This is a genomic window from Nannocystis punicea (genome assembly GCF_026965555.1).
In the GTDB taxonomy this organism is placed as follows: Bacteria; Myxococcota_A; Polyangia; order Nannocystales; family Nannocystaceae; genus Nannocystis; species Nannocystis punicea.
Genome location: NZ_CP114040.1, coordinates 9,040,524 through 9,098,194 on the forward strand (window position 1 = coordinate 9,040,524; position 57,671 = coordinate 9,098,194).

A 57,671-nucleotide genomic window follows, 5' to 3' on the forward strand; every position below is an offset into this window, starting at 1 on the left:
CAACGACCCGGAGATCCTCGCCCGCCTCGAGCGCGAGCGCCTGGCGATCGACTCGCGCAGGCTGGCCTCGCAGAGCGCGGTCGACGTCAACCGCGCCAAGATCGCGGCGCTCGAGATGAGCGAGACGGCGCAGTCGTCGTCGGCCGGGCTGCGGGCGAAGATGGGCCACGACCGCCTCGACGCCGCGCAGCGCGCCGTGGACGCGGCGGTCTCGGCCAACGAGACCGCCAACCTCAACCTCACTCGCACCGAGGCGCTCTTCAAGGAGGGCCTGGCCTCGACCCGCGAGCTCGAGCTCGCCAAGCTCGAGGTCGACACCAGCTCGGCCGATCTCGACACGTCCAGGTCCGAGCAGAAGGCGGCCGAGCGCGAGATCGGGGCGCTCGAGGCCGACGCCGACGCAGTCGCCACCACCGCCCGCGCGACCATCGAGGAGGCGCGCAGCGCCCTCGCCGACGCCGAGAGCAACCTCGCCGCGGCCGAGGCCGACCTCGTCCAGCTCGAGGTCCGCTTCGCCCGCCAGCGGCGGATGAAGATCGTCGCGCCGCGCGACGGCACGGTCCTGAAGCTGGTCGGCCGCCACGGCACCGACATGGTCGCCGCCGGCGACGTGATCGCGACCTTCGTCCCCGACATGGGCGCGACCGCGGTCGAGCTGTGGGCGTCCGGCCGCGACGGCCCGCTGATCTCGGCCGGCCGCAAGGTCCGCCTGCAGTTCGAGGGCTGGCCGGCGGTGCAGTTCGTCGGCTGGCCGTCGGTCGCGGTCGGCACCTTCGGCGGCGAGGTCGTGTTCGTCGACGCCATGGCCAGCGACGACGGCCGCTACCGCGTCGTCGTCCTGCCCGACCCCGACGACCTGCCGTGGCCCGAGAGCCGCTGGCTGCGCCAGGGCGTGCGCGCCAACGGCTGGGTCCTGCTCGAGGAGGTCCGCCTCGGCTTCGAGGTGTGGCGCCAGATCAACGGCTTCCCGCCGGCCCTCGGCACGCCGCCCGAGACGAAGAACCAGCAAGGGAGCACGTGAGATGTCGACGCGCACCCTGCGATTCGCGCTCTCGGCGGTCCTGAGCGCCGGCCTGGCCCTGCCGGCCGGGGCGGCGCCGCCCCGGGCGCCGAAGCCGAGCGACCGCGTCCCCGACGCGGTCCCGGTCGAGGAGCCCGCCAAGCCGCCGCCGTGGGACGCCGACGAGCGGCCCTCCGAGGCCGCGCCCAAGGTGCGCGGCGGCCCGGTGTTGGCGCTGGCCGAGGTCCTGGACAGCGTCGAGCACCGCGACCCGCGGATGGAGAGCGCCGAGCTGGGGATCCGCGGCGCCGAGGGGCACGCCCGCGGGGCGCGGGGCGCGTACGACCCGGTCCTGCGCGGCCGCGTCGCCTACGAGCCGATCTACCGCAACGCCTTCGTCGACGCCCGCGTCGAGCAACCGACGCCGCTGTGGGGCCTGACCGCGTGGGCCGGCTATCAGACCGGCGTGGGCCGCAAGCCCTTCTACAACAACACGCTCGACAGCATCCTCGACGTCGACGACCGCGTCGGCAGCCGCGACGTCCGCTCGGCCGCCGGCACGCTGACGGCCGGGCTCACGCTGCCGCTGTGGCGCGACCGCGGGATCGACCGCCGGCGCGCCAACATCCGCCAGTCGAAGATGGAGCGCGACCGCATGCAGGAGACCCGCGACGCGAAGCTGCTCGAGCTCGAGGTCGCGGCGGCGACCAGCTACTGGACCTGGGTCGCCAACGGGCTCCGCCTCGAGATCGAGGAGACGCTGCTCGACCTGGCGCAGACGCGCGACGAGGCGCTGCGCCGGCGCATCGAGCTCGGCGCCCTCGACCCCCTGGCCGGCGTCGACAACCGGCGCCTGATCCTCGACCGCGAGGGCCGCGTGGTCGCGGCCCGGCGCGCGTTCCAGCAGGCCGGCCTCGACCTGTCGCTGTACCTGCGCGACGGCGCCGGCAACCCGGTCGTCCCCGGCGCCGAGCGGCTGCCGATGCGCCTGCCGGAGATGCTCACCCCGGACACCGGCAGCGTCGAGGCCAAGATCAACGAGGCGCTCGATCACCGGCCCGACCGCCGCGCGCGCATGACCCTCCGCTCGCAGACCGACGTCGAGGTGCGCTGGGCCAAGAACCAGCGCACGCCGCGGGTCGAGCTGTCGGCCTGGGTGTCGCGCTACATGGGCCGGCCGCTGATCCAGGGCTTCAGCCGCAACAACGCCGTCATCGCGCTGCTGTTCGAGATCCCGATCCCCCTGCGGGCCTCTCGCGGCCAGCTCGAGGCGACCCGGGCGGCGGCCGCGAGCGTCGCCGCCGAGCTGCGCTTCCTCGACAACACCATCGCCGTCGAGGTCCGCGACGGCCACCAGGCGCTCGAGGCCGCCTACCGCCGCGCCCGCCTGGCCAACCAGGAGGTCGAGCTGTCGCGTCAGCTCGCGGCCAGCGAGTACCGCAAGTTCCAGCTCGGCGCCGGCGACCTCCTCCTCGTCAACCTCCGCGAGGTCGCCAGCGCCGACGCCGCCACCAACGAGATCCAGGCCGTGTTCGACTACTTCGTCGCCAAGGCCAAGCTCGAGGGGGCGCTCGGGCGCGGCGTCCAGCCGGTGACCCCGTGAGCCCGTCCGCCAGCTCCGTGCAGATGCAAGAGGTCCTTCGTGAATCAGAGCCCCGAGACGAGCATGGATGAAGCCGCCCCGGTCCCCGCGCGGGTGCTCGAGCTGCTCGCCGCCGCGACCGGCCAGACGCTCGCGCCTCCGGTGCCCGGCGAGCGGGCCATCGGCCTCGAGACGTGGGACGCCGCCGCCGCCCGCACCGTGCGTCAGGCGGGCCTCAAGGCCGCACGCTTCAGCGTCGAGACCGCGGACGAGCTGTCGCGCCTGTGCGCCCTCGAGGCGCCGGCGTTCACCCTGGTCGGCGATCGCTGGGTCGTCCTGCTCGGCGCGCGGCGGGGCGCGCTCGACCTGGTCGTGATCGACGGCCGCAGCGAACGCCGCGAACGCGTCCGGCCGGCGGCGCTGATGGCCTGGATGAGGCCGCGCGGCGCGCCGCGGACGAGCCAGCCGTGGCTGGCGATCGAGCCGCGGATGATGCTCTCGAAGCTGTCGTTCCCGCCGACCGAGTTCATCCGCCTGCTCCGCACCTTCGTGCTCGAGCGGCGCGAGATCTACGTCGTCAGCCTGTACGGCGCGGTCATGGCGGTCGTCTCGCTGGCGGTGCCGATCTCCGCCCAGGCGCTCGTCAACACCATCTCGGCCAACGCCCTGGCGCAGCCGATCCTGATGCTGTCGACGATGCTGCTGGTGGCCCTGGGCGCGATCGCGGTGCTGCGGGTGATGCAGTTCGTCGTCGCCGAGCGGGTCAACCGCCGCCTGTGGGTGCGCGGGGTGACCGACTGGATCCGCCGCACCTCCCGGACCTCGCGCGAGTCCCGGCAGGAGATCTCGAACCGCGAGCTGTGCAACCGCTACATGGACATGCCGATCCTGCAGAAGGACTTCTGGTCGCTGCTGCTCGACGGCACGTCCTTGATGATGGTGAGCGTCGCCAGCCTGCTGCTGCTCGCGTTCTACCACCCGCTGCTGCTGGCGTTCGACGCGGTGCTGCTGGTCGGCATCGGCCTCGTCATGCTCTCGGGGCTCGGCGCCGAGTCGCGAGCGGTGTACGAATCGCACTGCAAGTGGTCGCTGTTCTGCTGGATCGACGACGTCGGCCACATGCGGATCGCCTTCTCCGACCCGCGCGGGCGGGCGCTCGCCGACGCCCACGGCGAGGTGCTCGTGCGCAACTGGCTCAAGGCGCGCGGCAGCTACTACTCGACCCTGCTCCGCCACATCGTCACCGGCGCCGCGCTCGAGGTGCTGGCGACCGTGGGCGTGCTGGCGATCGGCGGCTGGCTCGTGATCTCGCGCGAGCTGACGCTGGGCCAGCTGGTGGCGGCGTCGGTGCTGGTGTCGCAGATCGGGGCCATGGTCCGCGGCCTCGGGCAGCAGCTCGACCCGGTGTACGAGGGCGTGGCGGCGATCGAGACGCTGGGCAGGACCCTCGACGCCAAGCTCGAGCCGCTCGGCGGCGAGGTCTTACCGGCGACGGGGCGGCCGATGGCGGTCGAGCTGACCGTGGACCATACGCAGCTGGCCGTCCAGGCGGGTCAGCGCGTCGCCCTGGTCGGCGGCACCGACGGCCACAGCCGGCTCCTCGACCTGCTGTACGGGCTCTACGACCGCACCCCGCCGATCAACATGACGGGCCGCCTCGACGGCCGCGACGTCGCCCGGCTCGAGCTGGCGAGCGTGCGCGAGCAGGTCGCGCTGGTCCGCGGCGGCGAGCTCGTGGGCGCCACCCTGCTCGAGAACATCGTCGGTCCCGACTGGCTGGGCGACCACGCCGAGCTCGACGAGCTCCTCGACCTCGTCGACCTCCGCAACGCCGTGCTCGCGCTGCCGGGCGGCTTCGATCAGGTGCTGCTGCCCGACGGTGACGGCGGCCAGCTGACCGACTGCGAGGTCCGGCGCCTGGTGCTGCTGCGCGCGCTCGTGGCCCAGCCGCGGCTTCTGCTCATCGATCTCGGGCTCGACCGGCTCGACCTCGCCGCCCCCCAGCGCGCCGCCCTGCTCGACTGGATCTTCGACCGCGCGCGCCCGTGGACCTTGCTCGTCGTCACCGACAGCGTCGACAGCGACGAGGTGCTCGCGCGCTGCGATCACCAGCACGTGCTCCACCCCGCCTGACGCCCGCGCCGGCCGTTCGGAGGCCGCACCGCATCGGTGATGCGACCTCGCGGCAGGAGGCGGAGCGGCGCGGTCGTCCCGAGTCTGTCCCGAAGGACAGGCGCGGCGGCTGCCGCCGCACCCGCGGCGGTCATACGCCCAGGGCGCGGTCAGGCCGCCGGCAGGCGGACGGTGAAGGAGCTGCCCTCGCCGACCGCGCTGGCGACCACGATCGTGCCCTGCATCCGCGCGACCAGCTCCTTGCAGAGCGCGAGGCCGAGGCCGGCGCCGCCGTGGAGGCGGGTCGAGCTGTCGTCGGCCTGGGTGAAGCGCTCGAAGATCTGCGGGAGGGCGGCCGCGGGGATGCCGATCCCCGTGTCGCGCACGTGGACCTCGACCTCGTCGCCCACGCGGGCCGCTGCGACCGTGATCGTCCCGTCCTCGGTGAACTTGGCCGCGTTGCCGAGCAGGTGGGCGAGCACGCGGACGAGCGCCTCGCGGTCGCCGACGAGCGCGAGCTCGGGCGCGACCGCGATCACCAGCCGGTCGCGGCGGGCGTCGATCGCCGGCCGGACCAGGACGACCGCGTCGTCGACGGCAGCGCGCACGGCCACCCGCTCGCGCCGCAGCGGCAGCGAGCCGGCCTCGATGCGCGAGAGGTCGAGGATGTCGTCGATGATCGTCAGCAAGTGCTTCGCCGCGCGGCCGACCTTGTCGAGGTCGTGGCAGAGGTGCGCCTGGTCGGAGGCCGCGAGCTCCTCCTCGACGATCTCCGCGTAGCCGATCACGGCGTTGAGCGGCGTGCGCAGCTCGTGGCTCATGTTGGCGAGGAAGCGCGACTTCGCCTCGTTGGCGGCGTTGGCCCGCCGCTCGGCGACGAGCCGCTCGCCGACCTCGCGCTCGAGCAGCGCGGTGCGCTCGGCGACCCGCACCTCGAGCGTCGCGTTGGCGACCTGCAGCGCCTCCTCGAGCCGGGTCCGCCACACGCTCATCCACCCCAGCACCCCGGCGAACACCGCGAACATCGACAGCGGGACGCTGAAGGGGACCGCCGGCGCGTCGAGCTGGCGATAGACGACGACCAGCGCGGCGGCGATGAAGCCGAGGAAGAACACCACCTCCCACGCCCGGCGCAGGCACACCACCACCCCGAGCACGATCGGCAGCAGGCCGATGATGTCCTCCAGGGTCATCGCATGGCGATACCCGACGTAGCAGAACCACACGAACAGGGCGTAGCAGTACAGCAGCGCGGCGAGCCGGAGCCGGCGACGCAGCGCCGCCGAGCGGAACGAGGCGGCGATGACGGCGAGGGCGACGCCCGCGAAGGTCAGGCGCACCGCGAACGAGTCGTAGGCGACGCTCCACTCGACCAGGCCGAACAGCGGCACGGTGATCGCGGCGATCAGGAACATGCCGCGGTAGAAGCCGGTGTGCTCGTCGTGCGGGCGCGCCTCGACGGACGACATCCGCCAAAGTGTCGCACACGGGCCTCGGCCGGGCAGCGCCCGCATGCAGACCTGGCGGGTCGCCGGTCGCGCCGCAGCGCGACCTCGAGGCGGCCGCGCCGCGAGGGTGTGACGCTCACTTCGCGTCGGAGCGGCGGGCCCGAGCGTGCGCCTCGGCGGTCGCCAGCACCGCCTCGGCGTCGAGCGACTCGTCGCCCGGCCGCCACTCGAGGTCGGCCTCGTAGGCCTTGAGCGGCCGCTGCAGCGCCCGCAGGCGGTCGAGCGCGCGGTCGAGGCGGTCGAGCAATTCCTCGAGCCCGGGGTTGCGCCCGCGCGCCGCGGCGACGCCGAGAGTGAGGACCTGCAGCGGAGTGTTCGACAGGTCGCGCACGGCGAGCAACAGGCGGGCGGTGCGACGCGCCTCGGCGACCTCGGCCTGGGCCCGCACGAGCTCGCGTTCGGTGGCCAGGCCGCGCCAGCGGTACAGCAGCAGCGCCGCGCCGACGAGCCCGTAGACGACGAGCACGAGCGGCTCGCTGGCGTCGATCCGGGCCCGCTCGGCCGCGGTGAAGCTGGACATCTGGACGATCGGGAGCAGCGTGTACCCGGCGATGCAGAGCAGGCCGACCCACCGCTCCGGCGCGAGCACGGCGATCGTCAGGATCGCGAGCTTTTGCGACTGGAACGGCGGCAGATCCGGGTCGAGGATGTGATAGCTGCCGACGATCCACGCGGAGGTCAAGAGCCCGACGTGGTTGACGATGAACAGCACGGAGCCGAGGAGGACGCTCTGCGGCCGCCGCCAGTGGACCAGCAGGACGAAGGCGACGATTACGAGGCCGATGAAGCTGGCGGTGAGCGGCGGCCACCACGGGGCGTCGACGTCGCGCCCGCGCAGGAGGTCGAGCGGGTACAGGCAGGCCGTGAGCAACGCCGTGAGCAGGGTGGCGCGCCAGACGTGGTGAGCGTGCAGGCCGATGAAGTCCTTCGGGCTCAAGGCGACCCCCGCTCGCGCAGGCGGGCGAGCACGCGTTGACGGCGACGGACCGGCTCGTCACGCCGGGCCAATGCCGACTCGACGAACGATCGCAAGCCCCTGTCCTCGTCGAGGAGGACCACGCGGAGAGAGGCCATTGGAAAAACCTTAGCACCGCGAGCGAGCGAGATGAACGGCGTCCGCGCCGCCTCGCAACGCGACGTGCAGTTCCGCGCTGCCAGCAATTGCCGGGCCCGCCCCGCCACCATCGATGAAAGCGCGCGCCCGACGGCAGCACGAACCTCTCGCCGGGATTGCAATCACGAGCCCGAACTGAATCGCGTGGTCGAGTGCGGCGAGGTGCGACGGGCCCTCCACCGCTCATTCGCGGCGGGCGTCGACGTGGCCTGACCGCCGCTGTTACCTTGGGACCACCCCGCGACGGCGTGGCCCCGTGACTCGCACCTCTCAGCATCGACCTCCGCGTGTGCTCACCCTCGAGGGGATCGGCGCCGGGGACATGCGCCTCCACGTCGCTCGCGTCCCGGGCTCGCCGCCGCCGCCGACCGGTCCGCTCGTCTCGACCTTCTTCATGATCTTCGTGTTCACGGCGGGCAGCGGGCGAGGACGGCACCTGGAGCCGATCGATCTGCGCGCCGGCGACGTCCACCTCGTCCCCGAAGGCACGGAGCACCAGGCGCTCGATGTCGGCGATCTTCAGGGCTGGATCGTGGGTGTCGATCCGCTGCTGCTGCGCGAGCTCGGGCCGCCGCCGGGACGCTCACGAGTCCGCGGCGAGGCGAGGCCGGCTCCGGCGCGCAGCCTGCTGGTGCGAGGATTGCTTCGCCTGCGACCCGGGCCGACGAGGCGCCGGCGGATCGAGCAATTGGTGGCCGAGATGGAGGCGGAGCTGCGGGAGGGCAAGTGGGCCGCGGCGAACGCCGCCCACGCGTGGCTCGTCCTGCTGCTCACGGAGCTCATGCGCGAGCTGCAGGAGCACGCGCCCACGGCGTCGCCGCTGGTCGGCGGGCTCGTGCGTGACGCCCTCGCCTTCATCGAGCAGCGCTGCCTGGGGCCCCTCTCGCTCAAGGACGTCGCCGCGGCGGTGGGCCGCACGCCCTCGCACCTGGCCAACGCGATCCGGCAAGAGACGGGCCTGACGGTCGGCGACTGGCTGCGGGAGCACCGAATGTCGGAAGCGCGCCGGCGCTTGCGAGACACCGACGCGAGCGTCGAGAGCATCGCCGATCAGGTGGGCTACGCCGACGCCACTCATTTCATTCGCACCTTTCGCCGCGCCCACGGAATGACCCCGCGCGACTGGCGAGAGCGCCGCCGCGCCGCGCAATGAACCGAGCCCGCGCCGACCCCAATCCGCGCCGATCTCCGCCACAAGCCGCGCTCTACCGCGGACGCGGCCTGTCGCTAGCCTCGGGGCATGATGAGAAACTCAACGACACGCGGTCGCCGCGTCCTGGTGGTCGGACTCGGGATCAGCGGCATCGCCACGGCCCTGCGGCTGCACAGGCTCGGCTGGGAGCCCGTGATCCTCGAGCGCGCCGCAGCGCGCCGCAGCGGCGGCTACGCGGTCGCCCTGTTCGGCACGGGCGTCGCGTCCGCGGCCCGGCTCGGCGTGCTCGAGGCCGTGGGCAACCGCCTGGGCCCGGCCGTCCACACCTTCGAGATCGATCGACGCGGCCGCCGACGCAAGGGCCTGGGCCTGCCCGACCTGCCCGGCGGGCCGCGCCTGGTGCTGCGCGGCGACGTGGAGAACGCGCTGTACTCCGCGCTCCCGCCCGACGTGGAGGTCCGCTTCTCGACGAGCCCGGTTGCGATCGCCCAGGACGAGCACGGCGTCGACGTGACGACCCGCCACGCAGTCACCGGCGCGACCGCGACCGAGCGCTTCGACCTGGTGGTGGGCGCGGACGGGCTGCGCTCGACCGTCCGCCAGCTGGTCTTCGGCCCGCACGCCGACTTCCTCCACCCGATGAATTACATGATCGGCGCCTGCGTCCTCCGCAGGCCCGTGCAGGGCCACGCGACCAGCGACGGCCTCGTCCTGGCCGAGGCCGGGCGTTCGGCGTGGGTGTTCCCGTTCGTCAATCACAACCCCACGGTGCTGTTCTCGTACCGCGTGGACGACGTCGCGGGGCAGTTCCGCCGGCCGGCGATCGAGTCGATCCGCGCGGCGTTCGGGCCGGAGCCCGCCGGGCCGGTGCTGAGCCAGCTCTTCGACGACTACGCGGCCGCGGAGGAGCGCCTGTTCGACTCGGTCGAGCAGGTCCGCATGGATCGCTGGCACGAGGGCCGGGTCGTGCTGCTCGGCGACGCTGCCTGGTGCCTGACCCTGTACTCGGGGATGGGCGCGTCCACCGGGATGGCCGGCGCCGAGCTGCTGGGCAACATGCTGGAGCGGCACCCCGACGACGTACTGCGCGCGCTGATCGAGTGGGAGGCGAAGCTGCGCCCGTTCACGGCGAGCCTGCAGCAGACCGCGACGACGATGCGCCAGCTCTTCACCCCCTCCGGTGAATTGCAGCGGATCGTCCGCGCGACGATCCTCCGCCTGATGAACAGCCCCGCCGCGCCGATCTTCCGCCGGCTGGTCGGCCCCGGCGCCCTGACGGAGATCGACATCGTCGCTGCATGACGGGCCGACGCGGAATGGCGGCACTCCTTCTCGAGTCGTCGTCCTTCCCCCGCGCGAAATGTTCACTGCTTACCGCTGTCGACGTCGACCCCGCGCTCCCGCAGCTTCGCCGCGGTCACCTCGTCGATCCGGCCGGTCAGCACCTTGAGCCGGGGCAGCGCCAGCAGCGGCGCCAGGTCGCGGAGGCGCACGTCCCCGAGATGCAGCTCCTCGAGCGCCGGCAAAGACGTGAGCGGCGTGAGGTCCAGCTGCTTGTTCCGGGTGTCGAGCATGAGCCGCTTGAGGCCGCTGCACAGCTCGATGCCGGCCAGCGAGTCGACCTCCGCGCACTGCTCGGGTTCTTCGTGGATCGTGTCGAGGTACGGATCGATCTCCTCGATGTGCGGCAGCTTGTCCGCGTGGGCGTCGAGGAGCGCGCGCAGCTCGGCCAGCACCGCCATCTGCGTCTCGTCGATGCGGTCGCGCCAGCTCTCCGACTCGTCGTCCGGGTCGTCGTCCTCCTCGGGCTCGAGCTCGGGGACCCGGAGGTCCGTCTCCACCAACCCCTCCCGCACCATCGCCTCGACGACGGCGAGGCCGAGGTCGTGATCGACGAAGCGGTCCTGGACGCGCGTGCGCTTCTTTGTCATGACCGCGATCGTAGCAGGTCCCCGGCGCCGCCCGCAGCGGCCGCGGACGCATACCCACCTGCGATTCGCCGGGGCCCGCGTCGTCGCGTCCGCAGCTGGATCGGCGGCCCCGTGACGCCATCAACGCCCCGGGTCGTGATGCGTGACGCCTACGGCGCCGACGCGTCGAGCAGGCCGGACAGCCACTGCCGGATCTGCGGCTCCTTCGGGACGCCCGCGAACGCGTCCACCGGCTGGCCGCCTGCGACGGCGACGACCATCGGGATCGACTGGACGCCGAACAGCTGGGCGATGCGCGGGTTGGCGTCGACGTTCACCTTGGCGAGGATCCAGGCGCCGTTCGCCTCCCTGGCCAGCCGCTCCAGCATCGGCGAGAGCACCGTGCATGGCCCGCACCAGGAGGCCCACAGGTCGACGAGAACCAGCACCTGCAGCGACCGCTCGACGATCTCCGCCTGAGAGGTCGCGTCGGTGACGTCGAGGACGGGCGAGCCGGCGGAGGTGGCGGCACCGTCCGGCGAAGAAGCGGAGGTGGGAGCGGACGCAGCTCGGCTCGCGGCCTCGAAACGGGCCTTCAAGGCGGACAGGTCCGCTTCCGACAGCGCCTGCGACATGGCTGGGGTTGGACGTGCGTCTGGCTCTGTCACGCAGCCATCCTATCAGGCCCGTCCCCGGATGTGCCCGCGCTGAGCCATCACGCGTAGCTCGACTGCGGTCACGCCATCCCGAACGCGGCCCGCTCGAGCGACACCCCGCTCGCAGGATCGGCGGTACACAAGAACGCGACGAGCTGCTGAAGTGAGGCTCCCCGTGCGAGTTGCGCGCGGATCCCACGAGCGCGCTCGACCGCCCATTGGCGACCACCTGTTCCTGTCGCGCCAAGGCGGCGCGGATCTGGCCTGCCAATCGCCGCCCCCTCGGCGGAGAGCGGCCCCGCCCCGGCCCCGCCTGCGCCGCCCGCCCCGGCCCCGTTCACCGACGATAGCCCGGTGACCGCGGCTCGAGCGAGCACGCCGGCCGGCGCAGAGGACATATCCTCTCGGACATGCCCTCTCGCTCATGCACGTGAGGACATGACCTTTTAGACATCTCCATCATGATTCACTGGCAACGCGGCGCGGTGAAGCTGCCCTCGAGGTTGACGTCCTCGTCGAGGATGTCGAGGAACCCGAAGTCGACGTGGCACAGGCGCCCGACCACTTCCTTGTCGTCGACCGAGATCAGCTCGAAGCTGGCGCCGAAGGTGCCGCCGCCGAACCCGCACTCGCTCGGCTCCTCCGACGTGATCATCCCCGTCCCGGTGACGTCGAGGCCGGCCAGGTGGTAGAGGCCGGGCGTCTGGAAGGCCGTGGGGATCCGGATCGTCACCGCCCAGTTGCCGCCGCAGTCGAGGCCGGTGCTGGGGTCGGCGCAGGTGGCCGCCTGGCTCGAGAGGCGCACGTACAGCGTGTCGGGGTCGACCGGCTCACCGCCGCTGCCGCCGCTCGAGCCCTCGCCGGTCGGATCGGGGTCGGGCGGGATCTGGCCCTGCGTGTAGGCCAGCGAGGCGACGTCGAGCACCACCGGCTCGCCCTCGCACGGGACCGGCTCGATGACCGGACCGTCGGTGCCCGCGCTGGTGACATCGCTGCCCTGCGAGGTCGGGTTCGTGGTCCCGTGGGTCGGGTCGTAGCCGCTGGTGCTGGTCGCCGTGTCGTCGGTGTCCGAACCGTCGCTGCCGACGCTGGTACCGGGGCTGGTCGCCGTGCCGGGGCCGGCGGTCGTGGTCGCCGGCTGATCGCCCGAGCCGCCGGTCGAGCTCTCGCCGTCGGTGCCGGCGTCTTCGGTGGTGCTGTTGCCGACGTCGCTGGTATCCGAGCCGGAGCCGTCACCCTTGGAGTCGCACGCGAGGGCGACCGCGAACACGAGGCTGAGACAAGTGAAGCTGTAAGAACGCATGCCCCGGGGTTAGGCTATGTCCGAAATCGCGCATGAAGCAGACAGACGCAGGTAGCGGTGGATAAACGCTAGTTTAACCATCGCCCCGAAGTTGATGGCTTTCTTCTCGAACCGGGTAGCGATCCGGCGTGACTCCTTGAGCCAGCCGATGAGGCACTCGATGATGCTTCGACGTCGGTACGCGGCCTTGTCGAATGCGACAGGCCGAAGGGAGCGGTCCTCGTTCTCCTTACTCGGGATTATGGGCTTGATGCCGAGCTCCAACAGGTACTGGTCGACCCAGTTCGCTCGGTAACCCTTGTCGCCGGCGAGCGCGACGGGCCAAGCCATCGGTGTCCCGTGCTCGTCGTGCAGAGTCTCATCGGCGCCGCAGAGCAAGGTGTCGACCATCGTCTGGTCGTGGATCTGGCCGGCGCTGAGATGGAAGTGGAGGGGGTGTCCGTGTGCGTCACACAGGATGTGGATCTTCGTGCCCCAGCCACCCCGGGAGCGCCCCAGCGCGTGATCCTTCGGTTCTTCTGGGTTCGTCGATTTTCCCCCCGCCGCTGCTGCAGCGAGCCGCGCGGATCGACGTGCCGTCGATGCACCAGAGCTCGGCGGGTGGGTCGTCATGCGAAACCACGCAGCTGCGGAGTCGTCGCAGCACCTCGTCGAACGTCCTGTCTTGGTTCCACTTGTTGAAGAAGTCCCACGCAGTCGACCATGGACCGAACTCGATCGGAAGATCACGCCACGGCGCTCCTGTGCGGAGCACCCAAAAGATGGCGTTCAGTATCGTCCGGCGATCTCTCGCGCGCCGTCCCGTCTTGCAGTTGCGAGTCGGAAACAGGTCCGCGATCAGGTTCCACTGGTCGTCCGTGAGCTGGTGGCGGGGAACGCGGGGCGTCATGTCCCCGACCAGATCAAGAAATCCCGATGTCTCCAAGAAACTGGCGTTTTCGGGATTTCGGACATGGCCTAGCACGGGCCCAGGCGCCGCGCATCGGGGGCGCCACGCGAAGTCGATGTGCGCGCAGCCCATGACGGCGACGTCGCAGACGAACACTGGCACGTGAGTCAGTGTCACAATCGCCGCGAGGGCGGAAAATCAGCCGGTTTGCGCATCGAAGCGCGCTCGCGCCCTCTGTTCGTCACGACGGCGCTGTCAGGGTGAGCGTCGATCCGCGCGCACCAGGCCGGGGCTCAGCGGCGCGCCGCGATCGCCACGCGATTGAGCGCACCCATCAATGCGATCGCCATCGTCAGGTCGGAGACCTCCCGCTCGCTGAAGTGCTCCGCGAGCGCCGCGTAGCTGCTGTCGGGCGCGTGGGTGTGGGCGATGTCCGTCACCGCCTCGGCCCACTCGAGCGCCGCGCGCTCGCGCGGGGTGTAGGCCGCGCTCGCGCGCCAGCCGGCCAGGGCGTCGATGCGCTGGGTCGTCTCGCCGTCGTCGCGCAGCGACTTCGAGTGCATCTCCAGGCAAAACGGGCAGCCGTGGATCTGCGACACCCGCAGGTACACGAGATCGATCAGCGGCCGTCCGAGCGGGCCGCGCAGGAGCGCGGCGTGGGCGGCGTAAAGGCCCTGGAGCACCTCGGGCGAGAGGGTGGCGTAATCGTAGCGGCTCATCATCGTCATTCCTCCGGCAGTTGTTCGTCCAGCCATGCGCGCGCGCGTCGCTCCGCGGTCTGCACCGCGTCCGGACCGCGCACCAGGTTCTCGAGCACGTGAAAGCGGACGTCGCGGATCCCGATCACCGCCAGCACGTGGCGCAGGTACGGTGTGACGAAGTCCGGCTGGAGCGGCCCCTCGCCGGACACGGCCCCGCCGGCGCTGACGACCACGTAGGTCGGCCGGTCCGCCAGCAGGCCCTGCTTGCCGTGGGGCGTCAGCGCGAAGCTGCGGTGCGCCCGGACCACGTGATCGATCCACGCCTTCAGCGCCGACGGCACCGTGAAGTTGTGCATCGGCGTAGCGATCAGCAGGCGGTCGGTCGCCTCGAGCTCCGCGATCAGCTCCTCCGAGCGCGCCAGCGCCTGCCGGTCCGCGGCCGTGCGGCGCGCCTCCGGCAATTCCAGGGCCTCGGCGTAGGCCGCGTCGACGTGCGGCAGCGGCTCGACCCCGACGGGCCGGACGATCAGGCGCGCGCCCGGCGAGCGCCGCAGCAGGCGCTCCAGCACCATCCGGCCGACCTGCCCGCTGTGAGACGCCGCGCCGCGCGGGCTGGCGTCGATGGCGAGGATGGCCGGCATGTCAGCCCAGGCTCCGGCTGAAGTGCATGCCCAGCGCCAGCAGGCCCTGGCGGAAGTAGAACCGCTGCGCCAGCGCGTTGGCCATCCCGGTGTCGAGCACCAGTCGGGCGCAGCCGAGCCGCTGCGCCTCCGCGGCGACCGCCGCGAGCAATCGCTCGCCGAGCTGCTCGCGGCGGACATCCTCTCGCACCACCAGGTCGTCGACGTACACGAAGCGGCCGTAGATCAGGTTCTCCTGCTCGCGGTAGCCGGCGAGCCCGACCGGCTCCCCGGCGCGCCAGGCGGCCAGCAGGCGGTACCCCTGCGCCTGCTGGCGACGGACCCGCGCCCGCAGCTCCTCGGCGTCCCCGAGCCCCGGCCGCAGGCCCACCATCGTCGGGTAGCAGGCGCGGAGCTCGTCGTCGTGCTCCGCGTGGCGCAGCGATATCTCGTCGGTTGCGATCGTCACGCCACGAATATGAAAGGACCATGTCCTGGCCGGAAGGTCCAAGATCTGCGAAAATAACTGGGACATGTCCGCCTCGGGGTTTCCGCTGAAGCTCGATCCCTCGGAGGCCTCTCCCTATTACCGGCAGATCTACGCCCGCGTCCGCGACGCGGTCGCCGACGGCCGGCTGCGGCCCGGCGACCGCGTGCCCTCGATCCGCGGCCTGGCGAGCGCCCTGGGCCTCGCGCGCGGCACCGTCGAGGCCGCCTACGACCTGCTGATCGGCGAGGGCTATCTGCTGCCGCAGGGCCAGGCGGGCACCCGTGTCGCCGCGATCGGCCCGCACGCGGCCCGGCTCGGCCGCACTCGCCCGGCCGCCCCTGCCGCCGCGCTGCCGGGCCCGCGCTCGCCGCGTCCCTTCCAGCTCGGCCTGCCGGCGCTCGACGCCTTCCCGCACGCGCTGTGGTCGCGCCTCATCGCCCGCCGGCTGCGCGGCGCGACGCAGGAGGACGGCTACCCCGCGCCCGCCGGCGACCCCGGCCTGCGCGAGGCCATCGCGGCCCACCTGGCGCTCTCGCGCGGCCTCCGCTGCGCCCCGGCGCAGGTGTTCGTCACGGCGGGCTATCGCCACACCCTCGATCTGGTGGCGCGCACCCTGCTGCGCCCGGGCGACCCCGTGTGGATCGAAGATCCCGGGTTCCCGCCGACGCGCCAGCTCGTCGAGGCCCACGGCGCCCGCGCAGTGGCGGTGCCGGTCGACGCCGAGGGCCTGTGCGTGGCGGAGGGCCGCCGCTGCGCCGCGCGGGCCAGGCTCGCGGTGGTCACGCCCTCGCATCAAGCGCCGCTGGGGGTCGCCCTCGCGCTGCCGCGCCGCCTGGAGCTGCTCGCCTGGGCCGCGGCGGCCGAGGCCCGGGTGCTCGAGGACGACTACGACGGCGAATACCGCTACCAGGGCCGGCCGCTGCCCGCCCTCGCCAGCCTCGACCGCGAGGGCGTGGTGTACTACGCGGGCACCTTCAGCAAGGTGCTGCTGCCCTCGCTGCGCCTCGCCTACGTGGTCGTGCCCGAGCGGGACGTGCCGCGCTTCGAGGCGACCTGCGCCGCCTTCCACGGCGGGTGCCCGCAGCTGGTCCAGGCGGTCGTGGCGGACTTCATGCTCGAGGGTCACCTCGCCCGCCACGTGAAGAAGATGCGCGGCCTCTACGCGCGGCGTCGGGCCGCCGTGGTCGAGGCCCTGCAGGCGGTGTTCGGCGCGCGCCTCCGCGTCGAGCTGCAGGCGGGCGGCATGCACCTGCTCGCGCGCCTGCAAGGCCGCGCCGACGACCGCGCGCTCGCCCGCGCCGCGCAGCGAGCAGGCCTGGCGCTGCAGGCCCTGAGCGACTGGCAACACGAGCACGCGGTCGAGCCGGGGCTGCTGCTCGGCTTCACCAACGTCGCCGACCCGGCCGCGGCGCGCGAGCTCGCGGAGGCCCTGCGCGCGGCCTGGCATCATTCGAGCCCGCGCCGGCGAGGCGATGAATGACTCTTCGAATATGTCCTTCAAGTCCGCTCTAATGATTCGAACCACGGCCCCGAAGAATTGTTCGAGGCCGGCGGCCCCGAGCCGCGTCGCGGTCCAGGTGCGCTGCTCGTCGGTCGCGTCGAGCAGGTGGAAGCGACGGCGTCGACCCTCGGGGACACGCCAACCCGGCGCTATCGAGCCGGCAGCAGCGTGATCAGTGCCTTGTGAACCGCGGTGTCGATGTTCCCAGCGAGGTCGGTCCTGAGCGCAAATTCGGCGTTATTGCTGTCATTTTGACCGTATACCGTCACGGTCTGGCTGTTGCTCGCGCTCGTCGTGGTCCGGCACCGCACGGTGCCGGCGGCTTCGTCGAGCAGCGCGACGTCGATCCTCGCGCCTCCGCCTAAAAAAGTGTCCCCGTGAAACTGTTGACCCGTACTCGCAGACTCGAGCCGGTAGGCCGGAACGACGGGGCTCGCCATGAAGGCGCGCAGTTGGTCGCGCAGCTTCATCAGGTCGGTCACCTTCGACGCGGCGTACTCGCCCGGGGCGCGCACCACACCGATCGAATAAGGACCCCGCGCCTTTCCCTCGGCGGCGAGCTCGGGTCCATCGACGTTGATGACGATCGCGTCGTCGGCGAACGCGAGCTCGTCGGCCGCGCCCGCGCACACCTTGGGCGCATCAGGAGTCCGGTCGAACAACGGCACGAGAGCTTTCGCCCGCTTGATCGCCGCCCCGTGAAGGGTTCGCATCTGCTCGTCCGACAGCTGGGCGAAGTCGCCTTCGGTGAGCGTTCCCGTGAACTCGGCGACGGATCGCCGCGATAGGGTGAAGCCGTATGGGTCGACGAACACGATGAACCCCACTGGGTCACCCGCCTTCACGAGATACTGGAACCGGCTGGCTTTCGCGAAGGTCTCGCCGCTCGACCGCGAGGCCACGTAGCCGCGGTCGGTGAAGAGCTTCACGAACGCCGCGGGCGAAGCATCCGTGCGTCCGCTGATGGAGCGGTCATCGCATCCGCCATGGAACTCCGTGCCCGCGGGAAACGCGAGCTCGCGCCAGTGGCCGCACGGGCCGGGTGGTGGTGATGGTCCTTCACATGCGCCGACGCAGATCATCCAGCTGACGGCGACCGTGCTCCACCAGGTTGTCGGGTTCATGGCGGCTGGATATCACGGGCGTCGACCGCCCGCCTCCTGAAAGTTGCCCGGTCCGTGCGGGTCAGGTCTCGCTGGCGCCGGAGTGACGCGAGACCGACGCCTCGGCGGCTCAGGTCCTGTTCTGCCGCCGAGGGCGGCCGCGCCGGTTCTTGGGCCAACTCCAGGCATGAGCCACCGAGATGTCGGCTGCCAGCGCGTAAAACCCGTCGCGGTCGGCGACCAACCTCTTGGCGCCGATGAGCATGGAGCCGAGCTTGGGCGAGGTCAGGTCGGGTTGGCTCTACACCACGACGACCTCGTAGCCGGCCATCACATGCGCGATCAGCGCCGCCAGCGCCGGCGGCTCGATCTGCCCGTAGTCCTCCGGTGGGCCCGGTTCGGGCTCGGCGCTCTCGGTCTCCTGGGCGTTGCGCTTCGTGCTCAGGACTGCGACCCGGGCTCCTACCGTGCCAGCCTTCAGGGTCGCCCCACGGCAAGCCCGAGCTCCGCGGGCTCGTCCACGTCGCGACCGAACAACACGTAGTCACGACCGGCGGTGAGGTCGTATGATTCCATGGCGCCGGGCTCAATCCAGCGCTGATCGGCTCGGAGGAATTCGCGCGAGCCCACGGTCCGACAGTCAGACCCCGCATATTGAAAAATATCATCAGCGCGCGCAGCGGAAGCCGACGGTCCCGTAGCCCCACTGCGGCGACAGGCCGTAGCGGTACGACGCCCGCAAATAACCCGGCCCGTCGTAATAGCTGCCGCCGCGCACCACCCGGACCTCGCCGCCCGGCGGCCCGATCGGGTTGCGCCCGGAGATCTGCCGGTACGCCTTCTTGTCATACCAATCGGCGACCCACTCGGACGCGTTGCCGGCGAGGTCCTGGACGCCCTCGGGGCTGGCGCCGGCGGGGTATCGGCCGACCGCGGCCGTCGTCCCCCCGCACTCGTACGTATGGGCGCGCGCGCACGTCGCCGGCGCGTCGCCCCACGGGTACTGCGAGCGCGCATCGGGGCCCCGGGCCGCGCGCTCCCACTCGGCCTCGGTCGGCAGGCGCTTGCCCTTCCACGCGCAATATTCGGCCGCCTGCTCCCAGGTCGCGCACACCACCGGGTGGTCCTCGCCGAGGAAGCCCGGAGCGAGCGCGGCCCCGCGGACGAACGCCTCGCCGGTCCACACCTCGCAGCGCGACGTGGCGACCTTCGAGCACCCGCCGCCGGCCACGCACGCCGCGTAGTCCTTCCACGTCACCTCGTAGCGATCGATCATGAAGCTGTCGAGGCGGACCGACCGCGGCGGCTTCTCGTCGGCCTCGCACTGGGGGTCGCGGCGATTGCGGCAGCCGAGCACGAACCACCCGCGATCGATCTTCTGCATCCGCTCGTCGACGAACTCGCCGCCGACCTCCGCCAGCAACGTCGCCTCGTCGACGCGAGCGGCCGGCGGCTGCACTGCCGTCACCGACGGCCCGCGCTCGCTCACGCCGCGGGCCAGCGTCAGATCGGAGCCACGCGCCTCCGGCCGCGGCCGGTCAGGCTGGCCGTAGGTACCTGCCCGAAGGAGCAGGTCGATACGCCGCAGCGCCTCGGCCGCGCTCACCCGAGCGTCGCCGTCCTCGTCGGCCCACCCGCGCAGCGCCCCGAGCAGCAGGTACGACAGCGCCGGCGTGTCGGTCCCCGGCAGGCGCTCACGGCAATGCGCCCCCACCCCCGCAGTGAACGCCACCGCGTCGGTCGGCTCGCGGCCCCGCCGGGCGATGTCCCATGCCACGACCATCCGCGTCTGCTCCACCATCGCCATCAGCGCGGCCATCTGCGGGGTCACGGCACGCACGGCAGACTGCCGCATGGGCCGCGGCGCCACCAGCTCCGGCGGCGCCGGCAGCCCGGGCGCGGCCAGCCCCGAGCGCGCGCTGTCACCTGTCCCTTCGGGCAGACACCCGTCCAGCACCGTGACGAGCTCGCGGTGCATCCCGTGGCCGGCGAGCCGCAGCACCCGAGCGACCGAGATCCCCGCGCGCCAGTCGCTCGCGCTCGCCGACGCGCCGAGCAGCACCGGCGAGCCTCCTGCCGGCGTGCCCGCGTGGCCGATGAACACCACCCAGAGGGTCGCGTCGCGCCGGATTCGCCAGTGCATCTTCGCCAGCGCCGCATGGACGGCGTCGGGCCCGCCCGGGTCGCGCACCCAGCGGATGCGCCGGTGCGGCAATCCGCGGACCTCGTGCAGGTAGCGGTACCACGCCCCCGCGACCGCGTGCGCGCCTGACCGATCGGGCAGGTGCGCATAATCCTCGACGCTGACGATCAACGCCGCGTCGCCCCGCGCGTCGCGGCGCGCGGGCATCGGCGCCGCCACGTCCGGCCACGCCTCCCCGCCCTGTCCGACCGGCCGCACGCTCCGCGGCAGCTCCGGCCCGCACGCCAGCAGGGCCGCCGCACAAAGGCCGGCGAGGCCCGTCCTCATCGCGCGACCCCGCGACCCCGCCCGCTGCATTCGCACTCGCCGACCGCCCGGGTCGACGCGGACAGCCGCAAGGCGCTCGCGCATTGGTAGATCCTACTTTCCTTTCCGCATGTAGCGGAGAAGTTGGGCAAGACCCCCTTTCAAACCGTGCGTGCGGATTTCCCGCACACGGCTTACGGGTGGTCTCTCGGGCCGTCGCATTACGCGGCCTCCGGGTACTGCACGGTCCCACGCAGTCGGTGGAGCCCGTGGTTGTGGAAGAAGTCGCTTGTCCAACCTTCGACGTCGTTGGCTCGCAGGTGTCGGCCTTTGCGCCGCACCATGAAGTGCGTGAGCCGGCGCCATACGTACGTGTCGATCTGGTTGAACTTCGCCGCGGCGTTCCCGGTGCGGAAGTAGTTGCCCCAGCCGCGCAGCACCGGGTTGATGTCGCGGACGATCACCCGCACATCCTTGACCCCGTTGCGGCTGCTGCCGGTCAGCTCCTTCACGCGCTGCCGCACCCGCGTCATGCTGCGCTGTGAGGGCCAGCGCTGGAGGAAGTACACCCTTCGGCCTTCCTTCTCCCAGATCGGCCCGGACATGCGCTTGCGCAGGTGGCAGCCGAGGAAGTCGAAGCCTTGCCGTCCCCGGCTCAGCTCGACCCGCCTCGTCTTCTCGGGATGCAGATCCAACTTGAGCCGTCGCAGGATCTCGCGGACCCTGGCCTCGGCCGCCTCGCACGCCTTCGCGGTCCTGCAGAGGATCACGAAGTCATCGCAGTAGCGCACGAGCTCGCCCAGGTGGGCGTGTCGTCGCTGCCACAGCTTGTCGAGGACTGCGAGGTAGATGTTGGACAGCAGCGGTGAGATCACGCCGCCCTGGGGTGTCCCCGAGAGCATCGCCGTCACCTCGCCATCTTCCATCACACCGGCTTCGAGCCACTGCCGTACCAGCTTGAGGACCCGTCTGTCCGAGATCCGCATCTCGACGAGCTTCATCAGCCGCTCGTGATCGATGCTGCCGAAGTAGTCGCGGATGTCGGCATCGAGCACGTGGTTTCCACCTCGTGCTCCCAGCACCCGCAGTCGCTCGAGCGCCTGCGTCGCGCTGCGCTTGGGCCGAAAGCCGTACGAGCACGGAAGAAAATCCGCCTCGAAGATCGGTTCCAGCACCAGCTTCGCCGCCATCTGCACCACTCGGTCCCGGACTGTCGGGATCCCCAGCGGCCGCTTCTTCCCGTCCGCCTTCGGGATGTACCGCCGCATGACCGCGCTCGGTCGGTACGTCCCCGCCTCGAGCTCTGCACCGATCTCTTCGAGAAAGCGATCGACGCCGAGCTCTTCCACCTCGGACAGCGTCTGGGCATCGACCCCCGCTGCCCCCCTGTTCTTCTTCACCCGCCTCCATGCTTCCCTCAGGACGTCACGCCTGGAGATGCGGTCGTACAGCGCATGGAAACGTCTTCCCGGATGCCGCTTGGCTGCGGCCCACAGTCGGCGTCGAAGTTCTCGCACTTTGTCACGCGGCCTACGCCGCATGGGGTTGTTGGGACCTGTCCTGCAGGCCATGCCCTCGCGCTTACCTTCTTCTCCGACACGACCACCCCAGGGGCCCTTCCCTCCGGCGGCGTTGTTCTGCGCCACCATCATCGGTACTACGACCCCCTCGGACTCCCGCTGCACAGCGCTCGACTTCGCCTTCGGCTTATACGAGTCGCTTCGCCCCGACATGGGCCGTGCAGACGGGCCTCTCCTGTTCCGCATCGCTCCTTGAACGCGTGCTGCGCCCCCTACCCCGGGAGGACCCGCCGCGCTTTCTACTCCGGATGTCTGCGCGGTGGACGTGGCCTTCGCCGTGGCATGAGCGGCTCGGCTCCCCCATTGTTTCTCTGTCGAGGCTGCAGGCTTCACTTCATGTTGCGGCCCGCGTTCTTGCTCCCTCCGTAGAGGCACTTGACGCCCCGCTCGGGCCACGACGATCTCTCGCCGTACCTGGGGCCTGCTACCGGGCGCTCCGGCGCCTACCCGGACGGGACTCTCACCCGCTGGAACGGTGCAGCATGACGCGGCCGAGCCGCCCCCTTCGGGGTCCTTCTCGTCCGCGTCTTCAGGACGCACCATGAACCGAGTCTAGCGACGAGCGAGCGTCCCCGTCACCGGACGCCGAGCGGACGCAGGCCGCGAGACGTCGCCGCCGCTGCCAGGACGACTCATCTCAATCGCTCGAGTCGACGAGGCGGACGTCGAGCTCGAGGGTCCCACCGAGGATCTCGGCGTATCGCCGGCTCAGCTCGAGCGCCTCCTGCATCCCCGACAGCTCCAGCACCGCGAAGCCGCCGATCAGCTCCTTCGACTCCGCGAACGGCCCGTCGAGCGTCCGCAGATCGTTGTTGTTGAATACCATGCGCTTGGCCTCGGCGCTCGGCCGCAGCAGGTGCGATCGGACGAGCACGCCGGCCTTCGTCATCTCGGTCTTGAGGCGGGTGAGGTCGGCCTTCTGCTTCGGGCTGCGCCCGCCGGCCTCGGTCGCCTGGTCGGCCTTCTCGATCAGCAGGATCTGCAACGGCGGATCCTCGGGCGGCGGCATCATGCCGATGTCCCACGGCTCGTTGACCTTGCCGAGCTCGAGCTCGCCGTCGCCGAGGATCTTGCCGTAGCGCTCGGCCCAGCCGATCGCCTCCTCGCGCGTGCGCACCTTCAGCAAGAGCATCGCCGCCGGGAGCTCGTGCTCGCCGCGGTAGGGGCCGTGCTTCACGGTGCAGCGGCCGTCGCGGAAGACGAGGCGCGTGCGCGTCTTGCTGGCGCCCAGGCCCGCGCCGTCGACGAGGCGCCCCGCCTGCGCGTGCTCGCCGATGAACTCGCCCATCTTGTGGACGAGCTCCATCGGCGGCAGCTGGCCCGCCTCGGTCTGCGGATCGTTCTTGTGCATGATCAAAAAGCGCATGGTCGACTCCTACGTGAGCTGCGAGGTGTTCGTGGTCCGTCCGGGCCGGCACCCGCCGGGCCCCTCACCCCCACGACGAACGACACTCGCGCGGCTCGACACGACCCGTCGATTTTTTCGCAACTACTCGAAATTACTTCAAAATAGATCCACGTCGCGGGCGTGACGAGCCCGCGCGACGCGCGCTCGTCACGCGACGGCCTCGACCTCGCAGGCCGAGCCGCCCTTGTTCAGTGGCACTGGAAGAACGCGGTGTCCTCGAACACGAACAGGACCCCGGCGTCGCCGAGGTTCATGCGGAGGAACGCCTCGTCGAGCTGCAGGACGAACCTGCCGGCGGGCTCGGGCGACTGCAGCCAGAGGGGCTCGCCGAGCGCGCGGGCGTGCAGCGCGTACACTGCCTTCCTCAGCTCGCCGAGGTCCTGCGCCTCCTCGTCCTCCTCGTCGTCCAGGCGCTCGATCAGATCGTCGTCGAAGGTCGCCGCGGGGACCTTCACCGGGACCACCTCGAACCCCTGCGCCTCCGCGACCGGCCGCGCGGGCGGCTGGGCCAGCGGCCGCCGCTGCAGGTCCTTCTCGGTGAGGCGGACGATTGCGACGTGGTCGGTGCCCGGCGCCCACGCCTGGTGGTGCACCGCGTCGCTGACGAACAGCGCCACCGCCCGGGTGCGCGGGAAGATCGGCTTCAGCCCCGGTAGCGCCTCGAGATCGATCGTGAGCAGGTGCTGCATCGGCTCGCCCTTCGCGGCGAAGATCGGCCACGTCGTCTCGTCGACCCCGCGAGGCACGCCATGGCGCTGGTTGTAGGTGCCGTCGGTCTGCTCGGTGGCGCGTAGCGCCGCGAGGCTCGTCATCTTGCCGCGCCACCGTTTCTCCGCGATCACCTCGAGGAGCTCGTCCACGTCGTCCTTCTTCGTCGACACCGCGCCACGACCGCGGCTCAGCGCGTCGTAGCGATCCTCGTCGACGAATTGCGACCACAGCTCCTGATTGCGCTTGCCGGGCAGCGAGAACGCGAGGACGAGCATCGCCTCGCGCTCCGCGACCTCCGTGCGCGCGATGAACGGATCGATGTAATTGCGGCAATCGTCGAGGTCGAGCTTGTGCTCGCAGGCCACCAGGCTGCGCACGGCCTGCTCGTGCAGCACCGGCGTCGACGCGACGAGCGGCAGAGCGCGCACGAAGGCCGGTAACTTGGCCGGCGCTGCGCCGTCCAGCGCGCGTGCGAGCACCGCCTCTCGCCGCGCCGCCGGCAGCCTGTCGATCGCCGCCTGCAGCGCCGGCCGCACCTCGTGCTGGAAGAACACGTCGGCGTGCCCGTATCCGCCGAGGATCGGGTCGCGCCATTGATCGCCCCAGCCGTGGAATCGGAGGACCACATCGAACTTCTCGGGCCACTCCGTCGCGCGCGCCAGCGCGTACACCAGCGCCATGCGGATCTCCAGCTCCGCCGCGGTCTCCTTCGGCGACAACGTCGCCCACGCCGCGTACAACGGCCCCAGCGCCGCCTCGCCGACGAGCGCGACGCCGTAGGGCAGGAGCAGCGCGTCGGGCTTCTTCTTGGCGCGCAGCGCGGTCACCATCGCCTGGAGCACCTCCTCGTCGAACAGCCCGGCGATCAGCGCCGAATCGCCGGTGCCCTGAATGCGCTCGAGCAGCGCCCGCTTGGCGAGGTCCCGCGGCAATTGGCGCAAAAGCTCGATGTAGTGCCGGGTCCTGCGCAGCCCCTGGCCCTCGGGCGTGCCCCACGTCGCGGGGTCCCGCGAAAGCCGGCCGTAGCCGTCGAGGGACCACCCCTTGCGCTTCAGCACCTGCGCGACGAGCGGCTCGGGCAGCGGCCTGCCGTGGCGCCCGGCTGCCACCAGCGCCGGCAGCGTGCAGCGCTCGGGCAGCGTGTCGTCGTCATCCTCGGCGGCGCCCGTCGCCCACGCGAGCAGCTCGTCGACCGTGGCGAATCGCAGCAGCTCGTCGGCGCTGTCGGCGTACCGGCCCATCAGCGCCCGTCGCTGCGCGGGCGAGGCGATGTCCAGCGCCGGCACGAGGTCGCAGAATTGCCCGGGACCGCCGCTCCCCTCCGGCGGACACAGGGCGAACCACAGCAGCGATCGCGTCCACGCGTCGCGGTCGGCGAACAGCTCCACGTAGCGGAACAGCTCGGGCCCGAACCGTCCGTCGCGCAGCGGCAGATGGACGTCGTCGCGCCACTCCCCGTCGACGGCCATCTCCACGTCACGGCCGGTCCCACCGTCGACCCCGAAGCCGCGGTGAAAGAACTCGAACGCGAGCCGCGCCGCCATGTTGCACGAGAACTCGGCGGTGCGGACGCCGTAGCGACGCAGCACCGCCTGGACGCCGTCTCTCTGCCACGCAGGGAGCGCCGCGAACGCGGGCTCGCCCGTCAGCGCCGCGAGGCCCTCGGCGCCCAGCCGCACCAGGATGCCGTCGAGGTGCTTCGGCCAGCCCGGGAACGCAGTCACGATCGCGCTCGTGCCCCCCTCGTCGTCCCCCACTTGCTCCTTCAGCGGGCGGTCGGCGAGCCCGCGATAGTCCTCGTCGGCGAGCTCGCGATAGCCCGCCGGCAGCTCGGGCTCGTCGACGAAGGAGAACAGGTGAAGCACGTCGCGCGCGGCGAACTTCAAATGTCCGGCCTCGACTCCCTCGGCCAGCGTGGCGAGCAGCGATTGCTGGATCGCCGGCGCGAGCGTCTCGTACGCGAGCCAGCGGTTGGCCCACAGCTCCCAGAGCAGCGCATACGCCACCGGACGCGCGTCGGCGTCGTCCGCGAGCAACGGCTCGATCGCCTCCTCGAGCAGGCGCTGCTGCGCATACTCGGATTCTTCCCCGGCCAGACGCGCCGCGAGGCGCTTGCGATCGATCGCCGTCAATCGCGCGTCAGGCGAGACGAACGAAATCATGCCACCGACGTTCGCAGCCTTCTTCGTCGCCTTCGCGGCCTCGACCTTCTTGACGTTCGCAGCCTTCTTCGTCGCCTTCGCGGCCTCGACCGTCTTGACGTTCGCAGCCTTCTTCGTCGCCTTCGTGGCCTCGACCGTCTTGACGCTCGTCGCCTTCGCTGCCTCGACCTTCGCCGCCTTCTTCGTCGTCTTCGAGGCCTCCTGCGTCCTGGCCAGCTTCGTGGTACCCGCCTTCGCCGCCTTCTTCGTCGCTTGCGCAGCCTCGACCTTCGCCGACTTCGCGGCACTCACCGGCTTCGCCGTACCGACCTTCGCCGGCTTCTTCGCCGCCTTCGCCGCCCCGACCTTCGCCGCCTTCGCGGCCGCGCGCGCGGCCGTCTCGACGTACCCCTTCCTCACCTTCTCGGCGATGAGCGCCTCGGCGGCCTTCCTGGCCGCGGCACCGGAGCCGTGCGACTTCACCTGCGTCTGCCCGGTCGTCCCGACGCGCCCGAATCGCACGGTCGTCGCGTCGCCCGCGACGGCGATCTCCCAGAACTTGTTGGACTCTCCATCCTGAAACAGGAACGATCGCATCGACCTCTCCTCGGCCCTCAAGCAACAGAGGCTCTGTTCGAGCGCACTTCCCACTTCGCTACCCGTTTCGAGATCCCCTGTCAATCACCGGCAGTTCCCGGCCGCAGGCTCCGGCGGGAGCACGGAGCCCCACGAGGCCCCTCGCCGCGACCGATCGAGGACGACTCGGCCCGACTCGGCGTGAATGCGACCGGGGGAGGTGCGACGCGGCGCCGAATGTCCGCAGTCGACAAGCCAGGCGAGGTCGACGTCAAGGCCGGACCGGTGGCCGTCGAGGTCAAGCCCGGCGAGGTCAAGGTCAGCGGCACCGAGGTCGGCGACGTCAAGGTGACGGCCGCGGGCGCGCAGGGCCTCACCTATTTCCTGCTGATTTCCTCTGAGCGCGGGGACGCTGCGAGTGCGGACGGCCATGTCTTCCGCCGGCCCGCCGGCAGAGCGATCGCCGGTTCCAGCCACCGATTCTCGGCGCGTACCTCGGCGATCGATTCCGCCGCATTGCTCGGCGAAGTCGGCGGTGACTCGACGCGACACGGCGAATGCGACGAGCACTCGGATGTCGGCTACCCTTGAGCATTCGTATCATCATTATCAATATGCGGACGCGAGACCGCGGGGTTCGAGCCTGGTGCGCCCACCCGTAGCGCTCATGCTCGACGGCGCTGCGCTTCTGGCTGGCGCCGAGGTCGACTGTCCCGCGAGATTTTTTAAAAGCCATCGATTCGATGATCCGCCCCGAGTGCCGGCCACGCGCCGTGGCGCGACGACGGCGAGCAAGCGATGCTGGCGGCCGGCATCGCCCGGAACACGCAGGCGTCGCCGCTCGCGCCGGAGCTGCGTCATCGGCTGGTGCCGACAATGGCGCCGTCGCGGTGGGACCGCGCCTCGAAGCCCGATGGACCCGAGAGCCGCGGCCGCGAACTCCCGGCCCTTCTGGACGCAGACCGGCCAGCGCTCGGCCGCGTCTCGCCGCCGACGTCTTCCGCGCCGTCACGCTCGTCGCACAGGACCATCGATCGTCGTGGCGCCGCGCCCCGCAGGGCGATCGCTCACGCCTTCGCCCGCGGATTCGCGGGAGAGCCCAGGAGCTCCCACGCCGGGACACTCGCCACCGAGCGGGCCATCGGGCTCTTGAGCAGCTCGCCGAGCTCTCGCAGCGAAAGCGAGGGGAGCTGCTCCTTCAATTGCTCGAGAACGACGCGCGTCTCGAGCTCTACGAGTGCGTCCTGGAACTGCCGTCGAATCCGCTCCGCTGGGGTCACGGCCGGGACTGTACAACGTTTCTCGTCGCTGCGCCTCCTGCGGGGATACCGCCGCACTCGGCGGCGCCACCGCGACCGATCTGCGAGCGCAGGCCGCCCGGACGACGCAATGGACGCCGCTCGGCAACTCGCGCTCCGCGGCATCGTGCACAGAAAAAACTACTCCTCGCACAGGACATTCGTCAGAGGCTCGAATCACCTGAGTACCTGCAACGCCCGACTCGAGCGCATCCTCCGCCCGGGTCGCCTTCTCGGACGTCTCCGAGTGCGGCTCTCGTGCGTGCGCGGAGCTCGTCTCCGTGGCCGCGCTGCGGATGAGCACGCCCCTCTCTGACCCCGCGGGCCGATCGAGCCCATGCCATCGACCGCGGAACCTCGAGACACGCCGTTGCGTCGGGGCAGGCGATCGTGACGCGGCTCAGGGCTCGCTGCCGGAGACGACCGGCACGTCGCCTCCATCCTCGACCTGCGGTCGCGGGGCGCTGCTCTCGCTGAGCCAGATCGCCGCGATCCGCCGCAGCTCGCTGGTGTGCGCCACCCCGAGCTTCTGCTTGATGCCGGCCTGGTGGCGCTCGACCGTCTTCGTGCTGATGCGCAGCGCCTCGCTGATCGCCCCGGCCTTCATCCCGCGACCGATCAGCTCGAAGACCTCGAGCTCGCGGTCGCTGAGGTTGGCGTAGCGCGACTCCCGGCGCTCGCCGCCGTACGCCGATCGCAGCAGCATCGTCGCCGCGCCCTCGCTGAGGGCCAGCTCGCCGCGCAGCGCCTTGCGGATCTCCGCCACCATCGCCCTCGGCTTGAGCGCCTTGGTGATGTAGCCGACCGCGCCGGCGCGGACGGCCCGCTCGGCGTAGAGGTGCTCGTCGTGCATCGACACCACCAGGCAGCGGAGCGTCGGGTGGAGCACCCGCAGCCGCCGCACGAGGTCGATGCCGCCGCTGGTGGGCAGCGACACGTCGACCAGCGCGAGGTCGGGGAGGTCACCCGCCTGCAGCGACGCGAGGGCGCCCGGGGCGTCCTCGGCCTCGCCGCAGACCGCGAGGCCGCTCTCGGCCTCGAGCAGCTGCCGGAGGCCGTGGCGGAACACCGGGTGATCGTCGATGAGAAAGATCCGCTGGGTCGTGTGATTCGTCGTCATCGCTGCTGTCTCGTGTCAGGCGCCGACCGACAGCTCGCAGCAGACGGTGGTGCCGCCGGCCGCGTTGGCGTCGATCCGTAGCCGCGCACCGAGCACGTTGGCGCGGTGCTGCATGATGCGCAGGCCCATCCCGCCGGCCCGCGAGCTCGCGGGTTTGCGCCCCATCCCGAAGCCGTCGTCGGCGATCGTCAGGAGGAGGCGATCCTCGTCGCCGACGAGGCAGATCCGGATCTTCTTCGCCCCGCTGTGGCGGGCCGCGTTGCTCGCGGCCTCCTGGGCGATCCGGAACAGCTCGGTGGCGGTCGGCATCGACGGCTGCATGTCGCCGAGGTCGACCTCTGCGCCGCAAGGGACGCGGTAGAGGGCCTCGATCGAGCGGGCCAGATCGTCGAGGGCGCCGGCGATGCCGCCGGCTTCGAGCGCGATCGGATGGAGCGCGCGGGCGATCTGCCTGCTCTCGCGGAGGGCGCGGTCGATAAGCTCGCCGACCTGCTCGAGCGCCGCGGCGTCGATCGGACATGAACCCCCGGCGCCGGCGCGGTGGGCCAGCGAGCCGACGAGGAGGGACAGGCCGGCGAGGTGCTGACAGAGGCCGTCGTGCAGATCGCGACCGAGCCTGCGCCGCTCGTCGCCGACGGCGGCCACCACCTCGCGCTCGAGCGCTCGCTGCTCGGTGACGTCGCGGACGAGGACCAGCACGTCGTCGAGGCCGGCGAGGGCGATCCGGGCCTCGTGGCGCCGCTCGCCGTCGCGGCCCGGGAGCGCGAGCTCGAAGCGCTGGGGCAGCTCGCACTCGCGGGCGCGGGCGATCGCGGCCTCGACCTCGCGGGCCGCGGCGGGCGGGAGGATGGCGTCGAGCGAGCGGCCCTCGACCGGCCCGGCGAGCGCCGGCAGGTCGCTGTTCGGGGGCACGTGGACGAGCCGACAGACCCGCCGCCGATCGAGCTGGAGGACCACGTCCGGGACCGCCTCGAGCAGCGCGGACTTCGAGCGCTCGCTGGTGGCGAGGGCGACGAGGGCGGTGCGGAGGCGGCGTTGGGTCTGGGCCAGCAGGCGGATCGCCGGCCGGAAGATCAGCAGCGCCTCGAGCAGGAGAGTCAGGAGGCTGGCGGCGACGAGGACGCTCTCGATGTCGCGGATCAGCTGCACGCCGGCGAGCGACTCGCGCTCGTGGGTCTCGACGATCGCCTCCATCGTCGCCAGGAACTCGGGCTCGTGCGCGAGGATCGTCGAGACTGCCGCGGCGACGGCAGAGCGGGAGGCGCCGTCGGATCGCTCGAGGCGCGCGCCGGCCCCGGCGATGGCGAGGAGGTGGACCTCGGCCGCCTCGACGAGCCGGACCACCACGCCGCTGTTTCGCCCGGGCAAGCGCGCGTTCGGGCGATCGCGCAGGATCGCGTGGGCGTCGCGCCACTCGTCGAGGGCGGTCGCCAGCTCTGCGCCGGCGGACGACGCTTCGCGCGCCGAGCCGGACGCGTGGGCCCGATCGATCTCGAGGGCCAGCTTGCCGACCTTCTGGCTCAGCATGCGCTGGCGACCCGCGACGTTGATGAGCGTCGCGTCGGCGACGTGCCGGTGGACGACGCCGTGGATCAGCACGAGGCCCGCGAGGCACAGCAACGCGACGATCGCCAGCGCCAGGACGTAGCCGTGCCCGAGCCGCCGCGTCAGCGACTCCTCGCGGACGAGCAGGGCCAGGACGTTGTCCCTGTGCGTGGCGACCCCGCCCCTCGAGGCCTGCACACCTCGGCGCGCTCCGGAGGAGGAAGTCGCCATACGCCCATCAAACTAGCAGCGGTACGCTCCCCCGCGGATTGAGTCATTCCCTCAGTCGCCGCGCGCGAGGGTTCGGTCAAGGTGTTGGTCGGGAGCGACGGCCGCCGATCCGGCGAGCTCCGACTCGACGGCGAATGCGGAGAGACCCGCCGCACACGCCCCCAGGTCCGCGCAGACAAACGGCCGTAGCGACCGACGAACGGCGCACGACGGGCAGTGCGGGGGCACCGCCGCCGCCGCGACGCGGCCCACGGCTCGCCGTCGAGCGCTCGCGGGGGCTGCAGGAGACAGAATGATGACAGGAGCGAAACAACGAAGCGCCTCGCGCGGCGCAGCCGCGGTCGTCGCCGCCGCCATCGCGCTCGCGCCCGGGCTCGCCCGCGCGGACGAGCCGGTCGCGCTCGACACCGGGACGACGGCGTGGATGTTGACCTCGACGGCGCTCGTCCTGCTGATGGTGCCCGGCCTGGCGATGTTCTACGGCGGCCTCGTGCGGACCAAGAACGTGCTGGGGACGATGCTCCACTCGTTCATGGCGATGGCGATCATCGGCGTCCTGTGGACCGTCTGCGGCTATGCGATGGCGTTCGGGACCACCATCGGCGGGGTGATCGGGTGGGATTGGGACAAGTTCATGCTGTCGGGCATCGACGCCGCGATCATGCGTGAGCACGCGATCCCCGAGTACGTGTACGCGATGTTCCAGGGCAAGTTCGCGATCATCACGCCGGCGCTGATCGCCGGGGCCTTCGCCGAGCGGGTCTCGTTCCGCGGCTACTGCCTGTTCATCGCCCTGTGGAGCCTGCTGATCTACAACCCGCTCGCGCACATCATCTGGGGCGGGGGCTTCCTCTGCGGCGAGGCGATCGACTTCGCCGGAGGCACCGTGATCCACATCTCGGCCGGGACCGCGGCGCTGGTGTGTGCATTCTACTTCGGGGCCCGCCGCGGCTACCCGCGGACCGCCATGCACCCGAACAACATGGTGCTCACTCTGGTCGGGGCCGGACTGTTATGGGTGGGGTGGTTCGGCTTCAACGCCGGCTCGTCGGTGTCGAGCGGCCTCAAGACCGCGCAGGCGCTGACGGTCACGCAGATCGCGGCGGCGAGCGGCGCGCTGGCGTGGATGGTGATCGAGCTGGTGCTCCACCGCAAGGCGACGAGCCTCGGCATGGTCTCGGGGATCCTCGCCGGATTGGTGGCGATCACGCCGGCGGCCGGCGACGTGCTGCCGACCGGCGCGCTGCTGCTGGGGGCGTTCGCGTCGCTGACATGCTACCTGGCGATCCTGCTCAAGGCGCGGCTCGGCTACGACGACACCCTCGACGTGTTCGGCATCCACGGGATGGCGGGGATCGTCGGGGCGCTCGGCCTGACGTTCTTCCTGCGCGAGCTCCCCGAGCACGGCCTGGCGATCCAGCTGTGGTACCAGCTCAAGGGCGTCCTGCTGAGCGTCGGGGTCTCGGCGGTGGGGACGCTGGCGCTGCTGGTCCTGGTCGATCGCACGCTCGGCATCCGCGCGAGCGCCGAGCAGGAGCGCGCCGGCATCGATCACAGCATGCACGGCGAGCACGGCTACGGGTTCCTCAATCCGAACTGACGACGAATCGGGGCAGTCATGAAGATGATCGTCGCCATCATCGCCAACGAGCGGCTCGACGAGGTCCGCGAGGGGCTCCTCGGCGTCCAGGTCGCGCACATGACGGTCTCGCGGGTGACCGGCCACGGCCGGCTCCGCGACGCCGAGCTGTACCGCGGCGTCGAGTTCGTCCCCGACCTCACGCCGAAGATCCGCGTCGAGATCGTGGTCCCGTCGAACGAGGTCGAGCGGGTGATTCGCACCATCCTCGACAACGTGCGCGACGAGCAGGGCGACGCCAAGCTGTTCGTCCTGCCGCTCGAGGAGGTCGTCCGGGTCTGCACCGGCGAGCGCGGGATCGACGCCCTGTAGGGCCCTTTTCTCTCCCGGGAGTGACTGTATGAGCGTGAACAACACCAGCACGAGCGGCACCAACGGCCACAAGCTCCGGCACGGCCGCGACGAGCGCGGCGAGGAGCGAGACGCCCGCGAACATCGGCTCTTGACCTCGCTCGACAGCGAGAACAAGAGCTACATCTATCGCCGCGACCTCGAGGAGGCGATCGCCCGCGAGGGCCTGTCGCTCGACGACTACCGCTTCAAGGAGACGCGCAAGCTCCTCGCCGGGATCGGCCCCGACGACCGGCTCGACTACCGGGCGTTCTGCGAGATCATCCGCCCCAGCATCCTGCTGGCGGAGCGCGCCCTGCAGGGCAACATGGTGATCCGCGACTTCGACGAGTTCTGCCGCGACATCACCGACATCTACGAGTCGACCCTGCCGAACACCGAGGGCCAGGTCGCCTCGTACATCCCGCAGCTCGCGCGGGTCAACCCCGACCAGTTCGCGGTGTCGCTGTGCACCGTCGACGGCCAGCGGCTGTCGCTCGGCGACTCGAAGGCCGACTTCAGCGTGCAGTCGACCTGCAAGCCGATCAACTACTCGCTCGCCCTGCAGCTGCACGGCGAGCACGTCGTCCACCGCCACGTCGGCCGCGAGCCGAGCGGCCGCGGCTTCAACGAGCTGACGCTGAACCACGACGGCCGGCCGCACAACCCGATGATCAACGCCGGGGCCATCATGTGCTGCTCCCTGCTCAAGCGCGAGGGCGAGGTCAACGTCGCCGACCGCTTCGACCTGGTGATGGACACCTGGCGCCGGCTCGGCGGCGGGACCAAGGTCAAGTTCAACAATTCGGTGTACCTGTCCGAGCGCACGACCGCCGACCGCAACTTCGCCCTCGGCTACTTCATGCGCGAGAAGCAGGCGTTCCCGGCCAGCACCGACCTGCTGGAGACGCTCGAGTTCTACTTCCAGTGCTGCTCGATCGAGGTCCACGCCGAGCAGATGGCGGCCGTCGCCGCGACCCTGGCCAACGGCGGCATCTGCCCGATCAGCGGCGAGCGGGTGTTCGAGACCAAGACCGTACAGCACTGCCTGTCGCTCATGTACTCGTGCGGGATGTACGATTATTCCGGCGAGTTCGCGTTCACGATCGGCCTGCCGGCCAAGAGCGGGGTCGCCGGGGCGCTGATGATCGTGGTCCCGAACGTGATGGGGATCTGCACGTGGTCGCCGCGGCTCGACAAGCTGGGCAACAGCGTGCGCGGGATCGAGTTCTGCCGCCGCCTGGTCGCGACCTTCAACTTCCACAATTACGACACCCTCACCGGCCACACCGAGAAGAAGGACCCGCGGATCAGCCGGGTCCAGGCGCGGGCGGAGAGCGTCAACGAGCTGATCTGGGCCGCGAGCAAGGGCGACCTGGGGGCGATCCAGCGGCTCGTGGTCCGCGGCACCGGGATCGACCGCGCCGACTACGACCTGCGGACGCCGCTGCACCTCGCGGCGGCCGAGGGCCAGGTGGCGATCGTCGAGTGGTTCGTCGGCCGCGGGACCGACGTGAACCCGCGCGACCGCTGGGGCACCACGCCGCTCGACGACGCTTACATGCAGGGGCACGAGGCCGTGATCGCGCTGCTCGAGGCGCACGGCGGCGTGCGCTCGGGGGCGCAATTCAGCCCGCCGAGCGACGCCGCAGCGATGGCGGAGCACAGCGAGTCCGGCCTGACGAATGAGCTCATCTGGGCGGCGGCGCTCGGCGAGGTCAAGGCGATCCAGCGCCTGATCGCCCGCGGCGTCGACCTCGACGGCGCCGACTACGACCGGCGCACGCCGCTGCACCTCGCGGCCGCCGAGGGCCACGCGCCCGTCGTCAAGCTGCTGCTCGACCAGGGCGTGCGCGTGGGCCCGAAAGACCGCTGGGGCGGCACGCCGCTCGACGACGCCGTCCGCCACCGCCGCGACGAGGTGGTCGCGCTGCTCGGGCGCCACTCCCTCGCCTCGCGCCACGAGCAGATGACGCCCTGGCAGGCCCCGGCGATCGACTGCGAGTCGACGTCGAACCAGTGACCGCGGCCGCCGGCTTTGCGGCCACAACGAACGAGGAGCTCGGACAATGGGTAATTACAAGGCTGAGTACATCTGGCTCGACGGCACCAGGCCGACGGCATTGATGCGATCGAAGACGAAGATCCTCGCGGCCGGCGAGGAGCCGCCGGTCTGGGGCTTCGACGGCTCGTCGACCAACCAGGCGGCCGGCCACGCGTCGGACTGCGTCCTGCAGCCGGTGTGCGTGGTCCCGGACCCCATCCGCGGCGGCGACCACAAGCTGGTGCTGTGCGAGGTGTTCATGACCGACATGACGCCCCACCCGACCAACACGCGGGCGCTGCTGCGCGGGCCGGCCGAGCGGTACGCCGAACACGAGAGCCTGTTCGGGCTCGAGCAGGAGTACACGTTCCTCAAGCCCGACGGCACCCCGCTCGGCTTCCCGACCAATGGCTACCCTGCCCCGCAAGGGCCCTATTACTGCGGCGTCGGCGGCAGCCAGGTGTTCGGGCGCGACATCGTCGAGGCGCACCTGTCGGCCTGCCTCGAGGCGGGGCTCGGGGTCTCGGGGATCAACGCGGAGGTGATGCCCGGGCAGTGGGAGTTCCAGGTCGGGCCCCTGAGCCCGCTCGCGGCCTCCGATCATTTGATCCTCGCGCGCTGGCTGCTGTGCCGGATCGCCGAGCAGTTCCGCTGCGACGCCACCTTCGACCCGAAGCCCGCCCGCGGCGACTGGAACGGCGCCGGCTGTCACACCAATTATTCGACCCGAGCGATGCGCGAGTCCTACGACGCCTGCATCGCCGCCTGCGAGGCGCTGCGCGGGCGCGCGGCGGAGCACGTCGCCAATTACGGCCACGGGATCGAGGACCGGCTCACCGGGCGCCACGAGACCCAGCGCTGGGACACCTTCTCGTTCGGGGTGTCCGACCGCGGCGCGTCGATCCGGATCCCCTGGCAGGTCGCGCGCGACAAGCGGGGCTACATCGAGGACCGGCGCCCCAATGCCAACAGCGATCCTTATGTCGTCACCCGCATGATCGTCGAGACGGTGTGCGGCGCGGCGACGGCCAAGGCCGGCTGATCGGCGGTCCCGACATTCATTCATTCGTGAATTGATCGGAAGCGTCCGGGACGAGGGGTGAGGTATGTTGTTAGGGATGGCCGCCCTGGTGGCGACGCTCGCCTCGCCGCCGGCTCTCGGGCCGTGGTCGCCGGCGGAGAACGGCGTGCGGGCGGGCTCTGCGGCCGCGAAGGCGCCCGCGCCGGCGAGGCCGCCGCTCCGCCCGTCCGGATGGGTGGTCGGCGGATTCGTCGACACGCAATACGTGGTGAACAGCAACTTCCCCGCCAATCATGTTTTTCGCGGCACCCCGGTGACCGCGAGGACCGGGGAGTTCAGCCCGAACCTGCTCGTCGGCTACGTGCGCAAGGACCCGGTCGCGTCGCCGTGGATGTTCGAGGTGGCGATCCAGGCGGGCGCCGCGGCCGACGCGGTGTACTCCGCCGATCCGGTGCCGGGCGGCGCCAGCGGCCGCTACTCCGGGCCCGAGACCTGGAAGCACATCGGCCGCGCGTGGGGCGGGGTTCGGCTGCGCTCGGGCGTCGAGATCGCGGCGGGGCTGATGCCCGCGCCGACCCACTTCGGCAGCTTCTGGACCAAGGACAACTGGCACGCGTCGATCACGTGGGGCTATTCGTCGGTGCCCTTCGTCCTCACGGGCCTGCGGGCGTACCTGCCGCTCGGGGCGCGCGCCGGGGTGAACCTGTGGCTGGTCAACGGCTACGGCACGCTCGCCGACGCCAACCGGGCCCCGAGCGGGCTCGTCAACCTGGTCGTCAAGGCCGCGCCGGACTTGACGCTGATCCAGAACGTGTACGCCGGGCCCGAGGACGTCGACCTCCGCCTGTCGGCGTGGCGGGTGCTGATCGACAGCCAGGTGGTGTACACGCGCAAGCGCTGGGCCGTCGCCGTGGTCGGCGATTACGGGCGCGAACGACTGACCTGGCGCGAAGGACAGCCGGTCGCGGCGTGGGCCAACGGGATGGTGTCGCTGCGCTGGCACGTGCTCGGCCGCCGCGCCCGCTGGGGCATGGCGGCCCGCCCCGAATTCTTCTGGGACCACCGCGGCCGGATGTTCGGCGGGCCGGTGCTCGATCGCTGGCTCGTCGCCGGGACGTATACCAACGACTTCCACCTCCTCGACGCCCTGCTGCTCCGCGTCGAGTACCGCTACGACCGCGCGCTCGGCGACGGCGGGTTCTTCTACCGCGGCGATGCGACCGTCGACGGCGCGGAGGGCCTCGCGGCGCAGCAGCACAGCCTGATCTTCGGCTTCGTCGCCAGCATCGAGCGCAGCCTCGCGACGTCGCGGCGCTGAAGCGCCGCATCGACCGCGCAGGCGAGGTCGCGGGTCCGATGTGCCGCGTCGCGCTCCTCGAGCAGGTGCGCCCGCGACCGGCGAGCGCGGACGACGACGCTCCCGGCCTCGCGCCGCCGCTCGCGGCCACGAGCACGTCCTGACGCGGCGGCTTCGCCGCGTCGGCGCCAAGATGTCGCAGGAGTCGCGCCACGACGGCGCGGAAGCGACGGGAGTGATGGCGACGAACCGTCGCGCGGATCCGCGGCTGAGATATCCTCGGGGGAATGGCCGAGCCGCGGGTGTGCATCCAGTCCGTGCGGGTCCCGCTGCTCGCGGCCGCGGCCCGGACGGGGCGGCCGCTCGCCGAGCTCGCGCAGCGCGTGCGGATCTCGCTCTCCGCCATCGGCGACGCGACGGCCCGCGTGCCGCACGGGGCCGCGATCGCGGTGTGGGAGGCGATGGCGAGCGCGAGCGGAGATCCAGCATTCGGAGTGTTCGCGGCGGAGCTGGTCGGCGCGGCGCCGTTCGACATCGTCGACCTCGCGCTGGCCCACACCGCGGACGTCGGGACGATGGTGCGGCAGTTCTTGCGTTACCAGGCGCTGTACCACGACGCCAACGACGCGCGGCTCGAGCTGCGCGGCGAGCTGGCGACGCTCGGCCACCGGCTCCGCGGCGAGCTGCCGCGCTCGCGGCACCTGTCGCAGTTCCTGCTGGCGGTGTGGACGACGAAGCTGCGCCGCGCGACCGGCCGGCCCGAGCTGCTGACGGAGGTGCGGCTGCGCGACGCCGCGCCGCGCGACGCGACGCCGCTCGAGCGGTCGTTCGCGGCGCCGCTGCGGTTCGACGCCGAGGAGGACGCGCTGGTGTTCCCGCGCGGGGTGCTCGAGCTGCCGGTGCGAGGCGCCGACCCGGGGCTGGCGCGCACGCTGCTGCCGCAGCTCGAGCACGAGGTCCGCAGCCGCGGGGGCGAGGGGGCGTTCGTCGCCGAGCTGCGGGCGCGGGTGCAGGCGCTGCTCGGCGGAGGCGACGCGCTGGCCGAGTCGGTGGCGCGCGCGCTGGGCACGTCGGAGCGGACGATGCAGCGGCGGCTGCGGGAGGCGGGCACGAGCTTCCGCGACGTGGTCGACGAGGTCCGGCGCGAGGCCGCGCTGGCCCAGCTCGGGCGGCGCGACGCGACGGTGACCGACATCGCCTTCATGCTCGGCTTCTCGGACCTGAGCGCGTTCAGCCGGGCGTTCCGCCGCTGGACCGGCGCGAGCCCGTCGGAGTACCGCCGCTGAGTTGGCGCGTTCGGTTCGACGGCTGGCGCCGCGCGTCGAGCGGGCCGCCTGGCGGCCCGGCATGTTCGAGGCATGACGACCGAACGCGACCCCTTCTCGGGCCTGCTCTGGCTCTGCGTCCCCGTGTACGGCCTGCACATCATGGAAGAGCTGGCCTTCGGCTGGCTCGACTGGGCGCAGTCCGTCGGGATGATGTTCCCCGGCTGGTCGACCTTCTATGTCACCAACGCGGTGGTGATCGTCATCGGCGTGACGACCGCGACGCTGGGCTGGCGGATGCCCGCGTGCGCTCTGGTGTTTCCCGCGCTGATGGTGATAAACGCCCTGCTGTTCCACCTGCTGCCGTCGCTGACCGGCGGGCACCCCAACCCCGGCTGCATCAGCGCGATGGTGTTCTTCCTGCCGCTCGCGGCGCTGACGTTCCGCGAGGCGTGGCGCGCCGGGGTGCGCGCGTGGCAGACCTACGCCGCGGCGGCGTTGATCGCCGGCGGCCTGCAGCTGTGGCCGGTGCTGCTGCTCAAGCTGTCGCCGATGCTCGCGGCCGCACCGCCGCAGCGGTGACGCCCGACGCCGCGGCACGCGATGGTTCGAGCAGCGGTCGCCATGCGACGAAAAGATCGCGGCGCCGCGGCCCCGTCACTCGTCGCCCGCGGTCGTTCAGGCTCGCCGCCGCCGCCGCCCGAGCGCCAGCACCACCCCGAAGAGCCAGGCCCCGCCGGTCCCCGTCGAACGGCACCCGCAGCCCTCGTCGCCCTGCGCCTGCCCCGTCGTCGCGCCGTCCGAGCCCGCGTCCGAGCTCTCCTCCGCGTCGCCCGTCGTGACCGGCCCCGTCGTGGCTGCGGCGCCGGTCGGCGCGTCGCCCGTCGGCTCGAGCGTCGTCGTGTCGACATTCCCGGTGGTCGTGGTGTCGCTCGTCGTCGAGCTGCTCGTGCTCGGATCCGCGGTCGTCGTCGTCGATTCACCGGTCGTCGTCGATTCGGCGCCCATCGTCGTCGTCGATCCGCCGTCCGTCGTCGAGCTCGTGCCGTCGGTGCTCGTGCTCGTCTCGGTGTCCGTACTGCTATCAGTATCAGTATCAGTATCAGTATCAGTATCGCCATCGCTGTCCGTCTCGGCGGCCGCGCAGCTCAGGCTCGGCCCGGACAGCGGCTGGGCCGCGCAGCTGTCGGTCCAGTTCGCCGGGGCCAGCGGATCGAGCGGGAAGTCCTGACATTCCGGCCCGGGCGTCCACGTCCCGTCGGTGTCGTGGCAGGGCGTCAGGTCGAAGCCGGTAGCCGCCTCGAACCACTGCATCTCGTCCCAGATCCCCGTGTGAACCACCCCGTACAGGCACCACGGCGGGTCCTCGGGCGCGTCCGGGTGGATCCGGGCGGCCGCGCTCAGCACTCGCCACGAGCCGTCGGCCAGCTGAAGGAACGCCGGCCCGCCCGAATCACCGGAGCAGGCCGACGCGTTCATCCCGAGCAAGAACAGCTGATCCTGGTCGTCGATCTCCTCCAGCACCTGCGTCGTGAACCGCTTGGTGCCGGTGCCGAACAGCTCGAAGCCGTCGCCGACGGGCACGATCTCGTCGGCGCCGAACCCGACGATGTGCACCGTCGCTCCGGGCGTCAGCTGGTCGACCTCGCAGCCCATGATCGGCGGCGTCGGCGTCACCGAGGTCACCGGCTGGTCGAGCACGCAATACGCCAGGTCGTGCGCGTCCTCCGGTGAATGCAGGGGCGCGTAGTGGTCGTAGAGCGGGTGCATCCCGCAGTCGGCGACGCCGATCGACAGCTGCGGTTCGGCGATGTCCTCACCGAACACGATCCATTCGGGCAGGCCCCAGCCGGAGTCGGGGTGGATGCAATGCGCCGCGGTCAGCACCACGTTGGGATGGATCAGCGTCCCCGAGCAATACTCGGTGTTGTACTTCGTCAGCGCCACCGCGCTGGGCCACTCGCAGGTTTGCGCGACCTCCCCGCCGACGATCGGCGTCGGCCCGGCGGGCGAGGCGGCGACGGGCAACTCCAGGGAAAGAACAGTCCAGGCGATGAAAGCAAGGGTAGACATGGCGCCATCCTATCCGCTCGCGCGGGAGGACGTCACCTGGACCTGCCCGCGCGCCCTCGCCCGCCCGTGCCAGGGCCGCGAGCGAGGTGCGAGCGAGCTTGCATTCGACCGGTGCCTGGCCGTGCCCTGTCGACGAGCGCGAGGCCCGTGAGCTCGCCGATCGTCGCGCGCACCCGCGCGAGCCGGTTCCGGGCAAGGGCCGGTCGACCCCGTCCATCGAGGTCCGGAGCAGCCATCCCTGCCGGTCATGGGCCTCGTCGACGCGAGGCGCAGCGCGAAGAAATCCGCGCGCCTGCGAGTCGCCCCCCGACACTCGCGCACGCGTCGTCCCCGACGACGGTCCGCGGTTCATCGCCCGCGACCTCCAGGACTTCATCTGCGTCGCGTCACTCTCGTGAGTACGGCTCACCCCTTTGACGCTGGGGAGTGCCTCGATTCGCGAAGTAGCCCGAATGCGAGGTCCGGGACCGGCGTCGCCATCGCCCTCCGCGTCCCCGCGCTCCAGGCGGGGGCTCCGCCGTGCGCCGCCCCGAGGTCACCGAACGGCAGACCGCGCTTGCTGCGGCCGCGCGGCTCGTGCTGCTGCACGCGCGCCGCGAGGCGGCGAACCTGACGCGAACCGGCGTACGCCAGGCCGATCGCTCGGCCCGGTCGGCGGTCGAGTCGGCCGCGGCGGCGTCGGCCCTGCACCGGAACCGCGACGGTTCAGCCGCCGCTCCTGCCGAGCGCGCTGGAAGGACGCGGGAGGCGTGCGCAAGTTAGTAGGTCCTGCACGCTCGAAGCGAGCGAGCGAGCGACGAGGCGGTCGACCCGGGCCCTGCGACACGACCGTCATCGGGTCACTGTGGCGGAGGAGGTCACGCGCACGAACCTGCTCGGACCGACCCCCAGAGACCTCCCATGACCAGCGACTCGCGTTATCTCGTCCTCGAGGTCCTCCACGAAGGGGCGGACCACGTCGTCTATCGCGCGCGTCGCAAGGAAGACGGCCGGCCGGTCGTGCTCAAGGTCCTGCGCCGCGACCACGCCGGCCCCCGCGCCCTCGGGCGGCTGATCCACGAGTACGAGGTCGCCCACGCGCTCGATGCTGCGGCCGTCGTCAAGCCGTGCGCCATCGATGCGCTCGACGGCCAGCCGGCGCTGGTCCTGGAGGACTTCGGCGGACGCTCGCTCGATCGGCTGCTCTCGGGGCCGATGCCGCTCGCTCGCTTCTTCCCCCTCGCCCTCCGCGTCGCCGCGGCGCTCGCCGAGCTGCACCGGCATCACATCATTCACAAGGACATCAAGCCGCAGAACCTGCTCTACAACCCCGACACCGACGAGCTCAAGATCACCGACTTCGGCCTCGCGTCCCAGGCGCCCCGCGAGTCGCGGAACCCCGCCCACGCGGGCCTCGTCGAGGGGACGCTGGCGTACATGGCCCCCGAGCAGACCGGCCGGATGAACCGCTGGGTCGACGAGCGCGCCGATCTGTATTCGCTCGGCGTCACGTTCTACGAGCTGCTGACGGGCACCCTGCCGTTCCAGGCGAGCGACCCGGTGGAGTGGGTGTTCTGCCATATCGCCCAGGAGCCGCGCCCGCCGCACGCGCTCGTCCCCTCCATTCCGAAGGTCCTGTCCGCGGTGGTGCTCAAGCTGCTGGCCAAGGACGCCGAGGAGCGTTACCAGAGCGCGCTCGGCCTGCGCCACGACCTGGACGAGTGCTTCACTCGATGGCAGGAGAGCGGCGCCATCGAGCCATTCACACTCGGGCAGCGCGACCTCTCCGACCGCTTCCAGATCCCGCAGCGCCTCTACGGCCGCGAGCGCGAGTCGCTGGCCCTGCGCGCCGCGTTCGCCCGGGTGGTGGCGCAGGGGCGGCCGGAGCTGGTGCTGGTGTCGGGTTATTCGGGGATCGGCAAGTCGTCGCTGGTCGCCGAGCTGCACCAGCCGGTGGTGCGCGAACGCGGGTTCTTCCTGGCCGGCAAGTGCGATCAATACAACCGGAGCGTCCCCTACCTCCCGTTCCTGCAGGCGTTCCGCGGGCTCTTGCAGGAGATCCTGTGCGCGAGCGAGGATCGGGTCGAGCGCTTCCGCCAGCGCCTGCGCGAGGCCCTCGGCCCGAACGGCCGGCTGCTCGCCGACGTGCTCCCCGAGATCGAGCCATTCGTCGGTCCGCAAGCGGCCAGGCCCCCGCTCCCGCCTGCCGAGGCCCAGAGCCGACTGCACGCGACGCTCGCGCGCCTCGTCGCGGCCGCCGCCGAGAAAGAGCGCCCGGTGGTGCTGTTCCTCGACGATCTGCAGTGGGCCGACGCGGCCAGCCTGAAGCTCCTCGAGCAGCTGGCGACGTCTTCGGAGGCCGCCCACCTGCTGTTGCTCGGCGCCTATCGCGACAACGAGGTCGGCCCGGCGCACCCGCTGACGTTGACGCTCGACCACGCGAAGAAGCGCGGCGCAGTCGTCACCGACATCGTCCTCGCGCCGCTGTCGGCGGCGCACGTGGGCGCGCTGGTGGCCGAGGCGGTCCACGCCGGCGCGGAGCAGGTCGAGCCGCTGGCGCAGCTGGTCCACGAGAAGACCGGCGGCAACCCCTTCTTCGTCCTCCAGTTCCTGCTCGCCCTCTACGAGGAGGGCCTCATCGCGCTCGACAGGGAGGCCGGCGCGTGGCGCTGGGACATCGCCGCGATCCGCGACAAGGGCTTCACCGACAACGTCGCCGAATTGATGGCAGGCAAGCTGCTGCGGCTCCCGGTCGCCACTCAGGACGCGCTCAAGCTCGCCGCGTGCCTCGGCAACCGCGTCGACCTCGAGACCCTCGCGGTCGTCGCCAATCGCCCGCCGGCGCAGCTCCGCGAGGCGCTCGAGGAGGCCGTGCGCGAGGGGCTGCTCCTCGACCAGAGCGGGACCTATCGCTTCCTCCACGACCGGGTGCAGCAAGCGGCCTATTCGCTGATCCCGGCCGGACAGCTCGCCGAGGTGCATCTGCAGATCGGCCGCATGCTGCTGAGGGCGCAGCGCGAGGACGATCGGGAGGACGCGCTGTTCGCCGTGGTCGACCACCTGAACCGCGGCGCGGTGCTCCTCCGCTCGCAGGCGGAGAAGGACGAGCTCGCCGCCCTGAACCTCCGCGCCGGCAGAAAGGCCGAGGCCGCGGCCGCCTTCCAGGCCGCGGCCGCCCTGTTCGCCGCCGGCGTGGCCCTGCTCGCGCCGGACGGCTGGGACACGCAGTACGCGCTGACCTACGACCTGACCTTCGCGCTCGCCCACGCCGCCTACGTCAGCAGCAGCTTCGAGGCGGCCGAGCAGCGGATCGAAGAGCTGATGACCCACGCCCGCAGCCGGATCGAGCGGGCCGCGGTGGTCGAGCTGGCGGTCGCGTTTCACATGACCCGGGGGCACTGCGCCCGCGCGGTCGAGCTCGGCCTGCCGTTCCTCCGCGCGTCCGGGATCGATCTACCGCTCCACCCCACCGACGCCGAGATCGAAGGCGAAGTGGAGGGCGTCTGGCAGGCCCTGGGCGACCGGGCGATCGAGGATCTGATCCATCTGCCACCCATGACGAACCCGGAGATCCAGGGCATCATGAACGTCCTGATCGGCGTGTCCGTGCCCGCCTATTTCGTGGATCCGAATTTGATGTACCTCGCCGCCGCGCGCATGATCCGGCTCAGCCTGCTGCACGGCAACGCGGAGCTGTCGGCCCAGGCGTACGTCTCCTTCGCCACGCTCATCGGCCCCAAGTTCGGCAAATACAAGGAGTCGTACCAGTTCGGCAAGCTCGCCTACGACCTCGCCAGCAGCGGCCGCCTCCTCACCGCGAAGTCGATCGTCTACTACGCGTTCGCCAATTACGTCGTCTTCTGGCGCCACCACTATCGGGAGACCCAACAATACAGCCGCGTCGGCTTCGAGGTCGCGGTCGAGTCCGGCGATCTGAACTACGCCTGCTACAATTGCATCCTGGCCGCGGTCATCCCGCTCCTGTGCGGGGAGCCTTTGGAGGACGTCCTGCGCGAGGTCGAACGCCGCTTCGATTTCGTGCGCAGAGCCGGCTACGCCTTCGTCCACCGGATCTTGCTGAGCGTCCATTACCTGATCCAGACGCTGCGCGGGCGGCCGGTCCACTTCTCGATGCTGGACGGTTCGGAGCTGGATCAGAGCGCCTTCGAGGCCGGGCTCGATCCGGCGGACTTCCAGAGCGCCCACGCCTATTACTACAGCGCGAAGGCCCAGGCCCTGTTCGTGCTCGGCTCCCCGGCAGCGGCGGCGGAGGCGGCGACCGCCGCGTGCGTCGCGTTCCCGTGGCGGAACGACGCGAACGCGTGGATCGTCGAGAGCTTCTTCTACCGCGCCCTCGCGCTCGCCGCCTGCTGCGAGGAGACCTCGCCGCCAGCGGCGCTGCCCGACGCGCTCCTCGCCTGCGAGCGGCAGCTCGGCGAATGGGCGGACAGCTGCCCGGAGAACTTCCTCCACAAGCACACCCTGGTCCGCGCCGAGCTCGCGCGGCTGCGGGGCCACGAGTCCGAGGCGCTCCGTCTCTACGAGCAGGCCGCCGCGTCGGCGCGCGAGCACGGCTTCGTCCAGATCGAGGCCATCGCCTGCGAGCGCGCCGCCGGGTTCTACCGCGCGCGCGGCCTCTCCATCCCTGCCGACGCCTACCTGCAGCGGGCCCGCGCCGGCTACTTCCGCTGGGGCGCGCACGCCAAGGTGGAGCAGCTCGATCAGCGCCACCCCCACCTCGTCGAGCGCAAGCCCATGGCCCCCACCATCACGTTCGCGGTGCGGGCCGAGCAGTTCGACGTCCTGTCGGTGGTCAAGGCGTCGCAGAGCATCTCCGAAGAGCTCAAGCTGCCGCGCCTGCTCGAGACGTTGCTGCGCATCGTGATCGAGCACGCGGGCGCCGACCAGGGATACGTGCTCCTGGTCCGCGACGAGCGCCTGTCGGTCGCGGCGCACATCACCGGGCGCGGCGGGGCGGTGCGCGTGCTCGATGCCGGCGCGGAGTCGACGTCGGCGCTGCCGCGATCGATCCTCCACTATGTGCGCCGCAGCCGCGAGCGCGTGCTGCTCGACGACGCCACCGCTCGCCATCCATTCCTGGAGGACGAGTACTTCAGGCGCGAGCGGCCGAGGTCCCTGTTGTGCCTCCCCGTCGCGCGCCAGGCCCGGCTGCTCGGCATGCTCTACCTCGAGAACAGCCTCGTCACCGGGGCCTTCACCGCCGGGCGCCTCAGCGTGCTCGAGCTGCTCGCCTCGCAATCGGCCATCTCGCTGGAAAATGCCATGCTCTACGCCGACCTCGAGCAGGAGAACGCCGAACGGCGGCGGGCAGAGCGGGCGCTCGAGGCCAATCAGGAGACCCTCAGGGCGATCGTCGAGAACTCGGCGACCGCCATTTACCTCAAGGACGCCGAGGGCCGGTTCCTCCGGGTCAACCGGCAGGTGAGCAACCTGCTCGGCGTGCCGTGCGAGCAGATCCTCGGCAAGACCGACGCCGATCTGTTCCCCGCCCCGGTCGCGGAGCGGCTCCTCCATCACGACCGACAGGTGCTCGAGACCGGCGTCCCCATGGAATGGGAGGAGGAGGTGCCGCTCGCCGACGGGCTGCATTCGTATTTGTCGGTCAAGTTCCCGCTCGGCGGAGGCACCACGCCGCGCGCCATTTGCGGCATCTCCACCGACATCACCGAGCGCAAGCGGGCCGAGCGGGCCCAGCGCTTCCTGGCCGAGGCGAGCCGCAAGCTGATGACTCTCGGCTACGCCGCGACGCTCGAGAACGTGGCCGCGCTCGCGGTGCCCGAGCTCTCCGATCAATGCCTCGTCACGGTGGCCGCGGAGGACGCCGCGCACTTCCAGACGGCCGCCTCGGGGGTCCGCCCCGAAGACCTCGAAGCCCTCCGTGAGGCGCTCAGCCGCCCCACTGCGGCGACGCCGACCGAGCCCGAGCTCGGCGACGGTCGGGCCACGCCGCTCCTGCGGCAGTTCCACGTCCACACGTATCTCCGGGTCCCGCTCCTCGCGCGCGAGCGCTGCCTCGGGGTCATGTTCCTGCTGGCGACGAATCCCCAGCGGCGGTACGGGCCCACCGACCTGGCGCTGGCCGAGGAGCTGGGGCGCCGGGCAGCGCTCGCGCTCGACAACGCCCGCCTGTACGCCAAGGCCCAGGAGGCGATCGGGCTCCGCGACGAATTCCTCATGATCGCCTCCCACGAGCTCAAGACCCCGCTCACCTCCTTGCAATTGCAGATTCAGATGATCGAGCGGAGGTTGCGCCGCGACCCGTCGGCGAACCTCACCCCGGAGCGGGCCCAGGCCACCGTCGAGGTCCTCAATCGACAGATCGCGCGGTTCGGGCACCTGGTGAACGAGCTGCTCGATGTCTCGCGCCTGCACGCCGGACGGCTGACGCTCGCCTTCGAGTCGGTCGAGCTCGCCTCCCTGATCCGCGAGCTCGTCGCGCGAATGGCCCCGCAGCTGGCAGCCGCGGGCTGCCGGACGGTGCTCGAGATGGACGAGCCGGTGGTGGGGACCTGGGACCGATCCCGCCTCGAGCAGGTCCTGCTCAACCTCCTTTCGAACGCGATGAAGTACGGCAAGAATCAACCGATTCACGTGGGCCTGCGCAAGCTGGCCGCCTCGGCGCGGATCTCCGTCCGCGACCACGGGATCGGGATCGTGGAGGCAGATCAGGCCAGGATCTTCAATCGCTTCGAGCGCGCAGTGTCGGCCCGGAACTTCGGCGGCCTCGGCCTCGGCCTCTATCTGGTGCGCTGGATCGTGACCGCGCACGGTGGGTCCGTCCGGGTCGAGAGCGAGCCGAACGCCGGCGCCACGTTCATCGTCGAGCTGCCCCTGGACCCTCCTGCGGTAGAGCACCCGTCCGACCCGGATTTCGCGGCCGCCGAATCGTCGCTCGGATGATTGAACCTCCGAACCTGTCTCTTCGGACATTGACGATTCGGGCGGGACGCTCGCGCCGCTCTCGGGAGCATTCACGCCGCGGCCCGAGCAGTTTGGACCGAGAATCCTGGCGACGGGCCGAGCCGGGAGGAACGGCCGGGGCCCACATCGGCGGCCGGTGTGTGGGTCGCCGGCGCCCGGCTCCGGACTGCATGGCCGGATGTGGAGCGAATCGCCTGGACGACGTCGCGTGCGATCTCACGCCGCCGCATGCGGGCCAGCGGTCCGCGCTTCGAGCCGCCGACACGCGGACGCCGGGTCACTTCAGGCGCGGATCGAGATCCGGAACTGCGGGCGTTCCTCGTGTATAGGTTGTTCAAGGTGCCGGTCCTGTGCGCTGAGATCCTGCGGACCAGCGGCGCCGCCGTCCTCCGCCCTCAGGAGCCCTTGCTTGCGTAGCCTCACCTCGCTGACCCTCGCGCTCGTCGCGTCCTCTCCGCTGTTCTTCGCCTGCTCCGACGACGTCGCCGAGTCGACCGACACCCTGAGCGCGTCGGATGGTTCGTCCGATTCGGAGGCGACCGCGGCCAGCACCTCGACGTCGACCTCGACGAACCCCGGCACCAGCACCGGCGATCCGACCGTACCGACGACCACGGCCGGCTCGACGACGGAGACGACGGAGACGACGACCACGTCGACGTCGACGACGACCTCCTCGACCACGGAGACGACGGAGACGACGAGCACGGGCTCGAGCGAGGGGACCACCGCCGTCCAGCCGTCGGCCTGCTGTGAGCCCACCCTGTGCAGCGACCCGGCGATCGAGGCGTGCGTGTGCACGGCCGCTCCGTCGTGTTGCGAGAGGCAGTGGACGGGCGAGTGCGTCGCGCTGGTCACCGAGCTCGGGTGCGGCTGGTGCCCGCCGCCCGAGGGTCCGTGCTGCGAGGTCGGTGCCGGGCCCGGCTGTACCGACGACGCGGTCGAGAGCTGCGTGTGCGCGCAGCTCCCCGACTGTTGCTCGGGCGCGTGGGGGCCCGAGTGCGTCGCGGCGATCGACGCGCTCGCCTGCGGGACCTGCCAGGAGCCGCCGAAGGGCGAGTGCTGCGAGGCGCACCGGAGCGGCGGATGCCTCGACCTCGGCGTCGAGAGCTGCGTGTGCAACGTGGCGCCGGAGTGCTGCGACGACGCGTGGACCGAGGCGTGCGTGGCGCTCGTCGACCAGGCCGGCTGCGGCATGTGCGAGGTCGAGGAGACTGGACCGTGCTGCATGGTCGGGGACGGGCCCGGCTGCAGCGAGCCGGACATCGAGACCTGCGTGTGCGCGCAAGATCCGTTCTGCTGCTCGCAGCAGTGGGACGCCAGCTGCGTCGAGAAGGTCGAGCTGTTCGGCTGCGGGGTGTGCCAGGTCGAGCTCGGCGACTGCTGCCTGCCGGGCGAAGGTCCAGGGTGCATCGATCTCGCGGTGCAGGCGTGCGTCTGCGGCGTCGCGCCGAGCTGCTGCCAGGACCAGTGGACCGACGCCTGCGCGGCGCTGGTCGAGCCGCTCGGCTGCGGGATGTGCGGCAACCAGGGCGAGGGCGCCTGCTGCGAGCCGCACGACACGCCGTCGTGCGAGGACGCGACGGTCGCCGAGTGCGTGTGCGCCCAGGACCCCTTCTGCTGCGCGGGGACGTGGGACGAGGCGTGCGTCGGCGAGGTCGAGTCGCTCGGCTGTGGGACCTGCGGCGGCCCGGTCGAGGCCGCCTGCTGCGAGCCGCACGCGACGCCGTCGTGCGACGACGCGGCGGTCGCCGAGTGTGTGTGCGCCCAGAACGACCAGTGCTGCACGACCGCGTGGGACGAGCAGTGCGTCGCTCAGGTCGAGGCGCTCGGCTGCGGGACGTGCGGCGGTCCGCGCGAGACCGACTGCTGCGAGCTGCACGACGCGCCGACCTGCGACGACGCGGCGATCACCGAGTGCGTGTGCGCCCAGGACCCGTTCTGCTGCATGGTGTCGTGGGACGGGGTGTGCGTCGCCGAGGTCGAGACACTCGGCTGCGGCATGTGCGAGTGACTGTCCGTCGCCTTGCGTTCCGGAGTCTCGTGCGAGGCGCTCTCGAAGAACACTCATCCGGTCGGCGATCCGCCTGCTCGGGTGACGAGGGGACGCCGAGCGACACGGGCCTCCGCCGAGGTCGCCGGCGGCACTTCGCCGGAGCCGCGTAGCACCTGTCCCTCGAGACAGGGTGTTCTCCCGGGCCCCCGGCCGACGATTTCGCGCGACGCGCTCCGACCCGAACGCTACCATCCGCGCGCTCACCAATCACCGGAGTGAATGCCGTGGCAGCAGCGCCGAAGAAGAAGTCCGCGTCGACGACGAAGAAGGCCGCAGGGGCGAAGAAGGCCGCGGCGGCGAAGAAGCCGGCGGCCGCCAGGACTTCCGCGGCGAAGAAGCCCGCGGCTGCCAAGGCTTCCGCGGCGAAGAAGCCGGCGGCTGCCAAGATTTCCGCGGCGAAGAAGCCCGCGGCCGCCAGGACTTCCGCGGCGAAGAAGCCCGCCTCCGCCAAGCCGGTGCGCGCGCTGACGATCGACGAGCTCCTCACCCGGAGTCGGAGCATCGCCGCCGAGATCACCAACCTCGACCAGGCGGCTGCGTTCGAGGCGGCCGCGCGTCGCTGCGTCGCCGCCGGACGACCCGACCTCGCGGCTGCGCTCGCCGAGGCGCTGCCCGAGGCGCTGCGGGGGCCTGCCTTGACGATCGCGGCGGCGGGCGGGGCCGGCTCGGTGGACGCGGCGATCGACGCCATCAAGACCAGCATGGCGGGCGACGACCGAGCTCGCCCGCAGTGGGCGGCGCGGGCCTTCACGGCGGCGCGCGACCTCGCAAATGCGACCCCACGGGCGACCGAGCTGGCGCAGCTCGCCCGTGCGGTCCTCGACGAGGCGGTCGCGGGTGTCCCCGTGTGGGGCGAGGACGGGCGCTTCCAGGGGCTCGTGCCACTCCTGACCGCCCAGCTCGCGGCCGGAGACACGACCTCGGTGCGCCGGATCCTCGAGATCTGGCAGCGCGAAGATCCGGACTCGCTCGCCGCGGTCCTCAGGTACACCTCGCCGCTGCTCTGGATCGCGCCCGACGACCCGAAGACGACGCTCGCGCTGCTCGAGGCGATGGAGCCGTCCCAGCGCGAGTACCCGCTCGACAGCGGCGACCGGGTGCGCGCGCTCGCGGGTTGGCCGGCCGAGCAGCTCGATGCGTTCGTCGGTCTCGCGCCGCGACTGCGGCCGGACGTGGCCAGGCAATTGGTCGCGGCCGGGCGCGAGGCCGACGCGCGGAACGTCCTGTTCGCGGCGATCGACGACGACGAGGACGACGACACGCTCGCCGAGTATCGCCTCATCGTCGGCGACACCGAGGTGGCCAAGGATCTGGTCGTGAGCGGCGAGTGGAGCGACGACCTGGCGCGGACGCGGCTGAAGATCGAGCTCGGCGTCGAGTCGATCGCGGACGCGCGCGAGCGCCTGCGGAAGATCGACCCGCGCACCGGCGGCAGCGTGATGTCGCCGGTGCACCTGTTGTGCCTGCTCGGCAACTTCGCGTTCGACCGCGGCGAGCACGACGAGCTCCCGCCGATCCTGAAGGCGATCGATGCCCTGCTCGCTTCCCCGAAGCGGACGCAATACGACCAGGGGGTCGAGGGCGACCGTCGCAGCTACGTGGCCGACCTGCGGGCCCGCATCGTGGCGAAGGCCGGCAACGCGAGCGCCACGCTGGCGGCGCTCGCGGCGGACTTCGCCGCGTTGCCCACGCTGCAGAGGTTCGGCAGGGACGCATACGGGCGCAACCAGATCACCGCTTCGCTGATGCGCCGCGCGATCCGCCACGGGCAGCCCGACCTGGCGTTGAAGATCGGCAAGAAGATCACGCCCGCGGAGCGCTCCGGGTCCGCGCGGCAGGTCGCCGCCGCGTTCCTGCCGGCGGACCCGGCCGGGGCGCTGGCGGCCCTCGACGCGCTGGCCGCCGACAGGGCCGACACGCAGCTGCTGGCGCATGCGCTCGGCGAGACCGACCCGGGCACGCGGCTCCTCCCGCGTCTGTGGGACGCGGTGCTCGCTGCGGCGGCCCCGGCGAGCGCGGCCTGAGCCGTCGGTGGATCGCCTCCGGGCCTGAGCTCCGGAGGCGTCGTCGTCCGATCCGAATGAGGGGTCCAGCGGCCCGACGCGGCGCAGCGGGCGAGGAGACCCGCCGACGCTCCCGGCTGGCCAAGCATCAGGAGCTCGACACGCGTGAGACCTGCTGTGAGCCCGCGCCGCCGCGGCCGCCCGTGGCCCGGGCGGTCGCTCTGCGCGGCCGGGCTTCGGATCAGAAGTCGGTGCCCATGATCGCTTCCATCGGCGTGGTCGACATCGGCGCGCCGGCGCCGATCGAGGTCGCGCTCGGGTCGAACGCCTGGAGGCAGGTCAGCAGGACGTCGGAGATGTTGCCGTCGCTCTCCGGGTACGGGGCGGCCTGCACGTGGATGCCGGGGTAGATGAGCTTGTTGCGGCCGTGGCCGGCGAGGATGACCGGCTGGCGCTGGATCGAGTGGGTCCAGCCCTCGGCGCAGTCGCTGCTGCAGTAGATGATCGAGGTGTCGAGCAGGTTCTTGCCGTCGATGTCGATCGAGGCCTTGAACTTCTCGAGCATGTCGGCGAAGCGCCCCATGATGTGCAAGATGCCGGTGTGCAGGTCCCCGGAGTTCGGGTTGTGGGAGTTGTTGTGGTGGCCGCTCCACACGCCGATCTCCGAGAAGACCGTCTCGGCGGCGCCGCCGTGGAACAGCATGCTGGCCACGCGGGTGATGTCGCACTGGAAGGCGTAGACCAGCAGGTCGCTCATGACCGCGTTGACGGCCGTGACCGGCTCGACGCCGTTGATGTCGGTGTTGGTCTCGGTCGGCTTCTCGGGCAGGGCGCACAGCGGCGCCGTCGCCTCGATCTTCTTCTCGAGCGCGCTCACGCCGTCGAGGTGGGCGTCGAGGCGCTGGTTGTCGAGGGTGCCGAGCTTGGTGCGCAGCGCGGCGGTCTGGTCGCGGACTGCGTCGAGGATGCTGATCCGCAGCGCGCGGTCGTCGGCGGTCGGGGCGAACGCGCCGAACAGGTCGGTCCACGCCTGCTGCGGGTTGAACTGCGGGTACTGCGGCTCGTTGGGGCCCTTGTGCGAGAGGGCGTGCATGGTGGTGCCGGAGTCCATCACGCTGAGGTGCTTGGACACGCCGAGGTGGATCGACGCGACCGGCGTGTCCTGGCCGATCTTCGCCGCGATCAGCTGGTCGATCGTCGGGCCGCCGGCCTTGGAGAACAGGCCGCTGAGCTCGGTCATCGTGTAGCCGTTGAAGGCCGTCATGCCCTCGTGGTGGGTGACGGTCACCTCGCAGCGGTTGCGCATGCCGGTCAGCACGGTGACGTAGTCGCGCACGTTGGCGAGCGGCTCCAGCTGCTCGCTCAGCGGGTAGTTCGCGCCGGTCGCGGCCGGCTCGAAGCGCGGCAGGATCACGCCGTTGCCGAAGAACCAGGTCATGAACCGGGTCGGCAGCGGCGAGCCGTCGGCGAGCGCCTCGCCGTGGTTGTCGAGCATCGCCTCGAGCAGCGGGAGGCCGACGACGGCCGCCGAGCCGCCGACGAAGCCGCGGAGGAAGGTGCGACGGGGGATGGTGCGACGCTTGAACATAACGGCTCTCACTTGGGCGCACCGACGGCGCGGAACACGGGGCTGGCGGTCAGTTCGACGAGCAGGTGCTGCATGCGGTGGTCGTTGGCGACGAAGTCGGCCTCGAGCTCGTCGAGCACGGCGATCTCGCCGAGCTTCTCGCGGTGGCCGAGCGCGCCGCGGACGAAGTTCTTGATCACGCACGCGGTGACGCGCGGGTCACCGACCAGCAGGTCGGCGATGTCGCGGGCGGACGCGACCTCACCGAGGTCGGGGATGTTGGCGCTCGGGTCGATCTCGAGGCCGGAGTCGAGCGTCCGGTAGGCGCCGATCGGGTCGTAGTTCTCGAGCGCGAAGCCGAGGGGGTCGAGCTGGATGTGGCAGCCGCTGCAGCTCGGGTCCTCCATGTGCTGGACGAGCTTCTGCTTCATCGTCTGCGGCTCGTTCGGATCTTCCGTCGGCAGGCTGGCGTCGACGCCGGGCGGCGGCGGCGGGACGGCCTCGCACAGCAGCTTGGTGCGGATGAACTGGCCCCGGCGCGTCGGCGAGGTCTCGGCCGGATGGGCGAAGCGGGCGAGGAAGCTCGCCTGTCCCAAGAGACCGGCGCGGCCGTGCTCGGCCACCAGGTCGACCTTGGCGAAGCCCTGCCCCGGCGGCGGCGGCAGGCCGTACAGGGACGCCAGCGCGGGGTTGACGAAGGTGTAGTCGGCGTCGAGCAGCGTCCGGAAGTCGCCGTCCTGCTCCCACACGATGTCCTCGATCAGCCGCAGCGTCTCGTACTTCATCGCGTACGCGAGCCCGGAGGTGAACTGCGGGAACAGCTCGTTGTTCTTGTTCAGCGTCGACAGGTCGCGCAGCTGGAACAGCTCGGAGTAGAAGGTCGAGAGGGTCGCGCGCGCCTCGGCGCGGACGAGCATCGCCTCGGCGACGGCGCGCACGTCGTCGTCGGTGACGAGCTCACCGGCCTCGGCGGCGGCGAGCAGCTCGGCGTCGGGGGTGCGCCCGAGCAGGAAGAACGACATCCGCGACGCGAGCTCGCTCGGCGTCAACGTGCGCACCGCCGGGTCTTCGGGGTCCGGCTCGCCGACCTCGACGAGGTAGATGAAGTAGGGCGACTGCAGCAGCGCCATCAGCTCGTACTGCAGGCCGGTCGCAAAGTCGCCGGCGCCCCAGGCCCGCCCCTGCTTGGCGATGGCGACCAGCGTGTCGGCCTCCTCCGCGGTCAACGGCCGGCGCCAGGCGAGGCGCCCGAGGTCGACCGCGACAGCGTCGTAACAGGTATCGCCCGGAGCGCCCTCGAGGACGCACGGGACATGGCCGCCGAGGGTGCTGCGGTCGGCGACCGCGGCCACTGCGACCGCCCGCGCGGACGCCTCGAGCTGCTCGATCGCACTCTCTTGCAGCGATAGCTCGGCCGCACCGATCGCGTCGAAGCCGTGCAGCGAGTAGTCCTCCGGCGGGGCGGCTGCCGCCGCGGCCGCGTCGCCGAACAGGTAGCGGATCGAGCCGACGTAATGGTGATGCTGCAGCCGGCGCAGACCGCCCGGGGCGGGCTCGAACGGCTTCTCCTCGACGCCGCCGGTCGTCGTCGTCGAAGAGCCGGTGCTGGTCGGATCTTCGCCGGTGCTGGTCGGCTCGTCCCCGGTGGTGCCGGGACCTTCCGTGCCAGTACTCGTGCCTGGCGTGTTGGTGGTCGTGCTCGCCGTCGTGCCGCCGTCGGAGGGGTCGACGACGGAGTCGGACGGACACGCAGCTAGGAGGAGACAGCCGCCGAGCGGCAAAACCAAACGCATCATCGCAGCTCCACCTGTACAAGTTAGCGCGAGCGGGAGAAAGAATACAGCTGCTCGCAGCCGTCGGGCGGCTGCGGTAGCGTCGTCAAGACGGATGACGGATCACCCGACAGCTGGCCAGGGCCACCTTTGTTGGTGCGCCGGTCATTTGAGCATGGCTCCAGACCAGGCACCCCGCGCGCGAAGTCGCGCACGAAGCTTTGCGCCGACATCTCCAAAGGGGTCGGGCGCCGACCCGGGACGACCTTATTGGATGGAGTTCGTCGGCGGACGTCGGCAGGCCTGGCCGGGCGGGCCCGACCGGCGCCCCGGGACCTTCTTTCGGAGATCGCGGCGAGAACGACGGCGAAAGCCCGACGACACGAGGGCCCGCGATCCCATTTCACGGCCGATCTCGACGATATCGGTCGACGGCTCTCGCTGCCAGTCGAAGCTCCGTGCAGTCAATCCGCGTCACGACCATTCTCGTAGACCCGAATTCGCTGTCCGTGAAATTGCGCTCTTCAGCGGCGACGCTTGCGGGTCGCTCGACGCGAATCGTATGTGAGCTCGGCTCGAGTGCCACCATTGCTCCCGGACTCGCGCTCCAGGTCGACATTCGGCCAGCGCTGGAACAGCTCGCTCGGCGTCCCGACCGGACAGGCCCGACAGGCGCCGCGAAGTCGCGGAGATGAGGGCGATCCCGACGCCATGGGCACGCGAACCGCGCGCATCGATCGCCGGTGACGCCGACGCCCGCGTTCGGTGTTGCAGCGCCGTCATGCCGCTCTCTCATCGTCCCCTACTCTCGCGCCTGCTCCCCGTCCTCGCCCTCGCCCTCGGCGGCTGCATCCAGCTGACGGGCAACGGCGACGTCGTGGTCGAGGACCGCGCGCTCCACGGGTTCGACGCCGTCCACAACACGACCTCGCTCGAGGTCGAGATCGCGTTCGCCGACGAGGACGCCGTGCGGGTCGTCTGCGACTCCAACCTCGTGGACGACATCGAGACCTACGTCGACGTCGACGTGCTGTGGATCGACTCCCGCGGGGTGGCCAAGCTGCGGCCGCGCGGCGATTGTCGGATCGAGGTCGAGGTCAAGCGATTGCTCACGCTCGAGAACAGCGGTTCGGGGCACGTCGAGGTCGTCGGCGAGGCGACGGAGCTGACGCAGGTCCTCCTCCAGGGCTCGGGCGAGCTCGTCGTCGAAGCGCTGACCGCCCCGGCGGTCGAGGTGCGCTCGACCAGCTCGGGCAACCTGCGCCTCGGCGGGCAGGCCACCGACCTCTCGCTCGAAAGCACCGGCTCGGGCACGATCTTCGTCCGCGATCTGGCCGCCGAGGCCGTCGTCGTCCGCTCGAGCGGCTCGGGCGTCATCGAGACGACCGCCAGCGAATTGCTCGACGTCCAATTGACCGGCTCCGGCGTGATCCACGTGTGGGGCGAGCCCGGCGATCGCGACATCGACCAGACTGGCTCCGGCCAGGTCCTCTTTCATTGAATGCTGGCAGGAGCCGCCGTCGGCCGATGAGCGATCACCGCTTCACGTGCCATGCGCGGCTCAGGATCGTTCGCGTGCGGGAGGCCTGTCGCGCACCATGCGGACATGGTCGAGGTCGGGGCCGTATGCGCGGTGCCTGACCTCGACGACGATGAACCCGTGCTTCGCATAGAAGCCCTGCACCTTCTGCGAGGTATTGGTCTGGAGCTGCCGGATCTGCGGATTGTCGCGGAGGAACACGTCGAGCCGGTGCTCCAGCAGCTCGGTGCCGACCCCGCTCCGCTGGCGGGTCGCGTCGACGATGCCCCAGCACAGCGTCGCCGTGACGCCGTCCCGCTCGGCCGCGATCCCCCCGGATGCGATGAGTCGACCGCCGTCCTCGACCACGAAGTAAGGACCCGGGAGCGCGTCGAGGAAGCGCGCCAGTTCGGCCTCCTCGGCGGGAGAGAAGTGCTCAGGGATGTTGCTGCGGAGCAGCGCGAGACAGGCTTCGCGGTCGGCCGGGGTATAAGGGCGAATCTTCACGGTCGGTGCCTCGGTGAGGAAGTCTGCCGAACATAGCGCAGCCTCGCGCCGACGCGACCGATCGCCGCCCGACATGACGGCACACTCTGCGCCGCACTGCCGGTCGATGGCGCCCTCGTGACACTCGAGTTTGGGAGCGGCGAGGTCGATACGATCGGCGGCGACGCGTCTCCGGGAGAGCGAGCACAATGCGATCTCGGGATTGCGCATCTGGCGCGGCCATGAAGGCTCGGCTCGAGCACCGGCCGCGCGTGGAGCGCGAGCGGCTGGACCGGCGAGGCGGCTGCAATCCCGGAGTGACGACACTGTAGGTCGTTGCGCTGATTCTGCGCCGAACTCGCCGCGCGTCTTCATGGCAATCATCACCCAATCACTGCCTCGTCGAACGCAACATGTTCTACGAGCGGGGCCTGGTAGATTCGTAGCATCCGGGACCACGCGCCGCGACGCTCGCCCGCGGCGGCTGCTCGTGTGTCCGAGATCGCTGACCCGCCATGAAGCCGCCACGCGTGATCGAAGCCGTCCTGTTGCTCGCAATGCTCACGGCGGTGCGAGCCTATGCCGGGCACCTGCGCGTGCTCTTCGATCTGCTCGGTGGAATGGCCGGGGCCTGGGCGGCCCTGCAGTTCGCCGCGGACGATCGGCCTCGCCGCGGATGGTGGCTGGTCGCCTGGACCCATTGGTTCCTCGGACTCGCGCAGCTGTGGGTCGCGCTCGCCCCGGAGGGCTGGAGGGTCGCGGGGGGTCGCGCGTTGATCGTCGCCGCCAATCTCTGCTGGCCCGCGGCCCTGCTCGTGTTTGCCCGGGCTCTCGACGCGGGCCTGGCGGGGCTCGAGACGTGCCGCGGACGCGCCCTGACGTGGATCCTCGGCCTGCCGGCGCTCGCGCTCGCGGCCTGGGTCGGCTGGCTGGGGATCCACGAGAAGCTGATCGCCACCGTGCCCTCGGTCGATCTG

40 protein-coding genes and 3 pseudogenes (2 of these 43 cut by a window edge) are annotated in these 57,671 nt (G+C 71.2%); 19 read left to right on the forward strand and 24 right to left on the reverse strand.

All coding sequences use genetic code 11. From position 1 onward, the window contains the following. The 3 genes in view from O0S08_RS34560 to O0S08_RS34570 are tightly spaced (at most 39 nt apart) and all read left to right on the forward strand, a layout consistent with a single transcriptional unit that may run on beyond the window. Nucleotides 1-1,021, forward strand: the 3' portion of a protein-coding gene (locus tag O0S08_RS34560; protein ID WP_269033703.1) for an HlyD family secretion protein. Its footprint begins 305 nt before the window's first position; only the last 1,021 of its 1,326 coding nucleotides appear in the window; the start codon falls outside the window, past its left edge; it ends in the stop codon at nucleotides 1,019-1,021. A gap of 1 nt (nucleotide 1,022) precedes the next feature. Beyond that, nucleotides 1,023-2,603: a TolC family protein gene (locus tag O0S08_RS34565; protein ID WP_269033704.1), complete on the forward strand. Its 1,581-nt coding sequence runs from the start codon at nucleotides 1,023-1,025 to the stop codon at nucleotides 2,601-2,603. A 39-nt stretch (nucleotides 2,604-2,642) separates the two neighbouring features. Next, on the forward strand, nucleotides 2,643-4,715 hold the full coding sequence (locus tag O0S08_RS34570; RefSeq protein ID WP_269033705.1) for an ATP-binding cassette domain-containing protein: 2,073 nt from the start codon (nucleotides 2,643-2,645) through the stop codon (nucleotides 4,713-4,715). 149 nt (nucleotides 4,716-4,864) lie between these two features. On the opposite strand, the gene O0S08_RS34575 is transcribed toward O0S08_RS34570, so the two are convergent. Next, nucleotides 4,865-6,163 carry a sensor histidine kinase gene (locus tag O0S08_RS34575; RefSeq protein ID WP_269033706.1) on the reverse strand — a complete coding sequence of 433 codons (1,299 nt, stop codon included), beginning with the start codon at nucleotides 6,161-6,163 and terminating at the stop codon, nucleotides 4,865-4,867. A 115-nt stretch (nucleotides 6,164-6,278) separates the two neighbouring features. Then, nucleotides 6,279-7,139 carry a hypothetical protein gene (locus tag O0S08_RS34580; protein WP_269033707.1) on the reverse strand — a complete coding sequence of 287 codons (861 nt, stop codon included), beginning with the start codon at nucleotides 7,137-7,139 and terminating at the stop codon, nucleotides 6,279-6,281. 466 nt (nucleotides 7,140-7,605) lie between these two features. Here O0S08_RS34580 and O0S08_RS34585 point away from each other — a divergent pair, with 466 nt between their 5' ends. Further along, nucleotides 7,606-8,469: a helix-turn-helix transcriptional regulator gene (locus O0S08_RS34585; RefSeq protein WP_269033708.1), complete on the forward strand. Its 864-nt coding sequence runs from the start codon at nucleotides 7,606-7,608 to the stop codon at nucleotides 8,467-8,469. A gap of 87 nt (nucleotides 8,470-8,556) precedes the next feature. Next, nucleotides 8,557-9,771 carry an FAD-dependent monooxygenase gene (locus O0S08_RS34590; protein WP_269033709.1) on the forward strand — a complete coding sequence of 405 codons (1,215 nt, stop codon included), beginning with the start codon at nucleotides 8,557-8,559 and terminating at the stop codon, nucleotides 9,769-9,771. 62 nt (nucleotides 9,772-9,833) lie between these two features. Here O0S08_RS34590 and O0S08_RS34595 read toward each other — a convergent pair whose 3' ends face one another. The 8 genes and pseudogenes from O0S08_RS34595 to O0S08_RS34625 form a co-directional block, all read right to left on the reverse strand. Beyond that, nucleotides 9,834-10,400, reverse strand: a complete 567-nt coding sequence (locus tag O0S08_RS34595; RefSeq protein ID WP_269033710.1) for a hypothetical protein — start codon at nucleotides 10,398-10,400, stop codon at nucleotides 9,834-9,836. Nucleotides 10,401-10,561: 161 nt separating this feature from the next. Continuing rightward, a pseudogene (locus O0S08_RS34600) lies at nucleotides 10,562-11,047 on the reverse strand (thioredoxin family protein); the annotation flags it as partial. 454 nt (nucleotides 11,048-11,501) lie between these two features. After that, the gene (locus O0S08_RS34605) at nucleotides 11,502-12,338 is read right to left on the reverse strand and encodes a hypothetical protein (protein WP_269033712.1); all 837 of its coding nucleotides are present in this window, start codon (nucleotides 12,336-12,338) and stop codon (nucleotides 11,502-11,504) included. A gap of 9 nt (nucleotides 12,339-12,347) precedes the next feature. Further along, nucleotides 12,348-12,950: an IS5 family transposase gene (locus O0S08_RS34610; protein ID WP_269033713.1), complete on the reverse strand. Its 603-nt coding sequence runs from the start codon at nucleotides 12,948-12,950 to the stop codon at nucleotides 12,348-12,350. Continuing rightward, nucleotides 12,916-13,359 (reverse strand): annotated as a pseudogene (locus tag O0S08_RS51380) (transposase); the annotation flags it as partial. The pseudogene O0S08_RS51380 and the gene O0S08_RS34610, both read right to left, overlap by 35 nt. Before the next feature lie 161 nt (nucleotides 13,360-13,520). Then, nucleotides 13,521-13,949 carry a carboxymuconolactone decarboxylase family protein gene (locus tag O0S08_RS34615; RefSeq protein WP_269033714.1) on the reverse strand — a complete coding sequence of 143 codons (429 nt, stop codon included), beginning with the start codon at nucleotides 13,947-13,949 and terminating at the stop codon, nucleotides 13,521-13,523. A gap of 2 nt (nucleotides 13,950-13,951) precedes the next feature. After that, entirely contained in the window at nucleotides 13,952-14,569 is a 618-nt protein-coding gene (locus O0S08_RS34620) for an FMN-dependent NADH-azoreductase (protein WP_269033715.1), read from the reverse strand. 1 nt (nucleotide 14,570) lies between these two features. Then, nucleotides 14,571-14,942 (reverse strand): GNAT family N-acetyltransferase, encoded by a 372-nt coding sequence (locus O0S08_RS34625; RefSeq protein ID WP_371879568.1) that lies wholly within the window; start codon nucleotides 14,940-14,942, stop codon nucleotides 14,571-14,573. Between the two features lie 139 nt (nucleotides 14,943-15,081). Between O0S08_RS34625 and pdxR the strand changes: the two genes are divergently transcribed. Continuing rightward, nucleotides 15,082-16,518: a MocR-like pyridoxine biosynthesis transcription factor PdxR gene (pdxR, locus tag O0S08_RS34630; protein WP_269033717.1), complete on the forward strand. Its 1,437-nt coding sequence runs from the start codon at nucleotides 15,082-15,084 to the stop codon at nucleotides 16,516-16,518. A 170-nt stretch (nucleotides 16,519-16,688) separates the two neighbouring features. Here the strand turns inward: pdxR and O0S08_RS34635 are convergent, their stop codons facing one another. From O0S08_RS34635 to O0S08_RS51385, 6 genes and pseudogenes are all read right to left on the reverse strand, one after another. Next, on the reverse strand, nucleotides 16,689-17,663 hold the full coding sequence (locus O0S08_RS34635; RefSeq protein WP_269033718.1) for a hypothetical protein: 975 nt from the start codon (nucleotides 17,661-17,663) through the stop codon (nucleotides 16,689-16,691). Between the two features lie 646 nt (nucleotides 17,664-18,309). Continuing rightward, entirely contained in the window at nucleotides 18,310-20,112 is a 1,803-nt protein-coding gene (locus O0S08_RS34640; protein ID WP_269033719.1) for a formylglycine-generating enzyme family protein, read from the reverse strand. Between the two features lie 200 nt (nucleotides 20,113-20,312). After that, on the reverse strand, nucleotides 20,313-21,662 hold the full coding sequence (gene ltrA, locus O0S08_RS34645) for a group II intron reverse transcriptase/maturase (protein ID WP_503827484.1): 1,350 nt from the start codon (nucleotides 21,660-21,662) through the stop codon (nucleotides 20,313-20,315). Between the two features lie 646 nt (nucleotides 21,663-22,308). Beyond that, nucleotides 22,309-23,037, reverse strand: coding sequence for a YciI family protein (locus O0S08_RS34650; protein WP_269033720.1), 729 nt, complete (start codon nucleotides 23,035-23,037; stop codon nucleotides 22,309-22,311). A gap of 230 nt (nucleotides 23,038-23,267) precedes the next feature. Beyond that, nucleotides 23,268-25,952 (reverse strand): hypothetical protein, encoded by a 2,685-nt coding sequence (locus O0S08_RS34655; protein WP_269033721.1) that lies wholly within the window; start codon nucleotides 25,950-25,952, stop codon nucleotides 23,268-23,270. A gap of 435 nt (nucleotides 25,953-26,387) precedes the next feature. Continuing rightward, nucleotides 26,388-26,528: pseudogene (locus O0S08_RS51385) on the reverse strand (WGR domain-containing protein); the annotation flags it as partial. A gap of 216 nt (nucleotides 26,529-26,744) precedes the next feature. Here O0S08_RS51385 and O0S08_RS34665 point away from each other — a divergent pair. Then, nucleotides 26,745-27,098, forward strand: a complete 354-nt coding sequence (locus tag O0S08_RS34665; RefSeq protein ID WP_269033723.1) for a hypothetical protein — start codon at nucleotides 26,745-26,747, stop codon at nucleotides 27,096-27,098. Nucleotides 27,099-27,574: 476 nt separating this feature from the next. Here the strand turns inward: O0S08_RS34665 and O0S08_RS34670 are convergent, their stop codons facing one another. The 3 genes from O0S08_RS34670 to O0S08_RS34680 all read right to left on the reverse strand — a co-directional run bounded on the left by O0S08_RS34670 (nucleotide 27,575) and on the right by O0S08_RS34680 (nucleotide 30,668). Beyond that, the gene (locus O0S08_RS34670; RefSeq protein WP_269033724.1) at nucleotides 27,575-27,787 is read right to left on the reverse strand and encodes a hypothetical protein; all 213 of its coding nucleotides are present in this window, start codon (nucleotides 27,785-27,787) and stop codon (nucleotides 27,575-27,577) included. A gap of 418 nt (nucleotides 27,788-28,205) precedes the next feature. Continuing rightward, nucleotides 28,206-28,925: a response regulator transcription factor gene (locus O0S08_RS34675; RefSeq protein ID WP_269033725.1), complete on the reverse strand. Its 720-nt coding sequence runs from the start codon at nucleotides 28,923-28,925 to the stop codon at nucleotides 28,206-28,208. 15 nt (nucleotides 28,926-28,940) lie between these two features. Next, a complete protein-coding gene (locus tag O0S08_RS34680) occupies nucleotides 28,941-30,668 on the reverse strand; it encodes a histidine kinase (RefSeq protein ID WP_269033726.1) in 1,728 nt (575 codons plus the stop codon). 325 nt (nucleotides 30,669-30,993) lie between these two features. On the opposite strand from O0S08_RS34680, the gene O0S08_RS34685 reads away from it, so the two are divergent. The 7 genes from O0S08_RS34685 (at nucleotide 30,994) to O0S08_RS34715 (ending at nucleotide 38,879) form a co-directional block, all read left to right on the forward strand. Further along, on the forward strand, nucleotides 30,994-32,301 hold the full coding sequence (locus O0S08_RS34685) for an ammonium transporter (protein ID WP_371879509.1): 1,308 nt from the start codon (nucleotides 30,994-30,996) through the stop codon (nucleotides 32,299-32,301). Nucleotides 32,302-32,319: 18 nt separating this feature from the next. Continuing rightward, entirely contained in the window at nucleotides 32,320-32,652 is a 333-nt protein-coding gene (locus O0S08_RS34690; RefSeq protein WP_269033728.1) for a P-II family nitrogen regulator, read from the forward strand. Between the two features lie 28 nt (nucleotides 32,653-32,680). Then, nucleotides 32,681-34,693 carry a glutaminase A gene (gene glsA / locus O0S08_RS34695; protein WP_269033729.1) on the forward strand — a complete coding sequence of 671 codons (2,013 nt, stop codon included), beginning with the start codon at nucleotides 32,681-32,683 and terminating at the stop codon, nucleotides 34,691-34,693. 46 nt (nucleotides 34,694-34,739) lie between these two features. Then, nucleotides 34,740-35,756, forward strand: coding sequence for a glutamine synthetase GlnII (gene glnII, locus O0S08_RS34700; protein WP_269033730.1), 1,017 nt, complete (start codon nucleotides 34,740-34,742; stop codon nucleotides 35,754-35,756). A gap of 76 nt (nucleotides 35,757-35,832) precedes the next feature. Beyond that, entirely contained in the window at nucleotides 35,833-37,053 is a 1,221-nt protein-coding gene (locus tag O0S08_RS34705) for an outer membrane beta-barrel protein (protein WP_269033731.1), read from the forward strand. 266 nt (nucleotides 37,054-37,319) lie between these two features. Then, a complete protein-coding gene (locus tag O0S08_RS34710; RefSeq protein WP_269033732.1) occupies nucleotides 37,320-38,318 on the forward strand; it encodes an AraC family transcriptional regulator in 999 nt (332 codons plus the stop codon). A 72-nt stretch (nucleotides 38,319-38,390) separates the two neighbouring features. Beyond that, nucleotides 38,391-38,879 carry an HXXEE domain-containing protein gene (locus O0S08_RS34715; RefSeq protein WP_269033733.1) on the forward strand — a complete coding sequence of 163 codons (489 nt, stop codon included), beginning with the start codon at nucleotides 38,391-38,393 and terminating at the stop codon, nucleotides 38,877-38,879. A 96-nt stretch (nucleotides 38,880-38,975) separates the two neighbouring features. Here the strand turns inward: O0S08_RS34715 and O0S08_RS34720 are convergent, their stop codons facing one another. Continuing rightward, on the reverse strand, nucleotides 38,976-40,370 hold the full coding sequence (locus tag O0S08_RS34720) for a S1 family peptidase (protein ID WP_269033734.1): 1,395 nt from the start codon (nucleotides 40,368-40,370) through the stop codon (nucleotides 38,976-38,978). Nucleotides 40,371-41,270: 900 nt separating this feature from the next. Here O0S08_RS34720 and O0S08_RS34725 point away from each other — a divergent pair. Then, nucleotides 41,271-47,270 carry an AAA family ATPase gene (locus tag O0S08_RS34725; RefSeq protein ID WP_269033735.1) on the forward strand — a complete coding sequence of 2,000 codons (6,000 nt, stop codon included), beginning with the start codon at nucleotides 41,271-41,273 and terminating at the stop codon, nucleotides 47,268-47,270. A gap of 303 nt (nucleotides 47,271-47,573) precedes the next feature. Here O0S08_RS34725 and O0S08_RS34730 read toward each other — a convergent pair whose 3' ends face one another. Beyond that, a complete protein-coding gene (locus O0S08_RS34730) occupies nucleotides 47,574-48,092 on the reverse strand; it encodes a hypothetical protein (RefSeq protein WP_269033736.1) in 519 nt (172 codons plus the stop codon). Here O0S08_RS34730 and O0S08_RS34735 point away from each other — a divergent pair. Both O0S08_RS34735 and O0S08_RS34740 read left to right on the forward strand, forming a co-directional pair. Then, complete coding sequence (locus tag O0S08_RS34735; protein ID WP_269033737.1) at nucleotides 48,085-49,305, forward strand: hypothetical protein; 1,221 nt, start codon at nucleotides 48,085-48,087, stop codon at nucleotides 49,303-49,305. The genes O0S08_RS34730 and O0S08_RS34735 overlap by 8 nt on opposite strands. 266 nt (nucleotides 49,306-49,571) lie before the next feature. After that, a complete protein-coding gene (locus O0S08_RS34740) occupies nucleotides 49,572-51,371 on the forward strand; it encodes a hypothetical protein (protein ID WP_269033738.1) in 1,800 nt (599 codons plus the stop codon). A 220-nt stretch (nucleotides 51,372-51,591) separates the two neighbouring features. Here O0S08_RS34740 and O0S08_RS34745 read toward each other — a convergent pair whose 3' ends face one another. Both O0S08_RS34745 and O0S08_RS34750 read right to left on the reverse strand, forming a co-directional pair. Continuing rightward, complete coding sequence (locus O0S08_RS34745) at nucleotides 51,592-52,938, reverse strand: DUF1552 domain-containing protein (RefSeq protein ID WP_269033739.1); 1,347 nt, start codon at nucleotides 52,936-52,938, stop codon at nucleotides 51,592-51,594. 8 nt (nucleotides 52,939-52,946) lie between these two features. Continuing rightward, a complete protein-coding gene (locus tag O0S08_RS34750) occupies nucleotides 52,947-54,713 on the reverse strand; it encodes a DUF1592 domain-containing protein (protein ID WP_269033740.1) in 1,767 nt (588 codons plus the stop codon). Between the two features lie 757 nt (nucleotides 54,714-55,470). Here O0S08_RS34750 and O0S08_RS34755 point away from each other — a divergent pair. After that, nucleotides 55,471-56,190 (forward strand): head GIN domain-containing protein, encoded by a 720-nt coding sequence (locus tag O0S08_RS34755; RefSeq protein WP_269033741.1) that lies wholly within the window; start codon nucleotides 55,471-55,473, stop codon nucleotides 56,188-56,190. Between the two features lie 60 nt (nucleotides 56,191-56,250). Here the strand turns inward: O0S08_RS34755 and O0S08_RS34760 are convergent, their stop codons facing one another. Further along, nucleotides 56,251-56,925, reverse strand: a complete 675-nt coding sequence (locus tag O0S08_RS34760) for a GNAT family N-acetyltransferase (protein ID WP_269033742.1) — start codon at nucleotides 56,923-56,925, stop codon at nucleotides 56,251-56,253. Between the two features lie 284 nt (nucleotides 56,926-57,209). On the opposite strand from O0S08_RS34760, the gene O0S08_RS34765 reads away from it, so the two are divergent. After that, on the forward strand, nucleotides 57,210-57,671 hold the 5' portion of the coding sequence (locus tag O0S08_RS34765) for a hypothetical protein (protein ID WP_269033743.1). 345 nt of this gene lie beyond the right edge of the window; the window shows 462 of its 807 coding nt (coding positions 1-462); the start codon lies at nucleotides 57,210-57,212; its stop codon lies off the right edge, out of view.

What these genes read in the sequence shown, in the direction of transcription:
- ltrA (WP_503827484.1), bottom strand. Translation starts at nt 21,662, where the DNA reads ATGGCCTGCAGGACAGGTCCCAACAACCCCATGCGGCGTAGGCCGCGT.
- O0S08_RS34755 (WP_269033741.1), top strand. Translation starts at nt 55,471, where the DNA reads ATGCCGCTCTCTCATCGTCCCCTACTCTCGCGCCTGCTCCCCGTCCTC.
- O0S08_RS34610 (WP_269033713.1), bottom strand. Translation starts at nt 12,950, where the DNA reads ATGACGACCCACCCGCCGAGCTCTGGTGCATCGACGGCACGTCGATCC.
- O0S08_RS34640 (WP_269033719.1), bottom strand. Translation starts at nt 20,112, where the DNA reads ATGAGGACGGGCCTCGCCGGCCTTTGTGCGGCGGCCCTGCTGGCGTGC.
- O0S08_RS34595 (WP_269033710.1), bottom strand. Translation starts at nt 10,400, where the DNA reads ATGACAAAGAAGCGCACGCGCGTCCAGGACCGCTTCGTCGATCACGAC.
- glsA (WP_269033729.1), top strand. Translation starts at nt 32,681, where the DNA reads ATGAGCGTGAACAACACCAGCACGAGCGGCACCAACGGCCACAAGCTC.
- O0S08_RS34590 (WP_269033709.1), top strand. Translation starts at nt 8,557, where the DNA reads ATGATGAGAAACTCAACGACACGCGGTCGCCGCGTCCTGGTGGTCGGA.
- glnII (WP_269033730.1), top strand. Translation starts at nt 34,740, where the DNA reads ATGGGTAATTACAAGGCTGAGTACATCTGGCTCGACGGCACCAGGCCG.
- O0S08_RS34635 (WP_269033718.1), bottom strand. Translation starts at nt 17,663, where the DNA reads ATGAACCCGACAACCTGGTGGAGCACGGTCGCCGTCAGCTGGATGATC.
- O0S08_RS34685 (WP_371879509.1), top strand. Translation starts at nt 30,994, where the DNA reads ATGATGACAGGAGCGAAACAACGAAGCGCCTCGCGCGGCGCAGCCGCG.
- pdxR (WP_269033717.1), top strand. Translation starts at nt 15,082, where the DNA reads ATGTCCGCCTCGGGGTTTCCGCTGAAGCTCGATCCCTCGGAGGCCTCT.
- O0S08_RS34745 (WP_269033739.1), bottom strand. Translation starts at nt 52,938, where the DNA reads ATGTTCAAGCGTCGCACCATCCCCCGTCGCACCTTCCTCCGCGGCTTC.
- O0S08_RS34750 (WP_269033740.1), bottom strand. Translation starts at nt 54,713, where the DNA reads ATGATGCGTTTGGTTTTGCCGCTCGGCGGCTGTCTCCTCCTAGCTGCG.
- O0S08_RS34655 (WP_269033721.1), bottom strand. Translation starts at nt 25,952, where the DNA reads ATGATTTCGTTCGTCTCGCCTGACGCGCGATTGACGGCGATCGATCGC.
- O0S08_RS34575 (WP_269033706.1), bottom strand. Translation starts at nt 6,163, where the DNA reads ATGTCGTCCGTCGAGGCGCGCCCGCACGACGAGCACACCGGCTTCTAC.
- O0S08_RS34665 (WP_269033723.1), top strand. Translation starts at nt 26,745, where the DNA reads ATGTCCGCAGTCGACAAGCCAGGCGAGGTCGACGTCAAGGCCGGACCG.
- O0S08_RS34650 (WP_269033720.1), bottom strand. Translation starts at nt 23,037, where the DNA reads ATGCGCTTTTTGATCATGCACAAGAACGATCCGCAGACCGAGGCGGGC.
- O0S08_RS34615 (WP_269033714.1), bottom strand. Translation starts at nt 13,949, where the DNA reads ATGATGAGCCGCTACGATTACGCCACCCTCTCGCCCGAGGTGCTCCAG.
- O0S08_RS34710 (WP_269033732.1), top strand. Translation starts at nt 37,320, where the DNA reads ATGGCCGAGCCGCGGGTGTGCATCCAGTCCGTGCGGGTCCCGCTGCTC.
- O0S08_RS34675 (WP_269033725.1), bottom strand. Translation starts at nt 28,925, where the DNA reads ATGACGACGAATCACACGACCCAGCGGATCTTTCTCATCGACGATCAC.
- O0S08_RS34605 (WP_269033712.1), bottom strand. Translation starts at nt 12,338, where the DNA reads ATGCGTTCTTACAGCTTCACTTGTCTCAGCCTCGTGTTCGCGGTCGCC.
- O0S08_RS34620 (WP_269033715.1), bottom strand. Translation starts at nt 14,569, where the DNA reads ATGCCGGCCATCCTCGCCATCGACGCCAGCCCGCGCGGCGCGGCGTCT.
- O0S08_RS34725 (WP_269033735.1), top strand. Translation starts at nt 41,271, where the DNA reads ATGACCAGCGACTCGCGTTATCTCGTCCTCGAGGTCCTCCACGAAGGG.
- O0S08_RS34720 (WP_269033734.1), bottom strand. Translation starts at nt 40,370, where the DNA reads ATGTCTACCCTTGCTTTCATCGCCTGGACTGTTCTTTCCCTGGAGTTG.
- O0S08_RS34565 (WP_269033704.1), top strand. Translation starts at nt 1,023, where the DNA reads ATGTCGACGCGCACCCTGCGATTCGCGCTCTCGGCGGTCCTGAGCGCC.
- O0S08_RS34715 (WP_269033733.1), top strand. Translation starts at nt 38,391, where the DNA reads ATGACGACCGAACGCGACCCCTTCTCGGGCCTGCTCTGGCTCTGCGTC.
- O0S08_RS34760 (WP_269033742.1), bottom strand. Translation starts at nt 56,925, where the DNA reads ATGCGCAATCCCGAGATCGCATTGTGCTCGCTCTCCCGGAGACGCGTC.
- O0S08_RS34690 (WP_269033728.1), top strand. Translation starts at nt 32,320, where the DNA reads ATGAAGATGATCGTCGCCATCATCGCCAACGAGCGGCTCGACGAGGTC.
- O0S08_RS34625 (WP_371879568.1), bottom strand. Translation starts at nt 14,942, where the DNA reads ATGGTGGGCCTGCGGCCGGGGCTCGGGGACGCCGAGGAGCTGCGGGCG.
- O0S08_RS34705 (WP_269033731.1), top strand. Translation starts at nt 35,833, where the DNA reads ATGGCCGCCCTGGTGGCGACGCTCGCCTCGCCGCCGGCTCTCGGGCCG.